Raw genomic sequence first — 49,642 nt, forward strand, 5'->3', positions numbered from 1 at the left:
CTGTTTAATCGTAACATAATAAGAAAAATCTTCCATGTAAATAAAGTGAGAAATTAAAAAAACATATTGAGAAAGATGAATTATAAGATGAGTATCGAATATTGTTAATAGAAATATAATAGGGGGAAAGAGAAAGTGGATATACATAAGTTAACAGAGGAAGAAGCAAATGAGATAAATACGTGGACGTACGAGGAGCCTTATAATTTATATAGTTTTGCAGGTGAGAAAGAAGTAATAGAAGAGCTATTAGATGGAACGTATTATGGCTGTTGTGACGATCAAGGAGAGCTCATCGGCTATTTTTGTTTTGGGGAAAATGCACAAGTGCCAGGGGGAAGAGATGCTAATTTATATGGTGGAGAAGATGTGATTGATATCGGACTTGGCATGAAGCCAGCGTTAACAGGAAAAGGCATGGGGGAACTGTTTTTTCAAGCTGGGATAACGTTTGCTGCTAAGGAATTTAGTTCGAAAGTGTTTCGATTAAGTGTAGCAACATTTAATACAAGAGCGATTACGTTATATAAAAATATCGGATTTAAGCAAGGGCCTATTTTTTTGAGCTGCGGAAGGGAATTTATGCTTATGGAATACGAAAGGCCGTCAGCATGAAACTGACGGCCTAGAAAGCATAATTATTATTCTGAGTGATCAGCTCGGTGCGCTAAACGGCTTGACGCAGCGGCAGCAATTCCGCCAACGATATCGTCAAGGAACGTGTGCACCTTTCCAGTTGATTTATCATTTAAGTATTCTAAAATACCAGGTTTTAATTTATCGATATATCCAAAGTTCGTGAAACCGATAGAGCCGTACACGTTAACGATAGAAAGTGCGATAACTTCATCAATTCCGTATAAGCCTTCATCACGTTTTACGATGTCTTGTAACGGCTCACTTAGCATTCCTTTTTCAGCAAGGACATCAAGTTCGATACCAGTAATCAGTGCGTTTTGTACTTCACGTTTTGATAGTACACGTTCTACATTGTAACGGCATTCTGACATCTCTAAATTTGGATGATATTTTTTTTGAAGAAAATGAACAAGTTCAGCAATATCGTCAATTGTTACACCGCGTTCTTGTAATAGTTGTAATGCTCTTTCTTGTAGTTGATTTGATTCTTTCATGTTTATCACCTTTTTTTCTTTTTAGTATTTGTATACGTTTCGTTGCTTTATCATGTGCATAGGAATGAAAGGCGAGCACAAGCTCATATATATAAAGAAAAACCATAGGTGGCGACTGCGATGATTCAGCATATTTATGAGCATTATCACATGCATGTTAAAGAATTAATCCCCCTTGGCCCCTATAAAAGCTTTTGGATTCGCAACAAAATTTATGTACTTGTTCCAATTGGAGAAATGGAGGAAGAAGTACTTGTAGAGATGAAAAAGCTCAGTGATTATATGAACCAGCAAGGGGATATAACTGTAGCGACTTTCGTTCCGACTATACACGGCTACTATGTATGTGAGATAGAAGAACAAAATTACTGCTTATTAAAAGGTATGCGTGCGTTAGAACGACATGCTACATCATTAGGAAGTGAGCTTTCTATATTCCATAAACGAGGTGCATTCTTTCCAGAAGAAATTGAGCAATTAAGCCGCATTGGTGAATGGAAAGCGTTATGGGAAAAAAGGCTCGATCAATTAGAGAAGTTTTGGCAATCACAAGTGATGAACCACCCTTCAGATGTATTCGATCAATTGTTTATTGAATCCTTCCCGTATTACTTAGGAGTTGCAGAAAATGCAATTCAATATGTTGTCGATACAGAAATGGATGATACGCCGCAACTAACGGATGCAGCAACAATTTGCCAAGAACGATTCACACCTTTATTATGGCATCAAACGAAGCGACTCAAACTTCCTTTTGATTGGGTGTATGATCACCCGAGTCGAGATATTGCAGAATGGATCCGCCATATGACGATAGAAAAAAAGAAAGACTGGGAGCAAACAATTGTTCAATTTGTTACAGATTATGAACGTAATTATTCGCTATCCTCATTTGGTTGGCGCTTATTATTTGCAAGGCTCCTGTTCCCGCTTCACTATTTTGAAACGGTCGAACGATATTACCAAACTGGAAACGAAGAGCAAAAAAGCATATATAGAGATCGCTTAGAAGCCATTTTACACGATGTGAACCGCTCAGAGCAATTTATGAAGCATTTTTATGGCTCACTTCGTTTACCAGTAGATAAGCTTGGGATTAGAAAATTAGATTGGTTATCTTAAAAGTATAAAAAAGAGACCGATGGAGGTCTCTTTTTTATACCACAATTTTATGTAATACATTATGCCCCTACCTGCTGATCTGCACATATATTTAAAACGAATTGATGCCCTTCGAGTTTTTCATTTACTTTACCCAATAATTCTTGCTGGATTTCTTTAAATAAAAATTGATAGCTTGTATTCCATGTTGGTATAACGGATGAAAGGCTTAATAAATACTCTTTTTTCTTTTCTAGTTCTTGAATTGTTAAAAAAGTGTTCCCCATTTTTGGCATCTGTCGTCCCCCTATGTTTTTAACTGTATATGTGTGAACGATTCACTATATAGTATCAATTATCTCATTTTTTGAGAAGGATTTCCAATTTTGTTTTATGATGTTAAAGCGGAATGGTTATGTGAATAAAAAAAGAGACCAAAATTGGTCTCTTCTTAGCAAGCGACTCTGAACGAGCCGCTTCCGCTTTTAATTAATATCCAGCTCCAGCGGCTAAAATGTTCGGTGGCTTCGCTTCTTCCGCCGAGGCAAAAAGCGCCTCTATGTCAGAAGCTCCATCCCCCTCACATTTTGAACGAGCCGCTTCCGCTTTTAATAATATCCAGCTCCAGCGGCTAGAACAGTCGTCCATTTCGCGCCTTCCTGTGAGGCGCTTCCGCTTTAAATTAAAATACTTGTTCTACTTCGATAACGCCTGGTACTTCTTCAAGTAACGCGCGCTCGATACCAGCTTTTAGTGTGATTGTAGAACTTGGGCAGCTTCCGCAAGCACCCATAAGGCGTAATTTTACGATACCTTCTTCAATGTCTACTAATTCAACGTCTCCGCCATCGCGAAGTAAGAATGGACGTAATTTATCTAATACTTCTAATACTTGTTCTTGCATATGTGGGTTTTCCATTTTTATCGACTCCTTTCATCAGTTTTATTATAATCAAGATAGAGGGGAAAATCTATTTTTTCTCTTCTTGTTTTATTGTCGAAATATTGTATCGTGTTTTTTCAGTATAGGGGCATGGAATAAGTTTGTAAAATGATGTGCTTATGTACTAAGACATCTGAATATACTGTTGGGACAAGAAGTGGGGGAGAAGAAATGGTTAATGTTCAAGTGTATGGGACGAAAGTAATTTGTGCGAGCTGCGTTGGAATGCCATCTTCAACAGAAACGTTTGAATGGTTACAAGCGGCGATTGGTCGTAAATATGAAGGAAAAGAAAATAAATTTAATTTCGAGTATATTGATTTCCAAGAAGAACAAGAAGATGCGGATAAAAAAGCATTCGCAGAGCGCGTGGTGGAGGAAGATTTATTTTATCCGGTCGTTCTTGTAAATGGAGAAATTGTTGGAGAAGGAAATCCTCGTTTGAAGGATGTTTACGAAGAAATCGAGAAATATTTATAAAACAAGAAGTCTTTGCGAATTTGCAAAGGCTTTTTTTATTGGAGGGATAGATGTGAAAAATAGAGTGAAGCATGCGTTACCAACGGAAGTACAACAGTTAATGGAGCGGTACACAGTAGAATTAAAAGAAATTTTTTTGGATGAAAAAATAGTCGGGGTATATATTTACGGATCTATCGCACTAGGTGCATTTCATAAGGAAACGAGCGATGTTGATTTTGTTACAGTGATAAATGATTCCGTGAATGAAGCTGAAAAACAGCAACTTGTGGAACTACATAAGAAGTTTAGTGATAATAACCTAGGTAAAAGAATGGACGGTATGTATATTCCGCTTGTTGATTTAGGGAAATACAATGATGAAATAAACGAGTATGTGTATTGTGCAGATGGTAAAGCTAATGTTGGTCATTGGGACATTAATGCGGTCACATGGTGGACGTTGAAAAATCAGGGCATTACAGTTACCGGAAAAGAAGCAGAAGATCTTCCGTTGCAAATACAATGGAATGATGTAGTACATACGATGAAATATAACGTAGAACAGTACTGGAGTGAAAAGGCGAAGCAGCCATATTTATTTTTCGTAGAAGAGTGGGTAGAATCAGCTGTCGTTACGATGGGGCGTATTTTATATACACTAGATCATAAAACAATCGTTTCAAAAGATAGAGGATTGCAATACTTGTCAGAACGTTCAGCGGAAGAATGGGAGCTTTTATTAAAAGAAGTAGCGAGAATACGGCACAATCCAAAAGAAAAGAGAATGCTCTCAAGGTGGAGAAGGGCAGAGATGACGAAGAGATACTTACTGCATTTAATTGAGACGTGTAGAGAGAAATGGTAGGGAAGAAAATGGACAATACAGTGGGGTGTATTGTCTTTTTTATTTTGTAGTAGATAGAAAAGTATTTACAAGTATTGTGTAGAGGAAAGATAATAGAAAAAATATGCGCATGGGGGAAGATGATGAGTAAATATAAATTACATATAGATAGAGAACAATTATGGAAAGGCTGCGTTTTAAATTCGATTGCCCATGCAATTAATGTAGCGCATTGTCCAGATTTCTCACATGAAAGTTCATGGGATGGATTTAACTATAGTATGCAAGATAGCCAAGGCGGACAAGGGACAATTACGTTTCATCCGAATTACACGATTGTATGTCTTCAAGATGTGAATAGCGAGAGAATTGATGAGTGGATTGATGCGAAAAATTATTTTGAAGGGGCACCTTCGGAAGTAATAGATATTGCGAAAGAAGAAGCACTTCAATACGTATTAGAAGAAGTAGGAGGCGAAACAGTTCCTTTTATTACAACTGCATTTTGGATTGAGGATAGCGGTGCGTATTCAATTGATTTATTTGAAGAGATGGAAGAGCACGGCGGATTCTTATTAGAAATTCCATTACTTGATACAGAATCAGCAATAGAAAGACTGGAAGAAGAGTATGAACTGACAGAGGAACAAATAGAGCTTTTACAACTCGTGTATGAGAAAAAAATCCAAAGTCCAAATGAGGAAATTAAGTTGTCAAAAGAAGAAGTAGCAATGATTGGAACGGAAGATAGCGAAGGATTGGAATTTAGTAAGGAGTCATTTGAAGAAATGAATATTACTTGGGAGTTGTAGGGGAGGATAACATGTTTCCGATTGGTGATCAGCCGAAGATTATGAAAGACTTAGCAAGTATAGCTGGTGATTTAGAAGAAGTAGCGATTGAGGGGAAAACAAAAAATATAGAACGACTAGCATCTTTGCAAGTTAAAAAGTTATGGGTGTTCACAGTAAATCAAAAGCAGTTTGATCATATTCTTACGTATGCTTGTCCCGATATATTATACGTTTACGAAATGAGGGTCGAGGATTTAAGTAGCCTTCAGAAATTGTCTAATTTACAACAGTTGTATATGTGCTGGAATACAAAAGCGAAGACGTTATGGGATATTGATTATAATAAAAAGCTCAAATCCTTACTAATTGATGATTTTTCTAAGTTAGAAGATTTAAGTGCTTTAAGTAAGTGCACACAACTCAATACCTTCTATATGGGTGGTGGGATAAATACAGCGATGAAAGTACAAACTTTAAAACCACTCGCTGAATTACAGCAGTTGCAAAAGCTTACTTTGATGAATTTAAAGGTTAAAGATGATTCATTAGAACCGTTAATGCAATTGAAAAATTTAAAAGAGTTAAGCATATCTAATCAATTTAGGGTGGAAGAGTATGCAAAACTTTCTGTAGCATTGCCATATACGGTATGCGAGTCTTTTAAACCTTACCAATATATGAACGATGCAATAGATGGGAAAAATATAATGGTGACTGGGAGAAGAAGGCCAGTCCTTAATTCAAAAACGGATACTGTGAAGATGCAAAAATATGAAGAACAATTTAAAAAGTTACAAAAGGAATATAAAGCACTAGTAGAAAGCAAAATGTGAAATCACATTGCACTTTCTACTAGTTTTTTTATATACATATCAACTTCATGAAAGAATACGAGCTCTTTTTCCTCGGTATTCAGATGCACAGCGCAATGTAAATATTGCTGTAAATAGCGATTAGCTTGTTCGTACTGTTTTAATTTGTAGAAAGAAAAACAAGTAAGAAGTAGAAACGTTTTTTCTTTTAATATTGGAACGACGGCTAGTATCGGAGTAATGGAATGTATATTTATTTCCACTAAATTTTCATAAGATGCCCACATTTGAAACCAGTCGAAAATAGTAGGAAGGTAATTCAGAATGTCGATAGTTTCATGTGAAACATTATGCAATAACTGGTTCTGTTCCATATGCATAGGCTCTATTCTCGTTTGTAGAATGCAATCGAATATTGAAATGTTTTCTTTTAATTGTAATTGGTCCGCAATAAGCTGCGGGAGACCGATAGGGTGGACTCCTATATTTATATAGAAGTCATCTCCAAACTGGCTTTTTTGTATGTTAATGAGCTTATAAAATCCGTTTTCAGCTTTGAAAAATGTATGTCTTTTTTTCTTAAAGCCGAGTGGTTTTAAAGTGGCATGTAAATTTGTAATAAAATCTTGTTCCTTTTTAGAGCGAGGCTTATTCTTCGTCATATTCATACGTAGTTAAGTTTTGTAAGAAACTTTCAAAGTTAGGTGCTAATTCAATAATTTCCTCAAACTCATTATCGATAAATATAACTGGAGGATTTTCAGCTACATTTCGATAGTCTAATGCAATCCATGTATGTCCATCACCAGACAAGAGTACGATATTCTCAGGCATTTCCCATTCTCGAATTAAATAGCGGCTCTCTAAAATACTAGATTCATTTTCATCAAAAGAAATACCATATAAGCCAGACACATTAACGTGATCGTCTGCCCAAGAATTTGGTTTTGAAGTAGGGTGAGCATCAAGACGAAGAGTTCCCCCATTTTGTTCTTTTAGCAGGTTTATGTATGATTCTGGGAGCTTTACGTTAAGTACTTCTTCTGCTTTTTTGATTAGTTCATCGTTAATGGGTGCTAGTTTTAAATAGTCATCTTCTGCCCAAATTGTAGTCTTCATATTGGATCACCTCAAATAATAGTTTTAAGAATCTTATGTCATATATTATAGTTAGTTTAGATGATGCGCAATAGAGGGAGGGACGGAGTATGGATGTGTATGAATACCTCGATCACGTAAATTCTAAAGAAGATTTATTAAAATTTCTTGTATACCTCCAAAAGGATTTTAAAGTGAACAAAGATGGATGGGAGAATGTAGAGATAGAGACTTATTTAGAGGCATTAAGTGCTTGGTTAGGTGATTATGAAGGGGTTTATATAAATCAAGGGGAGAAGCTTCCAGAAAATATTCCATGGAAGTTTATTGCCCAGGTGTTACTTGCGGCAGCTCATTATGAATAAAATTAGATTTTTAAAAGATAGAATGGAGAGGATATCATGATTAACCATAATAAAATTAAACAACTTTTAACACATGTAGATCGTGCTGAGGATAATGAAATTGAGCTAGAGTATGAGTATGAATCTGAACCTATGACGATAGAAGTGTTTAATAGTGAAGAAATAGAAGAAGGACAACTTGGTTATAGTTTTGATGAAGAAGGACAAAGCTTAGTCGGGAATGAAGAAGGAGATTGGAAAGAAGGATGGATTGTAATAGGGATAGATTCATATCTTGGAGACCCGATTTTTGTAGATAGTAATGATGAGAATTGTCCAGTTTATACAGCTATGCACGGTGAGGGAGAATGGGAGCTGGAATGTATAGCGGAACGTATAGAAGATATTATTGAGAAAGTGAAGGGGAATGTGCGAGAAATAAAATAGTATTTCAATGTGATTAAGAGGGAGGCAATGTAGTATATATTCACTAAAAAAGATGTATAAAAATGATTTTGATGCATCCTTTTTAGTGAATATATAAAATAATTAACTTAGTGTATTAAATGTATGATACATGATTATTTTAATATATTTAAAAGTAAAATGAAATAAGAAACGAATAATTGTCGGAATATATTCGATTTCCGTTCATTTTTATGAAATATGTGTACTTTTTGTTAGATTCCTTCATTTTGTACATATACAATAAATGTATATAGAAATAAGAAAAGGATGATGTACGTGAAGGACACTGTTTTACAAGAAACAATTTCTCAGCAAGAATTACATAAAGTTGTTCAAAAGAATACAGCTTATTATGATTTTAAGTGGGGTAAAGTAGAAAATCCTGCGCAAGGGAATACATGGAATTGGGTAGCATTTTTCTTCCCAACCTTTTGGTTAGCTTATCGTAAAATGTATAAGTTATTTATTATATTTGCGTTATTGGCTATACCTAGTATAGTTATAACCCCTTTTATAGATATTCCAGATGGGATTTATTTAACATTTAGTTTAGCTCTTCAATTAGGAATGATGATATTTACTGGGTGGCAAGGAAACCGTTTATATTATAAGCATGCTGTTCGTGTTTTTCGTAAGGGAGAAGATATGCCTGATCATAAGAAGGCGTATTTCTTACAATCTAAGGGTGGCGCTAGTGTAGCTGGTATGATTGGTTTACAAGTTATAGTCGGGATTGTGTTTGGCGGAGCTATGCTCGGACTTTCTCTTTTACCTACTGAGCCGAATATTAAAAACGTTGTTCGTTCAAGTGGTGAAGGGGTTACGTTAGAGATTATGACTGATAATCCAACTTGGAAGTTTGTGAAGAAAGAAAAAGATTATGACGTAGTAGAGTTTACTGGTTATGATTATGCAGAGAAGAAAAACGTGAAAATTAAATTTGCTGTTTATTTCGATGAAGATTATTTCGAGTGGCAAGAGGTATATGAAAATAATAAGAAGTTAAGTGAAGAAGAAGTAGAAGAATATCAAATTTACATTGAAGAAAATAATTGGGGTTTCTAGAGGGAACTCGTTCATTTTGAAAAGAAGAATCTTGTGAAGATTCTTCTTTTATTTATTAGGGAGAGAGAAATGATTTCAGCATTAATAGAAGCTCTAATAGGGTCTATTAGTTTAAGTACGGGTTTACACACGAAAAAGATTGATGCTAACATACGTTACTTGCAGCAGTATGAATGGTTTCGAATAATATATGAAGACGAGAAGTATCGAAAGTTATTTATTACGAACTACAAAGTGCGCTCACATTTACAAAGTAAGCTAAGAGTTCGACTGCTGGTAAAAAATAAAAATGTACAACGAAGATTTTTAAAATTGGTAGAAGAGCAAATGGAAAAAAGGCATATGAATTGAAATTTTGTAAAATACAATAAAAAATGAGAATTTGCGGTAGGGTTGTCAATAACGTGAGACTATGGCACTATAAAGAAATGCTATACAAATTTTATTTATCGAGATGTAAACATCAATTTTGATTTTTACGTATAAATAATGAACGGAGGAAATGAATTTATGGCTACTTTACCAAATTGTCCAAAATGTAATTCAGAATATACGTATGAGGATGGCGTTCTTTTCGTATGTCCAGAATGTGCTCATGAGTGGGGCCAAGAAGCAGAAGCTGAAAATAATGATGGTGCGAAAGTTGTAAAAGATGCGAACGGAAACGTTCTTCAAGACGGCGACGCTGTTACTGTTATTAAAGATTTAAAAGTAAAAGGAACTTCTTCAGTTGTGAAGATCGGTACGAAAGTAAAGAGTATCCGTCTAGTTGATGGCGATCACGATATCGATTGCAAAATCGACGGTTTCGGAGCTATGAAGTTAAAATCACAGTTCGTTAAGAAGGCGTAAGACAATAAAAAGAGGAGGNNCCTCCTCTTTTTATTGTCTTTTTTTGCCCGTAAGTCGATATACCGAGAAAGAAGTACGATTCACCGTGCATCATAGTCAATTTCTTTCAACTGACATCGCTTAGTAAAGAATGTTTTATATCCGAGCTGTAAGAAGATAATGACAGCGAAAGCGGTACTTCCTGAAATACCGAGTATGATGGCGATTTGATATTGAATGGCTGTGAACGGTGATACACCAGATAATATTTGACCAGTCATCATGCCTGGTAAGCTTATAATTCCCATTCCGACCATAGAATTAATTGTTGGTAAAATAGCAGAATCAAAAGCGTCTCGAATGAGCGGAGCAGTGGCCTCTTTCGGTGTTGCACCGAGCATAAGGGCACCTTCAATTTGGCCTCTTTGCGATTTCATATTGTTTAAGAACGTATTTGCACCGAGAGAAACACCTGTCATTGCATTCCCAACTAACATTCCTGTAATCGGAACGATATATTGCGGAGCATACCAAGGGTCATGCCCGATAATAACAAAGATAAATAGTAGAAGTGGTCCAATTGATCCGGCAACCATGGAAAGAGCGGCTACTCGTTTTAAGTCTTTTGACATTGGGATGTTAACTCGTTTATAAATATTAAAAATGGCAAAGGTAGTAATAGAAGTAATAAGAGCAATTGTATAAAATGGATTACTGTTTTCGAATACATATGTAAGGACATATGCAACAAGTACGAGCTGAATCGTCATACGGAATGTTGCGATCGTAATTTGTTTCTCACGAGGTATTCCTTTTAATTTTACAAGTCCAATTAAAATAAGAATGAAAATATAGGCAGCGGCAAGTTGCCAAATTTGGAGTTCAATAACGCCCTTCAACTGAGAGCACTTCCTTTCTAGTTGCACCCTTTGTTTTGCTAATTTTAATAATATCGTCTGCAATTTCTTCTGGAAGTTGTTGCGAGTGGGTGATGAAGATAACTGTTTTTTTCTTTTTTCGTGCTAGTTCAGTAAATTGTTTCATAACGCGGCGTTCTGTATCACTATCTAGAGCTGAAGTTGGTTCGTCCAATAAATAGACAGGTGGATCCATAAGTACAATACGAGCAAAAGCAAGCCTTTGTTTTTCACCGCCTGATAAAGAAGAGGCGTTATCTTCTAATTGTTTGTCTAAGTTAACGGTTTGTAATGCGCTCCGCAGGGCATCATCATTTGGAAATGGTTTTTCAGAAAGACGAAGTCCCATTAATAGGTTGTCTTTAACGCTTCCATCAAAAATAGGTGGGGTTTGCCCAAGCATAACTACGTCACGACGTAATTGAATAGGTGGATAATCAGAAATTAACTTTCCGTTATATTCAATTGTACCGGATGTTGGAGATTGTAAATCGTTTAACATGCGGAGCAATGTGCTTTTTCCGCTGCCACTTTCACCGATAATACAAGTGATTTTTTCTTTTTGAATCTGTAAATAAGGAATGTGTAGTATATCTTTATATATAACGTCTTTTAATATAAACATAAATGGCTCCTTTCTGATTCTGGTTATATCGTATCAAAAAAGAGAAGATAACGGTTATAAAGGGCAACGTTTTTTCTTCGTTTTGAGTTCTATTAATAAGTTAAGTAAACGATCTAACTCTTGGCTGAAAGAAATCACTTTATCATGAGTGAATCCGTATCGTTCAACGAGATAGATTAACTCTTTCTTCTTCGCTTCTATGCGATCGTTTAGTCTCGTTAAGTTCATAAGTGGAATGTAATGCCTCCTATAAAAGTATTTATCACATAAAAAATAAGACCGAATGAATTCGGTCTTAAAGGAAATAATAAAACAACTTACAAATAGCATACACTGTTTATCAATATTTTTTAATATAAAAATAAAAAATAAATCATTATACATATTGAGAAAGATGTGTCTGAAAATTTTTAAAAACTGATGCAAAGAGGCTGCCTACATAGTAGGCAGCCTCTAAAGTATTAACCCTTATGATATTTGTACATCCAAAGAAGACCGGATTTCAATAATCTAGGTACACGTCCCATTAATGGCTGGTTTGCGAGTAAACCAAAACCGTGCTTCTTACCAAGAGAGCCAAGAACACCTTTTAATTTAATAACAGGTAGTTCGTCAGGAAGTGGTTCATTATTCCAACGTTTTAATAATATTTGGACAATTTGTTCTCCTTGGCCTTCAGCAAGTTGAGCAGATGGTGCGTGTGGAAGTGCTGCGCAATCTCCTACAACGTATACGTGCTCGTTATTTGGAATATTGTGATATTTCGTTAAGACAACCCGTCCGCTACCATCTTGTTCAACTGGAAGGTTTCGAACAACTTCATTTGCTTGAATCCCAGCTGTCCAGACGATTGCATCACATTCAAGTGGTTCATCGTGGTTGTATACAATGTTTGGTTCCACTTTTGTAATGTTAGAGTTTCTTATAATAGTAACTTTATGTTTTACGAACCATTCTTCTACGTATCTACTTAATTTCTCTGGATACGGGAATAAAATTCTATCTTTTCTATCAAATAAATAGATTTTTAAATCAGAACGGCTCTCGCGAAGTTCACTTGCAACTTCAACGCCACTTAAGCCAGCACCAACGACAGCTACTGTTGCATTTGGTTCTAGACTATTTAATTGTTCATATGTCTTACGTGTTTGTTCAATTGATTGTAGGCTATGTGTATATTCCTTAGCCCCAGGAACGTTATGATATTTATCTTCACAGCCAAGTCCGATAATTAAATCATCATATTGGATCGCTTCGCCGCCATCGAGATGAACAGCTTTTTCTTCGAGGTCAATATTTGTTATTGTGCCGTATTGAATATTGAGACGTGGGTGCTCAGGAAACGGTATACGAATATGCGTTTCTGAAATTGTACCCGCAACTAATGCATAATATTCAGTTTTGAAGCAATGATATGGTACTTTGTCGATTAATGTCACTTGTACATCATCTGGAAGTTGGTTGCTTGGAAGTAGCCTTTGCAGAATTCTCATTCCACCGTAGCCGCCACCTAGTATTACGAGGTGTTTCATGATGGATTACCCCTTTTCTGTTGAAATATCCCCTAATCATAAAATTATATATTAATAAAATATTTTGACTTTACTCAATCAAATTATATCGAATTTGTGAACAAATAACAATGCATGAATGAATACTCTGTTGTACAATAAGAAGAAAAGTAAAGTAAACTGTTTTTCCTTTGTAGTTACTATTTCATTGTAAGTAGCATTTATATAGAAGAAGTCATCTACTTTGAAGTGAAATAATGAAGTAACTAAATAGTTTAGAATGTGTAACAAAAACAACAAGAAACAGCTTAGTTTTCTTCTTATAGATAAAGTGAAACTTTAATTAGTGGGTTTTTTGTTCATCTCCCACTAATTATTAGCCTTCACCAATCGGGCATTTACGGGCAGTTATCTCCCGCCTAACTTCCTTGCATTCACTGAATTTTGAGGTGGGAGTCTTACTGCCCGTTAATAGCGGGATAAAGTCAGAAGGTAATTTGTTTTGTAGTACAGGGGGGAGAATTTTGATTAAACCATTAATTGAATTTTGTGTAGGTAACCTTGCAAGTGGTTCACAAGCAGCTCTAGAAAAATTAGAAAAAGATCCGAATTTAGATGTAATGGAGTATGGTTGTTTAGGATATTGTGGTATTTGTTTTGAAGGACCGTTTGCACTTGTAAATGGTGAAGTCGTACAAGGTTCAACAGTAGAAGAGCTTGTTAATAATGTATATGAGTATTTGGATGAAAATCCAATGTTTTAAGGTGTTGCGAATCAGCAGCACCTTTTTCATTAGATAAAACGTTATTTCGTAGGGGAGGCTAATACTGATTATCAGCCAGCACCAATCGAAAATAGTGAGATAAATAAAAAAAGGCCCTTTTTAGAAGGGCTTTTTTCTTACACAAGTTGTGTAAGAGTGGCTCATCGCCAAACGTTGTCAAATATGAGAAACGGGGGACATTCATATTGTGTTCTAAAAGCGTGCATTTTATACTTAACATAACAAATTATTTTTGGAGTGAATGCAAATGAGCCAATTTTCTTTTACAAAAATGCATGGTCTTGGCAATAGTTATATATATGTAAATATGTTTGAAGAACAAATTCCTGAGGAAGATTTAGCTCTTGTGGCGGAAAAGGTTTCAAATATTAATACTGGTATTGGAGCAGATGGAATGATTTTAATTTGTCCATCTGACGTAGCTCCGGTGAAAATGCGCATGTTTAATAATGATGGATCAGAAGGAAAGAGCTGTGGTAACGGTTTACGCTGCGTAGCGAAATATGCGTATGAGCATAAACTAGTAGAAGAAACAGTCTTCGCAATTGAAACGTTAGCTGGCATTGTAACGGCGGAAGTAACGGTAGAAGAAGGGAAAGTTACGTTAGCGAAAATCGATATGGGAGCACCGCGTTTAACACGTGCAGAAATACCGATGCTTGGTGAAGGTGAAACACCATTTATTCGTGAAAACTTCTTATACAATAATCATCGTTATGCATTTACAGCTGTTTCAATGGGGAATCCGCATGCGGTTATTTTTGTGGATGATGTAGAAAAAGCACCACTTACAACACTTGGGCCAGTCCTTGAGACACATGAAATGTTTCCAGAGCGAGTAAATGTTGAATTCATCGAGATTTTGAATGAGGAAGAGATGAACTTCCGCGTTTGGGAACGTGGATCTGGTGTAACACAAGCTTGCGGAACAGGGGCGTGTGCTGCGGTTGTAGCCTCTATTTTAAATGGAAAGATGGAACGTGGTAAGGAAATTACAGTTCATTTAGCTGGTGGCGATTTAATGATTGCATGGACAGAAGAAGGCAATGTGTTAATGAAAGGACCAGCGGAAGTAATTTGCCGCGGAGTGTATGAGTACAAGATAGAAGCGTAAAGATGTATAATAGAATGAGAACAGAAAGGATGTGTATTTCATGATTGAAGTAACAGAACAAGCAGCTTTTCAAATTAAAGATATGTTAAAAGATGCTGAAGATGGAGAGAAGTACGTGCGCCTTGCTGTACATGGCGGCGGATGTACTGGCCTTTCTTACGGCTTAGGATTTGAAGTAGAACCAAAAGAAGACGACACAGTTCTTGAGTTTTTCGGTGTTGAATTTGTTATTGATACAGAAAGTGCTCCAATTGTTAAAGGAGTAAAAATTGATTATAAACAATCTATGCTTGGCGGCGGATTCACAATCGACAATCCAAACGCAATCGCATCATGTGGATGTGGATCATCTTTCCGTACAGCGACGAATGCTGGTAAGCCTGAAGAGTGCTAAGTTTTTAGCCAGAACAGAAAAAGACCTTTTTAGCGATGAAATAAAATCGTTAAAAAGGTCTTTTCTTTTGTCGTAAAATCACGATTGGTCCGGGCTGATTAAAGTTTCACTTTATCTTTGCATAGATGCAAGTATCAATTAGTTGTTTGCCATCAGCTGAAAAATCTTCATTACGTAATATCCCTTCAAGCTCAAAACCTAATTTTTCAGGAATCGCACGACTTTTCGTGTTATTACGTTCACATCGTATTTCAATCCTTCTAAATTTGAATAACTGAAATCCAAGGTTTATTAACGCATTTACTACTTCTGTCATATATCCATTGCCACTAAATTGCGTGTGAATCCAGTATCCAATTTCACATTTAGAAACCTTCCAATCAATCGCGTGAAGGCTAGCAGTTCCGATGAAATTATTCGTCTCCTTATGATAGATAAGATAGCGAAAGCTTTCTCTTTTCAAAAAATCTATATGCGCATTTCTAAGGAGAATTTCCGTTTCTTCAACAGTAGGAATTGACTGGAATAAAAGCAGCCATTGCTTTAATTCATTAATGGAATCTTTAATAGCCTCGTGTACTACATCCCCTTCACCTGCTTGAAGGGGGGCTCGAAGAATGAGTCTATCTGTTTCTATTTGTAACGGAACATCTAATAAAATAGGATTCATATTATTTCTCCTCTCAAAAGCTAAAAACAATAAATATATATTCAATTCATTATTTAGAAATCCCTTTTTACATATTGAAGACGAAGCTACCGGCTGGTACAAAAAAATAGCTGCTGAAGTAGCTTTAAGTTGTTCAACTTATGCATTATTATTTATTTGAGCTTCTTTTAAAGTTCTTTTTTTTCCAGTTATAATTGAAGGGTAGAAAGAGGAGATATATGCTGGAACATATTTTTGAATTTATATTGAAGTACGTTATAGGTCCTATTTTTAGATTTATAAGATACCTTGTGATAGATATTATAATAGAATGCATAATAGAAGGTGTACTAAATGGTATAAGGAAATTACGTTATAAAATCCGTGATAAGTGGCGAAACTGGCGTGAAAGACGTTATTGGCGGTAATAGGTACATAAAAAATTGGCAGTAAAGAGATAGCGGATAAAAAGCCTTAAGAGAGATGATTAATTCATTTCCCTTAAGGCTTTTTATAACGAAGTAGTAGCAGAGCATCCAAGTTTAGAATCCGTACTCATTCNNGAATGAGTACGGATTCTAAAGTGAAGAAATAATTACTATCTTACAAAAGTGTAATGTTCATGTCATGTTTTTGAATTTCTTCTTTAAGCTCTGGGCTTTAAGATAAGAATATAAGAAAAAACATATGAGGTGAAGGAAATGAAAAGATACATTGCACTGTTTAGTATTTTAGTTGTATTTGCAAGTCTGTTAGTTGGTTGTGATATTAACCGTATGGGGAAAGATGAGTATTATGTTCAAGTTACAGCTGATGGAATTGAAAAAAATGAGAAGTTTGATAACGGAGAGCCACATAAATATTTCGAGTATAAATTAAAAGGATTCGATAAAGGTGGAGAAGTAAAAGAATTAGAATTCACAGCTCCAAAAAATCTTCGTAAAGATGCATTCTTACGCGTATACAATTCAGATAAAAAAGGTGTAACAGCTTGGGAAGAAGTGAAAAAAGACGAGCTTCCTGCGAAAGTGAAAGAAAAATTAAGTGTGAAATAAGACAGATAAAAAGGAATTGACGCACAGGGTCAATTCCTTTTTATATTCTCAAAATCCTCTTCTGAAATGACTTTAAATCCGTGTCTTTTAAATAAAGCAGTTGTCACTCCGTAACCAGTTAGCTTATTGCCGTTAAATTCCCCGGTGTAAATGGTGGAGCTACCACAAGATGGACTGCGCTCTTTTAAAATAATGTATTCTGGGTGTAAATCTTTAATTTGTTCTAATGCTTTATAAGCACCGTTTACGAAAGCTTCTGTGACATCCTCGCCATCTTTTGTCATCACTTTTGCTTTTCCATCCAAAACGTCATCGCCATTCCCACCGATAATTTCAGCTGAGGGACGAGGTATTGGCAATCCTCCTAATACTTCAGGACAAATGAGGACTGTATCTTCTTGTTGCAGAAGTTCCTCTATTTTTGAAACGAGATTGTCATTCCCGTCATAACGGCAAGCGATCCCACCTAAACAAGCGCTAATTACGATCATATTTTCACCTCCAATAAAAAATATTCAATGTCACGCCAATTTCTCTTCCTACCTCTTACTTATAAGTGAGGTGATATAAATGGGAAGCTTATATAATCTAATGAAACCATATAGTGAATTTCGAAGTAAAGAAGAGTTTAATACATATCAAAAACAGGTGTTGAAGTGCTACCGATTTCAATTAAATAAAACTGATTCTATCATTATTCATTTTTTAGGAAAGTATGCGGTGAATGAGAAACAAAAAACAGTCGGGGTCGCTTGTCCGTTAATGGAGACGATTGCTACAAATGTTGGAAAGAGTATTCGTACAGTACGCCGTTCAATTGCAAAGTTGGAGGAATTAGGAATTATAAAACGTGTGGCGACGAAAGAAAGACATAGGCGCGGTGGATATAGTGCGAACTTATATGTTTTTCTTACATCTGCAATTGACCGCATGGATGACCGTATGAAAATGTCCGTATGTGAAAGTGAGGACTGTGCAGCTGGCTGTAGTAGAAATGAGCAAAAAAGCACTGGGGAAACAATTCTTTCTAAAAACATTCCACAAATAAAAGAGAATAGAAAAGTAACGTACGAGCTTGATGAGACGTATTGCCGTCACGATATACCGAAGCCTTTTATATATGCACTTGTGCCGATGACGCGTAATCCGAAAAAGATTAATATATTTTGGAGTAAGGTGGAACTTGCATATAAAAAGAGCGGGTTACTAGAGCAAGGTGTGTTACTGGAGCAAATATTAGCTGATGAAGAAGTGTATGGAAATTTCATTTGGCGAGTAAAGAGTGTTGTGAGAGCGTATAAATACGGGGAAATCCGTAAAAATGTTAAGGCGCTTTTATACAGTACAGTGCGGGATCTATTTTTAGAGGTTGGACTAGAATGGGGAGCAGCTGTGAGAAGAAGTAAGGGGGTACCGTTATTTGATCCGTTTAAAAAGGAGCCATGCGTATAACACATGACTCCAAGTAGTTAATCAAACTTTCTTACAACTGGAACACGAATCGCTACAAATAGTACGAAGACGATAACGGCGATTGCACCACTTTTCATAACGGTTACGATTGGAATTCCTATTGCAAGTGCGATTGATGTGAATGCATAAGAAAGCGGGATAAAGCCCATTGATGATAGCATAAGTAGACTCATTACGCGTCCCATCATTTCTTCTTTTACTGTTGATTGAATCATCGCCATAAGCGGAACGATAGCCATTGCGATTGTAATACCGTAAAACATGCCAGCTAATAATGCTTGCCAAAGTACGGTGCTAAAGTTGATGGATAAGAAGAATACACCAGACAGTAGCATCATGATAATGCAAAATAGACCGCGTCTACGATTAATATTTTTTAAACCGACAATGACAGCGCCTATTGCCATTCCGCCTCCTACAGACGCTTCTAAGTAACTAAACTGAAGCGAATCACCGTGCAGAACATTTTTAACGAAAAGCGGGAAACCGACTTGCATCGGACCAATTAAAAATAAGTTTAAAAAGGCGCTACAAAGAAGGAAAGTTGAAAGGAATGGTGATTCCTTTACGTATAAAATTCCTTCTTTAATAGAAGTGAACATGCCTTTGTCTGTATGTTGCTGCTCTGGCATCGTAAATTGTATTTTTTGAACGAGTATGGCTGCGACGATCAGCAATAAAATCGTGATCGAAAAAATCGTTTCATAGTTCGTAAATTTGATAAGAATTCCGCCAAGTACAGGGCCTAAGATGACTGATGCTTGGTTTGTCATTTGTGTAAGTGAATTCGCTTGTGTTAAACGGCTTTTTTCTACAAGTTCAGGCAAGATAGATCCATCAGCTGACCAGAAAAAAGCATCAGCAAGCCCAAAGAATAAAGCGAATAAAGCAAATGTATACAGTGTTACATCACCTACGATGAACCATGTAAGAATGGTCGCGACAAGAATAGCACGAATAATATTAGAATAAAACATAATGTTTTTTTTCGGGAATTTATCAGCTACAGCGCCGCCAATAATCATAAAAATAAGCCTTGGAACACTAAGAGCTACGAAAACAACACCGAGCGAAGCCTCAAGGTTTAATGTTTTTGCTATGTACCACGTTTGTGAAAAAGTAAAAAAGGCTAAAGCAAAACTTGAAAAGAGTGTAGCTGCCCAAAGAAAAAGGAAATTCGTATTTTTTAATAACGGTTTTCCGCTTCCTTCTAAAGCAGTTTTATTTTGTTGTAGTTCCTCCATATTGCTTCCTTTCTATGTGACAAATTTAAACTAAAAAATCTATTAGCAATCGTTTTGTCCCGCGTTAACGGGCAGTAAAACTCCCATCTCAAAATTTGGATCGGGCAAAGAAGTTAGGTGGGAGACCAACCGCCTGTAAACCCCCACTGAGTATAGTTTCACTTTATACAGTTTCTAATATTTCTATACTGCACTTTCTCATTGTAGACAATAATAATGAATTTGCCCAGTAGCTATTTAACGACAAAAAAAGATGCCGAATGGGCATCTTTTTTTAGGCTAACACAATATAAATATCCAATTGTGCATTATTTGGGTCTAACGCTCTTTCGTCGTAAAGCTCAAAGTCTGTTGTGAAGGCACGTTTATTTTCTTTCGACCATTGCCAAATATATTCCCAAGCTTCACAAACGACTTCAGAAACTGGACCTTTTCTCGTTGAAAATACCGCATATGTAGCTGCAGGTATTGTTAAAGTTGTCATATTTTCAGGAACGTCTTTTAATGAAGAAACGGACATACCGATCGTAAATGTATATGTACCAGTTTCATCTGACTCGTAGTTTGAATAGAAAGCGAATGTTTCTTTCTTTTGTTGATTTGGGATGTGATGCACCATTTGTTCTTGGAAGTAGTGGTTCCAAAGTTGTGGAATATCCCCTTCAGTAGATGCCTCTCTTTCATTAGTCGTCGTAACCGAAACGCCAATAGCTTGGAAAGTTTCTTTTTTTACGATAATCGGTTCTTTCATTAAAAAATCCTCCTCTATCAAACGGAAACGTACGTTCTTATTTATTGTAACATATTTTGGAAGTGGAAAGTGTTTTTTCCTACAGAAGGTAGCTGTGAAGAAAGAGAGGTAATTTGCATTAGAACACTTTATAACAAAAGAACTCCTTTCATGTAAAAGGAGTTCTTTTGTTTTTATATTAAAACATACTCGAGCTATGCATCGGTTGAAGTTTTGCGTTTGGATCGAAGTAGGCTTTTGCATTATTTACCGCCGTTGGTGCTTCGCCAAATCCGCAAGCGATAAGTTTTACTTTTCCTTCATATGTACAAATGTCACCAGCAGCGTAAATACCAGGAATATTTGTTTCCATTTTCGAGTTCACGAGAATGCTGTTTTTCTGTATATCTAAGCCCCAGTTTTTAATTGGGCCAAGAGAGGAAACGAAGCCGTAGTTTACAATTACGTCATCAACATCGATGATAACTTTTTCTTCTGTTTTTACGTGTTGAAGAACGACTTGTTCAATTTTGTCATCACCAATGAGTTCAACTGGAACGTACGGTGTACTTACTTCTGCACGAGAATTTATTAAGTTTTCGACGCTATGTTCATGTGCGCGGAATTTATCACGGCGATGAACGATTGTAACTTTGTCAGCAATCGGTTCTAACATCATTGTCCAGTCTACCGCTGAGTCGCCACCGCCAAATACTACGACGCGCTTGCCAGCAAATTTATTCATATCATCAACGAAATAATGTAAGTTTTTCTTTTCGTATTTTGCTGTATCCTCTAATTCTAAGCGGCGTGGTTGGAAAGCACCATTGCCAGCAGTAATAATGACTGATTTAGAATAGTGAGTTTGTTTATTTGTAACAAGTTTAAATATACCGTCAGCTTGTTTTTCAAGCGTATCAACAGCTTCTTCTAAGCAAACGGTCGGATCAAATTTCTTCATTTGCTCTTTTAAGTTATCAACTAACTCTTGTGCACGCACTTTCGGGAAACCAGCTACATCATAAATGTATTTTTCAGGGTAGAGTGCGGATAATTGTCCTCCAAGTTGAGGTAAGCTTTCAATGATTTTTACACTTGCTTGTCTCATACCACCATAAAATGCTGTGAACAGTCCCGTTGGACCACCACCAATAATTGTTATGTCGTAAACTTTTTGATTTTCTGCCACTTTCATTCCCCCTATAGATGGAATTTTGATATTGATTTCATATATTGTTCATATGTACACGAAAATCCTGCAAATGATGATACTTTCAAAATAAATGATAGCATATTTGAGTTCATAATACTTCTGAAAACGACTGAATTGTGTGTAAGTTTTCGCATAGCTGCTTTTAATATTGTATAAAATATACAGAAAGGAAAATACATGAAAAAAAGGCTGAAAAACCCTTGAAAACGCTATGTTATTTTAAAATATTGATAATTCTCCAGATGCTTGAATTCTGGAATAAAACCGACTAATATAGGGAAGTATTATGTTAAATTTCTATGACAAAATTCGTACGATTTTTTGACTGCGTTTTGTTATGATATAGAATGTGATAAAATCCACATTCTTGACAAATAGAGTTTTTAGTACTTGGTATTATTTTTCATTACTATTATATAAAGAAAAGGGTTGTGATTTGGTGAAGACTCCAAAAATCGTAGTTTTAGGTGCAGGTTATGGCGGGATGATTACGACTGTTCGTCTGCAAAAAGCATTATCTGTAAATGAAGCTGAAATTACGTTAGTAAACAACAACAGCTATCACTACCAAGCGACTTGGTTACACGAGAGCGCAGCTGGTACATTACAAGATGACAAAATCTGTCTAGATATTCAAGACGTTATCGATACAAATAAAGTGAACTTTGTACAAGATACAGTAGTAGAAATTAAAGCTGCTGAAAAACGCATTATCTTAAAAGACGGCGAGTTAGAGTATGACTACTTAGTAATCGGTCTTGGTTTCGAATCAGAAACATTCGGAATTACAGGATTAAAAGAGCATGCATTCTCAATCGCTAACATTAATGCAACTCGTGAAATTCGTGAGCATATGGAAGCTAGTTTCGCTAAATATGCAACTGAACAACGCGATGAGTTAATAACAATCGTTGTTGGTGGTGCTGGATTTACTGGTATCGAGTACGTAGGTGAGCTTGCAAACCGTGTTCCTGAACTTTGCAATCAGTACAATGTACCACGTGAAAAAGCACGTATCATTTGTGTAGAAGCTGCTCCAACAGCACTTCCAGGTTTCGATCCAGCATTAGTAGAATACGCTGTAAAACAACTTGAGAAAAAAGGAGTAGAATTCCGCATCGGTACAGCAATTAAAGAAGCAACTGAAGAAGGTATTATCGTTGCGAATGGCGATGATACTGAATTAATTAAGTCTGAAACAGTAGTTTGGGCTGCAGGTGTTCGTGGTAATGGTATTGTGGAAGAGTCTGGCTTTGAAGCAATGCGCGGACGTGTAAAAGTTGATGAGTACATGCACGCTCCAGGATACGAAGATGTATTCATGGTTGGTGACGCAGCGTTAATCATTAACGAAGAAATTAACCGTCCTTACCCACCAACAGCACAAATCGCAATTCAACAAGGTTACAATATTGCACACAACTTAACTGTATTAGTTCGTGGCAAAGGCGAAATGAAAACATTCGCATTCGATAATAAAGGATCTGTATGTTCTTTAGGTCATGACGATGCAATGGGCGTTGTTATGGGCAAAAAGTTAACAGGTTGGAAAGCTTCTTTCATGAAGAAAGTTATCGATAACCGTTACCTATTCTTATTAGGTGGACCTTTATTAGTTCTTAAAAAAGGTAAATTAAAGTTCTTTTAATATATAGTAGAGAAAAGCAGAAACGGCTAAGAGCTGTTTCTGCTTTTTTCATTTTAAAAATATAGTATAATATATAAAAAAGAAAGAATATTCTGTCCGTTTTAGTAGAGGAGGGTATTACATCATGGAGAAGCGAGGGAAAGTATGGTTAGCTGTTAGTGGCCTAGTAGCTACAAAAGATGGCAGGTGGCTATTTGTTAAGAAGAAATACAGTGGATTAAAGGGGAAATGGTCTTTACCGGCTGGTTTTGTAAATGAAGGTGAGACGGTTGATGAAGCTGTGAAACGTGAAGTGTTAGAAGAGACAGGCATTGTCGCTCATGTGAAGGGAATCATTGGCGTTCGATCGGGCGTGATTCGCAATGAAATTAGTGATAATATGATTATTTTCCTTTTGGAACCTGAAGGGGAAAATATTATTGTACAGGAGAAGGAATTGTCTGAAGTAGCGTTTCTACATCCAGATACGATTGCAGACGATCCAAATACGTCTGTACTTATTAAATATTTATTAGAAAGAAAATCAGAATTCCATCTTGAAATGGACAAAACATTAAATCCTGGAGAGCAATTTGGTTATACGGCCTATCACGTATTTACGGCGCATGAGAAGGAGAGGGAAAAAGAGTGAGTATACCGGTACTACTTATTTCAATGATGTTGTTTTTTATTTTGTTTTTTGGAATTGGATTTTTACTCAACATGATTTTGCGAGCTACATGGGTAATGGTTATTGTGTATCCGATTGTTTGTATGCTTATTATTAATAAAGCGAGTATGTGGGATTATTTTTCAAAGCCGAAAGAAACATTTTCTTCATTTGGGACAAGTGTATCGCATTTAGGACAAGCAGATATGTTTATTCTATCTACTGGGTTAGTAGGTGCTGCTTTAGCGGGAGTTGTGATCAAGAAGCTTCGGAAAAGTGGATATCAAATGTTTTAATCTCCAATTCATTTGGAGATTTTTTTTTGCATATTCCTTCATTGTATAGGGAATGATTAACGATGAAGGAGTGTGGAATATAAAAATGTTAAAACGATATTGTATTCGCATTATGATGACTTGTTTACTTGTATCCGCATTATGCGTAACATGGAATGCTTTCACAGGAGTTTCTTTATTAGAGATTGTAAAGCAATATGAGGGAACGAGTGCAAAAGAAGTACATGCAGCAGAAGTTAAGAGAAATGTTGCTCCGAGTAAAGAAGTGATAAATGCTTTAGAGCAGGCAAACGACTGGTCTAAATATCGTTCAATTGAAATGACTGCAACAGGTTATACATCGGGGATTGAGTCAACTGGTAAGAGGCCAGGGCATCCAGAGTATGGTATTACATATTCAGGTGTCAAAGTGAAAAGGGATTTATATTCCACAATTGCTGCGGACTTACGCGTATTCCCAATTGGAACGATTCTCTTCGTACCAGGTTACGGGTATGGTGTAGTAGCTGATAAAGGTGGTGCTATAAAAGGAAACCGCCTTGATTTATATTATGATACGGTGAAAGACGTTTATAGCCAATGGGGTAAGAAAAAAGTAAATGTGTATGTAGTAAAAGTAGGAAAAGGTAAGTTTACAGAAGAAGAGTTAACGATGCTAAATCAAGACGAAACAATGCAAGTGTTTCGTGGTCAATATTTAAAACAAAGATAGTCTAGTCGTAATTACGCTAGGCTTTTTTTCTTGGCTTATTTCATAATAGAGGAAATTTTGGAGCTGCGATTTTACACGTGATACAACTGAAGTTAGAATTGTCGCATTTTATCGAAAATAAAGTTATAATGGTGGTAGAGAAATTTAGGGGGTCTGAACATGTTTCAAGTACAAAAAGAATTAGCAGGTCATGAAGCAGTAATTGTTGCTTTATTTGAAGAAGAGAAAATGAGTAGTTTTGTACAAGAATTGGACAAAGCGTTTGAAGGACAATTACAAGTTTTACTAGAAGAGAAAGAATTATCTACGAAGAAAAAAGCCATTTCGAAAGTACATAGCTTAGGAAAAACGAATGTGAAACGTTATTACTTTGTTGGTTTAGGTAAGAAAGAGTCTTACACGACAGAAACGTTACGTGGGGCTCTTGGTAAAGCGTTTAAAACATTACAAGCAGCAAAAGTACAAGATGCAGCGATTTTACTTGATTCTTTCGTGACAGAAAAGTTAGATGCGATTGATGTAGCCCATATTGCAGCAGAAGTACAAAGTCTTGGTACATATGAATTACAAACATATAAAACAAATAAAAATGATCGTGTGGAGTTAGAGAAGTTCACGGCTATTACAGCGGAAGATGCACAAGAAATTGAAGCTGCATTAACAGTTGGATACGTACATGGACGTGCAACAAATTCAGCCCGTACACTTGTAAATATGCCGCCAAATGTATTAACAGCGACGAAGCTTGCTGAGTATGCTGTTGAATTAGCTGAAAAGTATGATATGGATTATAAAGTTCTTGAGAAAGAAGAGATGGAGGATCTTGGTATGGGTGCGTTACTTGCAGTAAACCAAGGTTCTACAGAGCCACCAAAAATGATCGCTCTTATTTATAAAGGAAAAGAAGAGTGGACAGATGTTATTGGATTCGTTGGAAAAGGGATTACATATGATACAGGTGGTTATTCTTTAAAACCACGTGAAGGCATGGTTGGTATGAAAGGTGATATGGGCGGTGCTGCTTCTGTTTTAGGTGCGATGGAAATTATCGGGGAACTGCGTCCAGAACAAAACGTGATTGCGGTTATTCCTTCAACTGATAACGTTGTAAGTGGTACAGCATTTAAGCCAGACGATGTAATCACATCTATGAGCGGAAAAACAATTGAAGTATTAAATACGGATGCAGAAGGTCGTCTCGCTTTAGCTGACGGTATTACTTATGCGAAAAAACTTGGTGCAAACTACCTTGTGGATGTTGCAACATTAACAGGTGGTGTAATTGTTGCACTTGGAAATCATACGACAGGCGCAATGACAAACAATGAAGGACTGTTTGAGGAAGTGCTAGAGGCTTCTATGGAAACAGATGAGCCAATTTGGCAACTACCAATTTTTGATCGCGATAAAGAACGTGTGAGAAACAGTAAGTTTGCTGATTTAAATAACTCACCAGGCCGTGAAGGACATGCGGTTATGGCAGGTACATTCCTAGGCGAATTCGCTGAAGATACACCGTGGGTACACTTAGATATCGCTGGAACATCAGAAACAAAAGGCGCGCACGACTTAGGTCCAGCTGGAGCAACTGGTGCAATGGTACGTACACTCGCAACACTTGTGGAGCGTTTTGGAGAAGAATAAGAGTATAAGCAAAGGCTGTTCCAATATTTTGGAACAGCCTTTGCTTATTTTGAGTTTGTTTATAAAGAAATCGTATACAATATCCCATTTAAAGCAAATGAAGTACGTCCGGTTTCTTCAGAGACAACTAATATAAGTGCATCACTCTTTTCTGATAAGCCAATTGCAGCTCTGTGACGTGTTCCAAGCTCAGGGTCAACTTCTGTGCTTTTCGTTAACGGAAGAATATTAGCAGCTGAGACAATATGGTTATTTCTAACGAGAACAGCACCGTCATGAAGAGGGTTACCTGGATAAAATATTGATTCGAGTAATGGCGCGGTTAAATGAGCGTTTAATGTCGTTCCAGTTTGAATGAAAGCTTCAAGCGTCTCGTTTCGTTCCACAACGATAAGAGCACCATGTTTTCTGGCGCTTAAATGTTGGATAGCTGTCGTAATAAAAGATGAACTTTCCGTATAAGGTGATAAATATGCCTGAATATAGTATGTAGCTGCCAATGTTTGTACATTTGCCAACATATGATGAATATCTTCCATTTTGCATAAAATACATTCATCTTCTTTATCAATTGCGTTCCTCATAATCGATAGTTCTTTTTCAGCAATTTCAATCATTTGCTTTGTTTGTATTTTGAGCTCTTCTGACAAGCCCCATTCGTGCATAATCCTCATTCCCTTTAGTGGAGTATTTAATAATAGTGTATACAAATATTCCTAGTAAAATCCTGCTAGATTTTATAAAATATTGAGATACAGCATGTTTTTTTCATATAATAAAGGTATGACGAGCGAGAGGAGAGAGAAGAATGAATTGGAAACAAGAATTTAGTCGCTGGCTTTCTTACGCACAATTAGATGCAGAATTAAAAGAACAGCTAGAAAATATGAAGCAAGATGAGAAAAAAATCGAGGATAGCTTTTATAAAAATCTAGAGTTCGGCACAGGTGGTATGCGTGGTGAACTTGGTGCTGGTACGAACCGTTTAAACGTATATACAGTTCGTAAAGCAACAAAAGGATTAGCAAGCTTTATTGAAAAGTTAGGTGAGGAAGCGAAAAAACGAGGTGTTGTTGTAGCCTATGATTCTCGTCATAAATCACCTGAGTTTGCAATGGAAGTCGCTGCTACACTTGGTGCACGCGGTATCAAAACATATGTGTTTGAAAGCTTACGTCCAACGCCAGTGCTTTCTTTCGCAGTTCGTCATTTACATACAGTAAGTGGAATCGTTCTTACGGCAAGTCATAATCCACCTGAATATAATGGATATAAAGTATACGGTGAAGATGGTGGACAGTTGCCTCCAAAAGAAGCAGATGAGTTAATTAGCTACGTAAATGCAGTAGAAGATGAATTAACAGTTGAAGTAGCTGATGTAGAGCAATTAAAAGCTGACGGTTTATTACATATCATTGGACAAGAAGTAGATGATGCATATGCTGCAGAATTGAACAATGTCATCATTAATAAAGAAATGGTACAAAAGGTTGGTAAAGACTTAAAAATCGTCTTTACACCATTACACGGAACATCAAATATTTCTGTACGTCGTGGTTTAGAAGAAGTTGGATTTACAGATGTAACAGTTGTAAAAGAGCAAGAGTTACCAGATCCGAACTTCTCTACAGTAAAATCACCGAACCCAGAAGAGCACGCAGCATTTGAGTATGCAATTCGTGACGGTGAAAAAATAGGCGCGGATGTATTAATCGCAACGGATCCTGATGCAGATCGCCTTGGTGTAGCAGTTCGTAATCATGATGGTGAGTTCCAAGTATTAACTGGAAACCAAACAGGTGCATTAATGCTTGATTACTTATTATCTCAAAAGAAAGAAAACGGAACGCTTCCAGAGAACGGTGTCGTATTAAAAACAATCGTAACGTCTGAAATTGGCCGTACAATTGCGAAAGCATTCGGTTTAGATACAATTGATACGTTAACTGGATTCAAATTTATCGGTGAGAAAATTAGACAATATGAAGAAAGCGGACAATATGAATTCCAATTCGGTTATGAGGAAAGCTATGGTTATTTAATCCGCCCATTCTGCCGTGATAAAGATGCAGTACAATCTGTCCTATTTGCATGTGAAGTAGCTGCATACTACAAATCACAAGGAAAAACGTTATATGATGGTCTATTAGAAGTATTCGAGAAGTACGGCTTCTTCCGTGAAGACCTTGTATCGTTAACGTTAAAAGGGAAAGACGGAGCGGAACAAATCCAAGAGATGATGGCGACGTTCCGTGAAAATCCTCCGAAAGAAGTAGCGGGCTTAACAGTTGTAGCAGTGGAAGACTATAAAGCGAGCATCGTTACATCTTTACAAGATGGACATAAAGAAGAGATTCACTTACCGAAATCAAATGTGTTAAAATATCAATTAGAAGATGGTTCATGGTTCTGCCTACGTCCATCTGGAACTGAACCGAAGATTAAGTTCTACTTCGGTGTAAAAGATAGTTCTTTACAAAATAGTGAACAAAAGTTACTTACTATTAAAGAAGACATTATGAATCGTTTATAATACAAAGTAATTTTAAGTAGTAAGGAACAAAAGGGAGCGAAATCTCCCTTTTGTTTTATGTAGGAAATAATTGCTATTGATTCCGACAGGAGAGAGGGTATTTTGTGATGAAAAAAGTAAGAAAAGCGATAATCCCAGCAGCTGGATTAGGAACACGTTTTTTACCAGCAACGAAAGCAATGCCAAAAGAGATGTTACCGATAGTAGATAAACCAACGATTCAATACATTGTGGAAGAAGCAGTGAAATCGGGTATTGAAGATATTATTATCGTTACTGGTAAAACAAAGCGTTCTATCGAAGATCATTTCGATAATGCATTTGAACTAGAGCAAAATTTATTAGAGAAGAAAAAATATGAGTTACTTGAAAAAGTACAAGCTTCTTCAAAAATGGTAGATATTCATTATATTCGTCAAAAAGAACCAAAAGGATTAGGTCACGCTGTTTGGTGTGCACGTAAATTCATCGGTGATGAGCCATTCGCTGTTTTATTAGGTGACGATATCGTACAAGCTGAAAAACCATGTTTACGTCAATTAATTGAAGAATATGATAAAACGCTTTCTTCTGTTATTGGTGTACAAACGGTTCCAGAAGAAGAAACACACCGTTATGGAATTATTGACCCATTAGAGCAGGATGGACGTCGTTACCAAGTTCGCAATTTCGTTGAGAAACCAGCACAAGGTACAGCACCTTCAAACTTAGCAATTATGGGACGTTACGTTTTAACACCTGAAATCTTCATGTTCTTAGAACAGCAACATGTAGGTGCTGGTGGTGAAATTCAGTTAACAGATGCCATCCAAAGCTTAAATGAAATCCAACGTGTATTCGCTTACGATTTCGAAGGGAAGCGCTACGATGTAGGTGAAAAGCTAGGATTCGTTCAAACGACAATCGAAATGGCTCTGCAACACCCAGAACTACGTGATGACATGGTTGCGATGATGAAGAAAATCTTAGAAGAACAAACGAGCGAAGAGTCTTAATATAAAAAATGAGTTATTTCAGTATACTGAAATAACTCATTTTTTTATTATGAAATCGTCGAATGAGAATGCTGATAAGCAGAACGACGTACAGCATAGTATATGCGAGGTGCGATAATAGCACCTATAATTGTAAATGCAATATCTTTTACTGCGAACCACATCATAACCATCCAAGCAGTTTTATAACTCATATTACCGTCCATGAAGAGATTGACTGCCCCGTACATGTAAGTAGTACCGATTATATAAGTTAAAATAATTCCTGTGAAAGAGGCAATTGCAAATGTAATGAATGTTGGTCTTTCTTTTTGTTCTACTAATTTTCCTGATACGTAAGCAACGATAATAAAGGCGATAATAAAACCACCAGTAGGATCTAAAAGTGCTCCAAATCCAGCCTTGAAGTTAGCGAAGATTGGTGCGCCTGCTACGCCAACGAGCATATAAACAGTCATGGATAAAGCACCAAGTCTACTTCCAAGAAGAAGACCTGCTAAAATTGCGAAAAATGGTTGCATAGATAATGGGATGCCCGCTACTTGAAGGAATGGTGCCCAAGATACAATATTTGCACCGATGGCCATAAGAGCAACGAACATGGCAGCTAATGCTAAATCTAAAACATGTAATCTTCTCATAATGTTAACCTCCTGTTGTTTTTAGGTTAACATTATCGTAGCGAAAATATTTACTTGTTGTCAATCAAAAAATTTTGATAAGAAGGCTTCAAATAATCTCTTAGCAACGTATACGGAATGCGAAATTGCGGGATTCCGCTTGAATAAGGAGCAATCTCATATAAAGGGAAATAAATAACGAGATTGTCTGGCTCTAAAAAGAAGTGAAACTTTTTCGTGCTCATTATCTTTTCAGTTGCATCGGGAAAATAAATGCTTTCATTTTGTTTAATTTGTCTTACAATCTCTGCACGGATTACATCTTTATACTTATCTTTTTGTTGAAATAAATCGTCTAAATGCAGTACCTTTTTTTCGTTTAAATCAAATGTGTTTGCCTTCCACGTATAAAGACCGTGCGCTCCGCCGGTATATTGATAGTAATTTACATATAGGCTGAGAAAAGGTGGTTTGTTTAAAGAGACTTTATAATCAACATTTGCTACGTACGGATGAAATGGTGTACTAGATCCTTCTGTCTCTTTATAATATTTTTTTGCCTCTTTCTCTAATTTGTTTTTAAATTTGTCAGTAGATTTTTTGTAGTAGAAATTGAGTTTGTTTTGAAATGTAGAGTCAGAGAAGTTGTGAAAAGAAGGCCTATTTATTTGATATTCTATATAAGGTTTCTTACCTTTTTGCGTTACAGTCTTAACATCGATTGTCAGGTTAGATGCTTTGGCTGTTATTGCACAATTTGGTACAATAGTCAGCAAGGAGAACATAAGCAGTAATATACAAAATTTCTGTTTCATTTAGGTGAAGCCTCCTTATATAAGTGTTATAAGTAGTTTGAAAATAAATAGGTAAAATTATACATTTAATTAAAGTAAGAAAAGGAGGAAACGATATGGCAAAAACTTTAATGGATTCACTTGGAATTGAGTTGTTAGAGATGACAGAAGAAAAGGTGGTTGCTACGATGCCTGTTGATGAGCGTACGCATCAGCCGTTTGGATTTTTACACGGCGGTGCATCGCTTGCATTGGCGGAAACAGTGGCAAGTGTTGGTTCATACAATTTAATTGATCAAGAAAAATGTATTTGTTTCGGATTAGAAATTAATGCAAACCACATTCGCTCAAAGAAAGATGGAATTGTAACAGCGATTGGAACACCGATACATAGAGGACAATCGACAATGGTTTGGGATGTTCGCATTATTGATGAAAATGATGATTTACTATGCATATCAAGATGTACAGTAGCAATTAAAGAAAAACGTGAAAAGTAAAAAAGAGGCGCTCTTATGAGCAGCCTCTTTTTCTTATAATTAGAACTGGATTTTCTTCTCTAAGAAACCTTTTAGTTCGCTAATTGGCATACGAACTTGTTCCATTGTGTCACGGTCACGTACTGTAACAGCTTTGTCTTCAACTGAGTCGAAGTCGTATGTGATACAGAATGGTGTACCGATTTCGTCTTGACGACGGTAACGTTTACCGATAGAACCAGTTTCATCAAAGTCTACCATGAAGTCTTTAGCTAGTTCTGCGAATACTTCAGTAGCACCTTCAGATAGCTTTTTAGATAATGGTAAGATAGCTGCTTTGTATGGTGCTAAAGCAGGGTGGAAACGAAGAACTGTACGAGAATCGTTTTCTAATTGCTCCTCTTCATATGCATCACATAAGAATGCTAATGTTACGCGGTCTGCGCCTAAAGATGGCTCGATGCAGTATGGTACGTAACGCTCATTCGTTTGTGGATCAATATAGTTAAAGTCTTCGTTTGAGTGTTCCATGTGACGTTTTAAGTCGAAGTCTGTACGAGATGCAACGCCCCAAAGTTCGCCCCAACCGAATGGGAATTTGAATTCAATGTCAGTTGTTGCGTTACTGTAGTGAGATAACTCTTCTTCACCGTGGTCACGAAGACGCATGCTCTCTTCAGTCATACCAAGTGAAAGTAACCAGTTTTTACAAGTTTCACGCCAGAATGCGAACCACTCTAAATCTTCACCAGGCTTACAGAAGAATTCAAGTTCCATTTGTTCGAATTCACGTGTACGGAATGTGAAGTTACCAGGCGTGATTTCGTTACGGAAACTCTTACCAATTTGGCCGATACCAAATGGAAGCTTTTTACGCATAGAGCGTTGAACGTTTTTGAAGTTTACGAAAATACCTTGTGCTGTTTCAGGACGAAGGAAGATTTCGTTTGTGCTAGACTCTGTAACACCTTGGAATGTTTTGAACATTAAGTTGAACTGACGGATTTCAGTGAATTCTTCACTACCGCAATCAGGACATTTTACTTCATGTTCTTTCATTAAGTCAGCCATTTGGTCGAAAGTAAGACCGTCAACAACCATTTCGATGCCTTTTGCATCTAAAGCATCCTCAATTAATTTGTCAGCACGGTGACGAGCTTTACATTTTTTACAGTCGATCATTGGATCGTTGAAGTTACCAACGTGACCAGAAGCGATCCAAGTTTTTGGGTTCATTAAAATAGCTGCGTCTAAACCAACGTTGTATGGAGATTCTTGAATGAATTTTTTCCACCAAGCTTTTTTAACGTTATTTTTTAATTCGATTCCAAGTGGACCGTAATCCCAAGTGTTTGCAAGACCACCGTAAATTTCAGAACCAGGGAAAACAAAACCGCGATGTTTCGCTAAGTTTACAACTTGTTCCATTGAATACATAAGAAAATCCTCCTTTTGAAAGTTAACGTATTGGCGATGACGTACTTTAATACTTTGGAAACGAGCAGTATATGCTTAAAAAACATAAAAAAACGCTCATCCCAAGGCATATTTGCCTAGGGACGAGCGTTTGCCCGCGGTTCCACCCTAGTTGATGCACAAAATGCGCATCCACTTTATCATGTAATGCTCGAGACTGCCGTTTCCTTGCGTCTTCAGGCTTTCACTATCCCTGAATCGCTTTTGTGCAAGTACTTATAAGTCCGTCATCGCTACTTATATTAATAATAATGAACATATTCTAACACGTTCTTTTTTAAATCACAATAGAGGAACGTGTCTATCTATGATAGAGTCTCGCCTATTTTTCCGTAATTTATTCCGTAATTTTGTTTAATGTGCTTAATAGCTTCGCGCTTACTTAATGGAGCGAGCTCGTTGTTTTGAACGTATTCCCAAACTACATCTGGATTTGTTTTTGCATATTCACGAAGGACCCATCCAATTGCCTTTTGAATGAAAAATTCTTTTGAAGAATGTAGTTGTCCAATAATCCAGAAAAGAAGTTCTTCATCCATCTTTTGTTTATATTTCAGTTGGAATAAAATAGCGGCACGTTGCAACCATATGTTATCTGATGCAATCCATTTTGGAATATATGCAGAAATTAATTCCGGATGTTGTAAAAAGATAGCCCCTAAAAATGTAGGAACGATGCTATCAACAGAATCCCACCAAGATTTCGTAACAATGAGTTCTTCTAAAAACGGGATATGAGTTTCGTTTATATGCTTTTTATATTTTTGCATAATATCAAGTGCGGCTGCTTGGAATTCTCGTTCTGGTAAGTCCCAAAGTTCACGTACGATAATTTGGAAGTCTTTTTTATCTGGGAGAGTATGTATTTGAATGACGTCTTTTAATAATTGGCGTCTTTCCGGTGTTTGAATACCTAGAAATGGGAAGTGATTTTTCATATACCGAGCCATTGGTTCTGCTTTTTCCGGATTTTGATGAGCTGTAAAATGCTCTTGTAATGCTTTTACAAATGGATGCATAAGTGTTTCTCCTCTCGTATTACCTTTCTTCTCTTATTATACAAAGAGTTTGGTTAAATTTTAAAACATAACTTGCAATGTAATGAAATATGTTGAAAAGAGAGGGGAGAGGATAAGATGGAAGATCAGAGCGTACTAGCAGGTTTCTTTGCTCTTAGTTTTGCGTTTATTCTTGTTATAATAATTTGGGCAATTATTTCGTATTTGTTAACGGCTTTTGCACTTTATACGATGGCAAAAAATGATGGTGCAACTGATGGGGTTCTTGCGTTTATTCCATTTTTGAATAGTAAGACGTGGGGTGACTTGGCGAAGGACAAATTACCAGGTTTCTTGAAAGAAGAGGCAGGGTGGAAAGTATTCGGTATATATGTCGCATGTTTCATCTTTAACTTCGTGCCAATTATAAGTTTACTAGCAACAGCCGTATCGATTGTGCTGTCCATCTATCTCATCTACGCTATTTTAGACAGATACGGAACGAATTCTATATTATTTACGATTATTCATGTAATCACATTTTCGGTTTTCTTGCCGATTCATTTATTCATTATCCGAAATGAGCCGGAGAGGTATAACGAGTAGATTTTTCGTTTTGTTGAGAGTTCTATATATTTTAAAGAAAAAGCGCCCTGATTATCAGAGCGCTTTTTCTACTACATAAGGTAGCGTAAATAAATATAAATATGAGAAATGATTAATGAAACAATCATAATTGGGAAACCGACTTTTAGGAAGTCCATGTAACTAAATTTATGTCCTTCACGGCTAGCGATACCTGCAACGATTACGTTAGCAGAAGCTCCAATTAATGTTCCATTTCCACCTAGACAAGCACCTAATGCTAATGCCCACCATAACACATCGATTTGTGCGTCAGATGGTGATAAGCCTAGTCCAACTGCCATATCGTTAATAAGTGGAATCATTGTTGCAACGAATGGGATGTTATCGATTGTTGCAGAGGCGATACCAGATACCCATAAAATAAGGATAGATGCGTAAGAAATATCTCCGCCTGTTAGACCAACCACTTTTTGAGCTAACATTTTGATAAGACCGATATCAATAAGTCCTCCAACAAGTACGAATAGCCCTGCGAAGAAGAAGATTGTTACCCACTCTACGCTTGCAAATACTTCTTCAATTTCATGCTCTTTCACACCAATTAACATAAGTACAGTAGCACCAGTTAAGGCAATGATAGCTGCATCAATATGGAAAATAGAATGAGTCATGAAACCTACAATCGTAAGTCCAAGTACCGTTAAAGATTTTTTCATTAATACTGGATCTTTAATGTATTGTTTTTCATCTAAGCTCATTAATTTTTTAACTTGTACAGGATCGGCAATTAATTGTTTGCGGTACATGAAGTAAAGTATTGCTGCCGTAACCGCAATAATGATAATTACGATTGGTGCTAGATTCAATAGAAAAGCATTGAAGTCTAAATGTTTATTGGCAGAACCAATCATAATGTTAGGTGGATCACCAATTAATGTTGCTGTTCCTCCAATGTTTGAAAAAATAATTTCAGAAAGTAAATAAGGAACAGGATTTACTTGCAGTATGCGCGTAATAGATAAAGTAACTGGAACAACAAGAAGTACAGTTGTAACGTTATCTAAAAATGCGGAGCCAAGCGCGGTAAGTAAGGAAAGGGAAATTAAAATTTTAATTGGATTTCCTTGTGCCCCTTTTGCTGCTTTAATGGCAACGTATTGGAAAACACCTGATTTACTCGTAATGTTCACCAAAATCATCATACCGATAAGTAGCGTAATCGTTCCCCATTCAATATGTTTCGTAAAGGCGTTGTGTAAATCGACGACTCCCACAATTACCATGAGTGCTGCACCAAGAAGTGCGATGACAGCGCGATTAATTTTTTCAGAAATAATAATGGCATATGTAATTAAAAAGACTGCGATAGCAAAATAATACTGCCAGTTAGCGAGTTCTTGCGTTGTTTCGTGCAAAAATCTCATCTCCTTTCATTCACTTTTTCTTAGTGTGTCAAAAATGTTCTAGAAGAAACACACATAACGTCATTATAAAGTAGGAAAATGGCGGATGTAAATGAAAGGGGGGATTTTGTCATATTTTCTGCATAGGTCATTTTTTCTTATTTTTTAAAATATTTGTGGGCATTTGACATATATATAAGATACATCCAATCTGAATATTAAAAATGGAATTAGGATTCGAGCTTGTTCGTGTAGGAGTGTCAAATAGAAAGGAATGACAAAAATGATAAGGAAGGGATCGTATGGATGAACAACGATTTTTATTTTTAGACTTTGAGTTTACGATGCCCCAGCATAGAAAGAAACCGAAAGGATTTTTTCCAGAGATTATTGAGGTAGGACTCGTTTCAGTTGCTGGCTGTAAAGTAGAAGATACGTATTCATCACATGTCAGGCCGAAAACATTTCCCTCGTTAACGGATCGATGTAAGAAATTTTTAGGAATAAAACAAGAAGTCGTAGATAAAGGGATTTCATTTCCTGAACTCGTTAAGAAGCTTGCAGAATACGAAACGAAATGTAAACCGACAATTGTAACGTGGGGAAATATGGATATGAAAGTGCTGAAGCATAATTGTGAAATGGCAGGGATAGCTTTTCCATTCTTCGGACAGTGCCGTGATTTATCGCTTGAGTATAAGAAGTTTTTTGGAGAAAGAAATCAAACAGGGTTATGGAAAGCAATTGAAGCCTATGGAAAAGTAGGGACAGGGAAGCATCATTGTGCGCTTGATGATGCGATGACGACGTACAATATTTTTAAACTAGTAGAAAAAGATAAAGAGTATTTAGTGAAACCAGCACCTCCAACATTAGGAGAACTCGTTGATTTTTCAAAAGTGTTAAAGAAAGTGAGCACACAGTAACGACCAAATTGCACAGTATGTAATTTGGTCGTTTTGTTTTTTTTAGAGTTTGTAGTCTTTCTTTAACTGCTCTAATGTTTCTAGACTACGCCCTGCAAAAGGTGAATCATCTTCAGAAAATGAATTCATTTGGGTTTCTAATGCTAATTTTAGTGACTCGGTATAATCCGGAATTTCTCCTTCATACTTTTTGACCATTTGTGCTGGAATGTTCGTTTGCTCACGAAAAGCTAAAGCGCGTCTTTCGTGGAAAAATGGTACGTCAGCTTGTTTTACGTTATGTAAGTCACCTTGCACCGGATGTTTTAAAACAGCTAATACTTTTACGACATAACTACCAGGACGGCTATTAGTAATTTCGCCGATGTATTTTCCTGTTTTATAAATACCAGTAACGATTTCACCAATTTCAAATGTTTCTCTCATATTTTTCACCTCAAGTTTATAGTAAGGAAAGTGCGAGAAGGAGTCAAAGAAATCATTCGCTTTCAGAACGCCCCTTGAGAATATGTATAGGTTCAACTATAATTTTAAGTGATGTAACAGAAAATTCTGATGTTTTAAGAATCCCTGATAAGGAGTGTTTCATATGATGCCTTTATATTTTCCTGAAGATAAAACGGAATATATTATCCCAGGTATTGTTTGTGTTCTATTTATTATCGGTGCGATTGCTACGTGGCGTATGTTCATTCGTGTATCAAAAAGAGAAGCAGAGCGATTGCAGAAAGTGGAAGAAAAACTGTTAGCTGAAAAGAAACAGTAACGCATTTTTGTATGTTTCCCTCTATGCTCGGACAATCTAAGGGCAGAATATATTTTGGAGGGAATAGAATGAAGAAACGGCTTTTTTTCAGTTGTTGTTTATTATTTCTGATGGCAGGTTGTGACCAAGGAAAGCCGAAAGAAATTGATGTGAAATTACATAATGCTTCAGGCGATGAAGTGGGGACTGCGAAAGTAGTTCAGCAAACAAGTGGAGTGAAAATTACGATTAAAGGGGAAGGTTTCACGCCAGGACCACACGGACTACATGTACATGAAATCGGAGAGTGTAAAGCACCTCGTTTTGAATCATCGGGGAATCATTTTAATCCTGATAATAAAAAACATGGTCTTCTTAATCCGAAGGGTGCAGAAAACGGAGATTTACCGAACGTAGTTGCAGACGGTTCTGGAAAGATTAAAGCGGAAATCGATGCACCGCACATAACACTTGAAGAAGGAAAAACGACGATTCATAGAAAAGATGGAGCGTCTATTATTATTACAGAAAACCCTGATGATGGTATGACACAACCGACAGGTAAATCAGGCGATCGAATTGCTTGTGGCGTAATTGTAAAAAAAGCATCGGATATGAAGAAAAAGTAAAAGCTACCGCGAATGGTAGCTTTCTTTGTGAAACGTAATTGAAAAGATATTGAGAAAGGAGGTTGTCCCAAATGATTGGAGGTAGCCTCCTTCCTTATTATGAAAACGTATGGCGTAGTCTGTTTAAAATTTCTTCTAAAACAGATCGTGGACAGCCGATGTTAATTCGAATATGTTCTTCGCCACCTAATCCGTATTTCTCACCAGGTTCAACGATAATTTTTCCTTTTTCCTCAAGTAATGCGGTACGCTCGTTTTGAGAAAGCTTTAGGTGAGAACAATCAATCCATAATAAAAAGCTACCTTCTGGCTTCGTTACGGAAAGAGCAGGTATGTGAGTTTTAATATATTCACAAGCAAATTGAGCATTATCTTCTATATATAATCGAATTTCATTTAGCCAATCATTACATTCTGTATAGGCACTTTGCATCGCTGTATAGGCAAATATATTTAACCCGTGAAAGCCTTGTCTATATTGGATAGCTGCAAAGGCGTGACGGAGTTTTTCGTTTGGAATGATAATAATCGATGCTTGTAATCCAGCGATATTAAATGTTTTACTTGGAGCCATACAAGTGATAGTGCGTCCTGCTAATTCTTCAGTTAAGGAAGCGAACGGTGTGTGTGTATGGCCTGTGTAAATGATATCAGCATGAATTTCATCCGCGACAACGATTACGTTATATTTAGTACATAACGATCCGAGATGTGCGAGTTCCTCTTTCGTCCAAACACGTCCGATTGGATTATGAGGGCTACAAAGAAGCATAAGTTTGACGCCTTGTTGAAATTGTTTTTCTAAATGATCGAAGTCTATCGTATATGTATCATTATGTTTCTGTAATGGACTTACGCATAACTGTCTGTTGTTTGTTGTGACCATTTCGAAAAATGGAGGATAAATAGGTGGTTGTACGAGAACGGATTCGTTTTCTTTTGTGAAAGCCTGTATGCTCGTACTAAGAGCTGGAACGATCCCCGCACTAAAAACAATCCATTCTTTTTGAATGGCCCAGTTGTATTGTTTTTTTGTCCAGTTACAAATAATATTTCCAATATTTTCGGGAGGAAGTGTATAGCCGAAAATAGGATGCTCAATACGTTTCTTTAAAGCAGTTTGAATTTGTGTTGGTACTTCAAAATCCATATCAGCAATCCAAGCGTGGAGAAGTTCTTCGTTTTTATAAGTATCCCATTTTGTGCTATGTGTTCCACGCCGATTTACTGTTTTATGAAATAGTTGCATACGTTTGCCCCCTTCTTCTGTAAAACCGTTAAGATGTGAAAGTTCTCTCTCTTCTTATAGAATAGCTGATGTGATAGGATAAAGAAAAGTATTAAAAAGTGAAAAGGCGGGAAGCGAATGGGTACATATGAAAAGATGATAGAGGTTGTGAAGAATTGGGATCCGTTTCAAATGGGACCGGAGTTTTATGAAACAGAAGCGAGTGATGTTGTGAATGTTATAAGTGTGTTTGACGATTCAAAATACATCGCAAAGAAGATTCAACATATATACTTTATGTCTTTTGAGGAAGTACCTGCACTTGAAAAATGTGAGAAATTAGCTGTGGAATTACTTGTATTAAAAGAAGGCGGAAGCTGTTCATTATAGGCTGTCGGAATTTCCGACAGCCTTTTTTATATTATTCCGCTATTTGCCGGGCAGCCCGACTGGTGAGGGCTGATTAAAGTTTCACTTTATTGCGCGGAAAAAGCGATAATTTCTTCATACACATGTTCAGGTTTTTCTTCAGGTAGTAAATGCCCTGTATTTTCGTAAGAAATAAATTTCGAATTCGGCAAATCTTTATGTAGGCGATGCCCTACATGTACAGGGACGACGCGGTCTTTTTCACCCCAAATGAGTAGTGTAGGTGTTTCGATTTTTTGTAATTCAGTTGAAGACAAGTCACCTTCACGGTCTCGTATCATACGAGTTAAAGCGGGAAATATACGGTTGTCATAAAAAGGAGCGGAGTAACCTTTTTTCATTTCATCGTCAATTAATGAGTGGTCATGAACGACATTCATTAAGTTATGAACAATGCCGCGCCTAATAATCCAGTTCTTTACGTATAAATGAAAGAACGGTAAATAAGAAGAGTATAGTAAAGGTAAGGCTGCGCGTGCTAAATAGCTAGAGCTGCATAGTAAAATCGTCTTTGAAATTAGTTCAGGACGTATACGGTTTACATAGAGAGAGATTTGCCCACCCATAGAATGCCCAATTAATACAATGTTTGAGAGAGATAAATGTTCAATTAAATCAATAATAATCGTTGCTAAATTGTGATAAGAATATTTAAAGAGATGAGACTTATCACTTTTTCCGAACGGTGGTAAATCAAGAGCTAGTACTGTTCCTGCTTTTGATAGTAAAGGGATGAGACGGCGGTAACTGAATGAGGAAGATAAAAAGCCATGAACGAGTACGAAAGTAGGGCGTTCTGTTTTTTTATCGTGTTCATACAATTCGTAATGAATCGTAGTGCCGCGAGTGGAAAAAGTGAAATAAGGACAAGTATATTCATGATTCATTTTTTGTCACTCCATTGATTTTTTTCATATCATCTCCAAGGAAGAAAAAAAGTATGTTAACAAAAAAAGGCAAGATGACGATGTCATCTTGCCTTTCATTTAACTACTATTATCCGCGAACAATATTAGGCGGTGTTTTTCCTTGTAATGCTGCAACTAAATTTTCAGCAGCAGTCATTGCCATTTGCTGACGAGTTTTTAATGTTGCAGATCCGATGTGGGGTAAAGTCACAACATTTTGTAATGATAAGAGCGGATTATCTTTTTGAATCGGCTCTTGTGTAAACGTATCGATGCCTGCTGCAAAGATTTTCTTTTCTGTTAACGCATGGATTAACGCTTCTTCATCTACTGTTTTCCCGCGAGAAGCATTAATAAAGATTGCTGTTTCTTTCATTAATGAAAATTCCTTTTCTCCGATAAGGTGATATGTTTCATCTGTTAATGGAGTGAGAAGGATAATAAAGTCAGACTGTTTTAGTAGCGTCTGTAAATCACAATATGTAGCATCGAATTTTTGTTCAGCTTCTTCTTTACGACGACGGTTATAGTAAAGAACATTCATATCAAATCCGAATTTTGCTCGTTTTGCAACAGCTTCTCCAATTCGTCCCATTCCGATAATACCGATTGTACTGTGGTGTACATCTAGTCCGAAGTGCTCTTTTCCGATTTCAGCATTCCATTGGCCGCTTTTCACATAGGAGTCAAGTTCGCAAACACGACGACCAGCAGATAACATAAGCGCGAAAACGAGGTCAGCTACTGTATCATCCAATACGTATGGTGTATTCGTTCCGATAACATTTCGTTTTTTCATCGCTTGTAAATCAAAATTATCGTAACCAACAGAAATGTTGCTCACTACTTTTAAGTTAGGAGCTACTTCCAGTAATTCTTCATTAATAGCAGATCCGAAATTTAATAACCCATCTTTATCTTGTATTTTCTCCAATAGAACATCGCGAGGTACTTTCTCATTTTGCTCCCATTTTTCATAATCGCAGTGTTCTGATAAATAGTCTTCTACAAATGTTGGAACTGGTTCAGCAATATATACTTTTGGTTTCACGGTTCCATCCCCTTTCGCTCTATCCCGTTTTTTCTACTGATTAAAGTTTCACTTTACCCCGCATTAACGAGCAGTAAGACTCCCACCTAAAAAGATGGTTGAGGCAAAGAAGTGAGGTGGGAGATCAACTGCTCGTAAAAGCCCGATTGGTGAAGGCTAATAACCAGCGGGGTGAAACATTCCGCTGATTAAAGTTTCACTTTATTTTGACATAATTCTCTAAAAAAATCTTCTTTTCAAACTGGAAAGGGTATTTGTATAATTTAGACACAAACGAAAAGGAAGGATGATTTATATGGTGACAGAAAAAGAATTAGAATTATTAGCTTGTCTTGAAAAGAGTAGTCGATTATCTGTAGATACATTAGCGAAGCTGTTAAATATAGAAGTAGAAGAAGTAAAGGAGATGGTTGCGAAATTAGAAAGTGAAAAGATTATTGTAGATTATGTAACACATATCGATTGGACGAAGGTGAAAGAACATACTGGTTTAACGGCGATGATTGATGTGAAAGTAACGCCAAAGCGCGGTGTTGGATTCGATGCGGTTGCTGAACAAATTTATCGTTATTCAGAAGTGAAATCTGTATATTTAATGTCAGGGACATATGATCTTTCTATTACACTAGAAGGGAAGACGATGGGAGAAGTCGCGATGTTTGTTTCTGAGAAATTAGCAACAATTGAATCTGTCGTTTCTACAACGACTCATTTCATTTTGAAGAAGTATAAACATGAGGGCGTTATTTATGAAAAAGACGATGATGATAAGAGAATTGTGGTGACACCATGAAGCAATTTGAGTTATCTAGAGCAGCAGAATCTTTAAAACCATCTGGTATTCGAAAGTTTTTCGATTTAGCTGCAAATATGAAAGGTGTTATTTCTCTTGGGGTAGGAGAGCCAGACTTTGTTACACCTTGGAATGTAAGGCAAGCATGTATTCGTTCTTTGGAACAAGGATATACATCATATACAGCAAATGCAGGATTATTGGAGCTCCGTCAAGAAATAGCAAAGTATCTCAAAAAACAATTTGCAGTATCTTACGATCCAAACGATGAAATTATTGTTACAGTTGGAGCGAGCCAGGCGTTAGATGTAGCGATGCGCGCCATTATAAATCCTGATGATGAAGTGCTCATTATTGAACCAAGCTTCGTTTCTTATGCACCACTTGTGACATTAGCTGGAGGAGTTCCTGTTCCTGTGGCGACTACTTTAGAAAACGAGTTTAAAGTACAACCAGAGCAAATTGAAGCGGCTATTACCGCGAAAACAAAGGCAATTTTACTTTGTTCACCAAATAACCCAACAGGTGCAATGTTAAATAAATCTGAACTTGAAGAAATAGCAGTGATTGTTGAGAGAAACAATTTAATCGTATTATCTGATGAAATTTATGCAGAGCTTGTATACGACGAAGTATATACAAGTTTCGCGAGTATTAAAAATATGCGTGAGCATACGATTTTAATTTCAGGATTTTCAAAAGGATTTGCGATGACAGGATGGCGCCTCGGTATGATTGTAGCTCCTGTTCAATTTTCAGAATTGATGCTCAAAATTCACCAATATTCCATGATGTGTGCACCGACGATGTCCCAATTCGCAGCACTTGAGGCATTACGTGCAGGGAATGATGAAGTAATTCGAATGAGAGATAGCTATAAAAAGCGTCGTAATTTTATGACGAGATCTTTCAATGAAATGGGCTTAACGTGTCATGTGCCGGGCGGAGCATTTTATGTCTTTCCTTCTGTATCTTCAACTGGATTATCTTCAGCGGAATTTGCAGAACAGTTATTGCTAGAAGAAAAAGTGGCTGTTGTTCCTGGTAGTGTATTTGGCGAAAGTGGTGAAGGGTTTATTCGTTGTTCATATGCGACGTCTCTTGAACAACTTATGGAAGCAATGAAGAGAATGGAACGGTTCGTAGAAAATAAAAAAAGGACAAAACGTAATACGTTTTGTCCATAAAAGGGGGGGAATACTAGAAAGCCATGTGTTAGTAGTCTATCCCAATACTGGGGAATTATACTTCTTTAAGGAAAATTTTTCATGAATTTTGAATGAGTTCTGTCATAGTGGTATAATTTACTAATATAAGGTATGCACATTCTAAATAGCTTTATTTAGAATGCGTACTAACCAATCGGATATTTAAAATAAATACATCTGCTTTGCTATCTACAATTGTAGAGAAAATGGTAAACGTATGGGAGTGTTTCATATGTCAGAACAATATACAACAGGAGTGGTTGTAACAGGGAAAGTGACTGGAATTCAAGATTACGGTGCATTTGTAGCGTTAGATGGAGAAACACAAGGACTTGTGCATATATCTGAAATTACAAATGGATATGTAAAGGATATTCATGACTTTTTAAAAGTCGGCGATACAGTAGAAGTAAAAGTGCTTTCAATTGATGAAGAACACAGAAAAATGAGTTTATCGTTAAAAGCGGCGAAAAGAAAACAAGGAAGGATTCTTATACCGAACCCATCTGAAGACGGATTTAATACGCTGCGAGAAAAGCTGACAGAATGGATTGAAGAGTCCGAGTTAACAAAGTAAAAGAGGAACGCATATGAGCGTTCCTCTTTTACTTTATCTTATGATATATATTTGCAAATATGATTGCATGCAATCATATTCGTATGTCGGAGGTGAAAGGACATACTGATTATCGAATTTCGTTTGTTTCTGGGTGCGTACCAAGATTTTCAGATGGTTTAAATAGTAAACCAAGATTGATAAGCCCAGATATACCAACGATGCCGTAAATAATACGTGCGAGAGCTGAATTTTGTCCACCGAAAATGGCTGCTACTAAGTCAAACTGGAAGAACCCGATTAGTCCCCAGTTCACAGCACCAATTACAGTAAAGACCAATGCGATACGTTGTAGAGTACTCATGAAGAAGCCCCCCTTAATTGTGAAGCATGAGCAAGCGGTGAGTTAATTAACTCTTTTATAGAATGGTGTAGTTATGTTGTTTTTATACATAAAAAATGTTCGAAAGAGGATGTATATACATCTATACCGAAAAATGCGAATTTTTATGCAAAAAATGAACTTTTTCTAAAAAATATATATTGGTTACGTTTACAAGGTTTGAATCGCTTGATTTACAACTTCAGTTTCGCTAAAGTGAATACAGAAATACATATCCATAATTGGAGGGAAAAAGATGAGTACACATGTAACGTTCGACTATTCTAAAGCGTTATCCTTCATCGGTGAACATGAATTAACTTATTTACGTGATGCAGTGAAAGTAACACATCACACAATCCACGAAAAAACTGGAGCTGGGAACGATTTCCTTGGGTGGGTAGACCTTCCGCTTCAATATGACAAAGAAGAATTTGCTCGCATTCAAAAATGCGCAGAAAAAATTAAAAATGACTCTGACATTTTACTTGTTGTAGGTATCGGTGGTTCTTACCTAGGTGCACGTGCAGCAATTGAAATGTTAAGTCATTCTTTCTACAACACGCTTTCTAAAGAACAACGTAAAACTCCACAAGTGCTATTTGTTGGACAAAACATTAGCTCCACTTACATGAAAGATTTAATGGACGTATTAGAAGGTAAAGACTTCTCTATTAACGTTATTTCCAAATCAGGTACAACAACAGAGCCTGCACTCGCATTCCGTATTTTCCGTAAGTTATTAGAAGAGAAGTATGGAAAAGAAGAAGCTCGCAAACGTATTTATGCAACTACAGATAAAGCACGTGGTGCATTAAAAACATTAGCTGATAACGAAGGTTACGAAACATTTGTTATTCCAGATGATGTTGGAGGTCGTTTCTCTGTATTAACGCCAGTTGGTCTATTACCAATCGCAGTAAGTGGCTTAAATATTGAAGAGATGATGAAAGGTGCAGCTGCTGGTCATGATGACTTCGGTACATCAGAACTAGAAGAAAATCCAGCTTACCAATACGCAGTAGTTCGTAACGCTTTATACAATAAAGGAAAAACAATTGAAATGCTTGTTAACTATGAGCCAGCACTTCAATACTTCGCTGAGTGGTGGAAACAGTTGTTTGGTGAAAGTGAAGGAAAAGATCAAAAAGGTATTTTCCCATCTTCAGCAAACTTCTCAACTGACTTACACTCATTAGGTCAATACATTCAAGAAGGTCGTCGTGACTTATTTGAAACAGTTCTTAAAGTAGGTAAATCTACACATGAACTAAAAATCGAATTAGAAGACAACGATTTAGATGGATTAAACTACCTTGCTGGTGAAACTGTAGACTTCGTAAACACAAAAGCGTACGAAGGTACATTACTTGCACATAGCGATGGCGGAGTACCAAACTTAATCGTAAACATCCCTGAATTAAATGAGTACACATTCGGTTATCTTGTATACTTCTTCGAAAAAGCATGTGCGATGAGCGGCTATTTATTAGGCGTAAATCCATTTGACCAACCAGGAGTAGAAGCATACAAGAAAAACATGTTTGCTTTACTTGGTAAACCAGGATTTGAAGAATTAAAAGCAGAATTAGAAGAGCGTTTAAAATAATAAAAAGCGACCNNGGTCGCTTTTTATTATTTTACAGAAAGGTACATCGGTATATTCAAACTAGAATGGGTATGCTAAAGGAAAAGTCTAGGAGGGATGGGCTTGATTCCTATTCAATCAAAATTAGAAGGACGTACATATGCGTTATATAAGTTAGAAGAGGTTATGAAACCGCTTGGATATAGTATTGGTGGTAATTGGGATTATGATAAAGGATGCTTCGATTACAAAATCGATGAAGAAGATGGGTATCAATTTTTACGAGTGCCGTTTACAGCAGTAGATGGTGAACTAGATGTACCTGGTGTAGTAGTCCGTCTTGAAACGCCGTATCTTCTTTCGCACGTATATCAAGACGAACTAGATGATAATGTAAATACTTTAACCGCTGGAACGAGTGGGATGGATCAATTTGCTGAACCGAAAGATCCAGATGGAAATGTAAAAAGAAAGTATATTAATATTGGGAAAGTGCTTATGCAGGAACTAGAGAGTCACTTTATCCCGCATTAACGGGCAGTAAGACTCCCGCCTAAAAATTCGGCTGGAGTAAAGAAGTTAGGTGGGAAATCCACTGCCCGTAAATGCCCGATTGGTGAAGGCTAATAATCAGTGGGGGATGGACAAAATCCCCACTGATTAAAGTTTCACTTTATTAATGGTGAATAACAATGAGTATATCGCTTTCGATAAGAATGAAGGAATGGACTGGATTAATCATATATTGATCGTCCCGCTTTACACCTAGTAAGAGAATGTTTTGTTTTAAAAGAGTGTAGCTACAATTTGCAAAGGATTGTCCAGTGCAGGATGGGGAAAGCTCCATCAGTTGTAATTTGTTATCAGAGATTTCATCGTAAAGTGAGAATAGTACACCTGAAATAGAAGGGAATAAAAGGGAGGCGGTAAATACATAACTCGTTAATTTATTTCCTTCTATAATTTCTGATACACCAGCTCTCGTTGCATTTTGAATTTGTTCAGTAGTAAGTAGCTCAGCGATGCAGTGAATGTTTGGATTAAGTCCTTTTGCAGTTAAAATATTTAAAATGGACTGTGTATCTGCTAAGCTTTCATTTTTTTCTTTATCAGCTGTTATCAATATGGTGTGTGCCGTTGCAATATTAGCCTTTAATAGAGTTTGATCGTGATGCGGACAGCCTTTTATAAATTCTAAATGATGAAAGGGTTTTGGGAGTAAAGAAAGTGTTTCATCAATTAAAACGATATCAAGGTTTGGTTGTAATACGTGCATTTGTTTTACAACATGTTTTGCGCGCTCATTCCAGCCAACGATAATCATATGACCGTTAGAGGTAGCGGCTTCTTCACCTTTAATTTTCATATATTGTTTACTAATCATCTCAGTAGCGAATAGAACCATATAATAAGAACAAAAGCCAGTTCCTAATAAAATAATACCTATACCGATGAATTTTCCTATTGTTGTATGGGGAGCAAAGTCGCCATATCCAACTGTAAAAATAGTAACGATTGACCACCAAATTCCGTCAAACCATGTGGTGAAATGAGAGGGTTCTAATCTATGTATAAGAAAACCGGAAAAAGTAGTGAGTACAATAATAAAACAAATTAAACGAAAAATAATGGAATCACGAAATGTATCTACTAAATTCGGACGGGATTTCAATAGTAAATTCCTCCTTGTTTTGCAGGACTACATTCATTGTTACCATTATAGAAAAAAGAAAAACTCTCTAATTAAAGAGAGTTTGTTTTATGCTACATACTTTCCACTTCAGTTTGTTGGACACTTTCAAGATGTTGGAGAGCATAGTAAACATCAGCAGTATGTCTTTTTTGATCAATGGACAGTTTAAGATGTAAATAGTGAGAACCGTTTTCTAATGTTTTAAGCTTCATATTTTTAACTTTTATATCCATTTCTTTTATTTCTTCGATTACGGTTGGGATATTGTCCATATTTCGCACAACAAGTTTTACTGCGATATCACGTTGGCGAAATGACCTAGGACCTACAAACTTCATTGTCAATGGTATCAGTTCGACACTAATCATAAGAAAACACATTCCGAAAATTGCCTCGATATAGAAACCAGCTCCAACGGCAATACCAATACCAGAAGCACCCCAAATCATAGCGGCAGTCGTTAGTCCTGCAATGCTATCATTACCTCTTCTTAAAATTACGCCAGCACCTAAAAAACCAATTCCTGATACAATTTGAGCGGCAAGTCGAAGTGGATCCATATTCATATGATCGGTATGTGGTAAGTTATAAGCTGCTTTAATAGAAACAATCGTTAGGAGGCAACTAATAATAGAAATAACTAAACACGTTTTTAAACCAAGTGGTTTCCGTTTTAATTCGCGCTCTAAACCAATGGCGAATCCTAAAATAGCCGAGAGACCTAGTTTGATTAATAAATCGGTATAGTCCATATGTATTCCTCCTTGTATGATATGGTATATGAATAAAATGTTTATTATAGAAAGAAATGTTTTTTGATAGAGTAACTTTATATAAACTATATGTAGGAATTACTCATACATGAAAGAGATATTTCGTTTAAGTATATGATATAAAAAAAGAAATGTGGGTAGTTTTAAAAAAAGTTTATAAAAGGTGTTGCATTTCATTTTCCACCATGATATATTAATAACCGTCGCTGATGCGGAAACGCAGAAAACGACAAAAAGAAATTGAAAAACTTAGTTGACATCGAAAAATGAAGATGTTAACATAAGGAAGTCGC

General features: G+C 36.6%; 63 protein-coding genes. 35 read left to right on the forward strand and 28 right to left on the reverse strand.

Annotated features, from left to right (window positions below):
* Window positions 1–135: 135 nt before the first annotated feature.
* Entirely contained in the window at window positions 136–615 is a 480-nt protein-coding gene (locus tag COK05_RS11880) for a GNAT family N-acetyltransferase (protein WP_098612736.1), read from the forward strand.
* Between the two features lie 26 nt (window positions 616–641).
* Here COK05_RS11880 and COK05_RS11885 read toward each other — a convergent pair whose 3' ends face one another.
* Window positions 642–1,133 (reverse strand): phosphatidylglycerophosphatase A family protein, encoded by a 492-nt coding sequence (locus COK05_RS11885; RefSeq protein ID WP_000665102.1) that lies wholly within the window; start codon window positions 1,131–1,133, stop codon window positions 642–644.
* 120 nt (window positions 1,134–1,253) lie between these two features.
* Here COK05_RS11885 and yutH point away from each other — a divergent pair, with 120 nt between their 5' ends.
* Window positions 1,254–2,255: a spore coat putative kinase YutH gene (yutH, locus tag COK05_RS11890; protein ID WP_098612737.1), complete on the forward strand. Its 1,002-nt coding sequence runs from the start codon at window positions 1,254–1,256 to the stop codon at window positions 2,253–2,255.
* A gap of 59 nt (window positions 2,256–2,314) precedes the next feature.
* Here the strand turns inward: yutH and COK05_RS11895 are convergent, their stop codons facing one another.
* The 3 genes from COK05_RS11895 to COK05_RS11900 form a co-directional block, all read right to left on the reverse strand.
* The gene (locus COK05_RS11895; RefSeq protein ID WP_098612738.1) at window positions 2,315–2,530 is read right to left on the reverse strand and encodes a carbonic anhydrase; all 216 of its coding nucleotides are present in this window, start codon (window positions 2,528–2,530) and stop codon (window positions 2,315–2,317) included.
* Window positions 2,531–2,723: 193 nt separating this feature from the next.
* A complete protein-coding gene (locus COK05_RS31300) occupies window positions 2,724–2,882 on the reverse strand; it encodes a hypothetical protein (protein ID WP_176539435.1) in 159 nt (52 codons plus the stop codon).
* Between the two features lie 34 nt (window positions 2,883–2,916).
* The gene (locus COK05_RS11900; protein ID WP_000431159.1) at window positions 2,917–3,153 is read right to left on the reverse strand and encodes a NifU family protein; all 237 of its coding nucleotides are present in this window, start codon (window positions 3,151–3,153) and stop codon (window positions 2,917–2,919) included.
* A 195-nt stretch (window positions 3,154–3,348) separates the two neighbouring features.
* On the opposite strand from COK05_RS11900, the gene COK05_RS11905 reads away from it, so the two are divergent.
* From COK05_RS11905 to COK05_RS11920, 4 genes are all read left to right on the forward strand, one after another.
* On the forward strand, window positions 3,349–3,657 hold the full coding sequence (locus COK05_RS11905; RefSeq protein WP_098612739.1) for a YuzD family protein: 309 nt from the start codon (window positions 3,349–3,351) through the stop codon (window positions 3,655–3,657).
* Window positions 3,658–3,709: 52 nt separating this feature from the next.
* A complete protein-coding gene (locus tag COK05_RS11910; protein WP_141539046.1) occupies window positions 3,710–4,504 on the forward strand; it encodes a nucleotidyltransferase domain-containing protein in 795 nt (264 codons plus the stop codon).
* Between the two features lie 122 nt (window positions 4,505–4,626).
* On the forward strand, window positions 4,627–5,295 hold the full coding sequence (locus COK05_RS11915; protein WP_098612741.1) for a hypothetical protein: 669 nt from the start codon (window positions 4,627–4,629) through the stop codon (window positions 5,293–5,295).
* Between the two features lie 11 nt (window positions 5,296–5,306).
* The gene (locus COK05_RS11920; RefSeq protein ID WP_098612742.1) at window positions 5,307–6,110 is read left to right on the forward strand and encodes an internalin; all 804 of its coding nucleotides are present in this window, start codon (window positions 5,307–5,309) and stop codon (window positions 6,108–6,110) included.
* 2 nt (window positions 6,111–6,112) lie between these two features.
* On the opposite strand, the gene COK05_RS11925 is transcribed toward COK05_RS11920, so the two are convergent.
* Window positions 6,113–6,751: a DUF4304 domain-containing protein gene (locus COK05_RS11925; RefSeq protein WP_141539048.1), complete on the reverse strand. Its 639-nt coding sequence runs from the start codon at window positions 6,749–6,751 to the stop codon at window positions 6,113–6,115.
* Window positions 6,738–7,208, reverse strand: a complete 471-nt coding sequence (locus COK05_RS11930; RefSeq protein ID WP_098612744.1) for an SMI1/KNR4 family protein — start codon at window positions 7,206–7,208, stop codon at window positions 6,738–6,740. The genes COK05_RS11925 and COK05_RS11930 overlap by 14 nt, the downstream gene beginning before the upstream one ends.
* Window positions 7,209–7,297: 89 nt before the next feature.
* On the opposite strand from COK05_RS11930, the gene COK05_RS11935 reads away from it, so the two are divergent.
* The 5 genes from COK05_RS11935 (at window position 7,298) to phnA (ending at window position 9,916) form a co-directional block, all read left to right on the forward strand.
* The gene (locus tag COK05_RS11935; RefSeq protein ID WP_098612745.1) at window positions 7,298–7,552 is read left to right on the forward strand and encodes a DUF7660 family protein; all 255 of its coding nucleotides are present in this window, start codon (window positions 7,298–7,300) and stop codon (window positions 7,550–7,552) included.
* A 36-nt stretch (window positions 7,553–7,588) separates the two neighbouring features.
* Window positions 7,589–7,978: a hypothetical protein gene (locus COK05_RS11940; RefSeq protein ID WP_098612746.1), complete on the forward strand. Its 390-nt coding sequence runs from the start codon at window positions 7,589–7,591 to the stop codon at window positions 7,976–7,978.
* A gap of 288 nt (window positions 7,979–8,266) precedes the next feature.
* Window positions 8,267–9,064 (forward strand): DUF2628 domain-containing protein, encoded by a 798-nt coding sequence (locus tag COK05_RS11945; RefSeq protein ID WP_141539050.1) that lies wholly within the window; start codon window positions 8,267–8,269, stop codon window positions 9,062–9,064.
* 69 nt (window positions 9,065–9,133) lie between these two features.
* Entirely contained in the window at window positions 9,134–9,415 is a 282-nt protein-coding gene (locus COK05_RS11950; RefSeq protein WP_098612748.1) for a hypothetical protein, read from the forward strand.
* 159 nt (window positions 9,416–9,574) lie between these two features.
* Window positions 9,575–9,916 (forward strand): alkylphosphonate utilization operon protein PhnA, encoded by a 342-nt coding sequence (gene phnA, locus COK05_RS11955; RefSeq protein WP_000212737.1) that lies wholly within the window; start codon window positions 9,575–9,577, stop codon window positions 9,914–9,916.
* 80 nt (window positions 9,917–9,996) lie between these two features.
* Here the strand turns inward: phnA and COK05_RS11960 are convergent, their stop codons facing one another.
* From COK05_RS11960 to COK05_RS11975, 4 genes are all read right to left on the reverse strand, one after another.
* Entirely contained in the window at window positions 9,997–10,794 is a 798-nt protein-coding gene (locus tag COK05_RS11960) for an ABC transporter permease (protein ID WP_098612749.1), read from the reverse strand.
* Window positions 10,778–11,437 (reverse strand): ABC transporter ATP-binding protein, encoded by a 660-nt coding sequence (locus tag COK05_RS11965; protein ID WP_098612750.1) that lies wholly within the window; start codon window positions 11,435–11,437, stop codon window positions 10,778–10,780. The genes COK05_RS11960 and COK05_RS11965 overlap by 17 nt, the downstream gene beginning before the upstream one ends.
* 54 nt (window positions 11,438–11,491) lie before the next feature.
* On the reverse strand, window positions 11,492–11,665 hold the full coding sequence (locus COK05_RS30920) for an aspartyl-phosphate phosphatase Spo0E family protein (protein ID WP_141539052.1): 174 nt from the start codon (window positions 11,663–11,665) through the stop codon (window positions 11,492–11,494).
* A 233-nt stretch (window positions 11,666–11,898) separates the two neighbouring features.
* Entirely contained in the window at window positions 11,899–12,969 is a 1,071-nt protein-coding gene (locus COK05_RS11975) for an NAD(P)/FAD-dependent oxidoreductase (RefSeq protein ID WP_000682067.1), read from the reverse strand.
* Window positions 12,970–13,472: 503 nt separating this feature from the next.
* Here COK05_RS11975 and COK05_RS11980 point away from each other — a divergent pair.
* The 3 genes from COK05_RS11980 to COK05_RS11990 all read left to right on the forward strand — a co-directional run bounded on the left by COK05_RS11980 (window position 13,473) and on the right by COK05_RS11990 (window position 15,241).
* On the forward strand, window positions 13,473–13,712 hold the full coding sequence (locus COK05_RS11980) for a YuzB family protein (protein WP_000595027.1): 240 nt from the start codon (window positions 13,473–13,475) through the stop codon (window positions 13,710–13,712).
* Window positions 13,713–13,980: 268 nt separating this feature from the next.
* Window positions 13,981–14,847 carry a diaminopimelate epimerase gene (gene dapF, locus COK05_RS11985; RefSeq protein WP_098612751.1) on the forward strand — a complete coding sequence of 289 codons (867 nt, stop codon included), beginning with the start codon at window positions 13,981–13,983 and terminating at the stop codon, window positions 14,845–14,847.
* A 40-nt stretch (window positions 14,848–14,887) separates the two neighbouring features.
* Complete coding sequence (locus COK05_RS11990; RefSeq protein ID WP_000573830.1) at window positions 14,888–15,241, forward strand: HesB/IscA family protein; 354 nt, start codon at window positions 14,888–14,890, stop codon at window positions 15,239–15,241.
* A gap of 106 nt (window positions 15,242–15,347) precedes the next feature.
* Here COK05_RS11990 and COK05_RS11995 read toward each other — a convergent pair whose 3' ends face one another.
* Window positions 15,348–15,911, reverse strand: coding sequence for a GNAT family N-acetyltransferase (locus COK05_RS11995; RefSeq protein WP_098612752.1), 564 nt, complete (start codon window positions 15,909–15,911; stop codon window positions 15,348–15,350).
* Window positions 15,912–16,129: 218 nt separating this feature from the next.
* Here COK05_RS11995 and COK05_RS31710 point away from each other — a divergent pair, with 218 nt between their 5' ends.
* Both COK05_RS31710 and COK05_RS12010 read left to right on the forward strand, forming a co-directional pair.
* Window positions 16,130–16,318, forward strand: a complete 189-nt coding sequence (locus COK05_RS31710) for a hypothetical protein (protein WP_098612754.1) — start codon at window positions 16,130–16,132, stop codon at window positions 16,316–16,318.
* 273 nt (window positions 16,319–16,591) lie between these two features.
* Complete coding sequence (locus tag COK05_RS12010) at window positions 16,592–16,945, forward strand: YxeA family protein (RefSeq protein WP_098612755.1); 354 nt, start codon at window positions 16,592–16,594, stop codon at window positions 16,943–16,945.
* A gap of 29 nt (window positions 16,946–16,974) precedes the next feature.
* On the opposite strand, the gene COK05_RS12015 is transcribed toward COK05_RS12010, so the two are convergent.
* On the reverse strand, window positions 16,975–17,436 hold the full coding sequence (locus COK05_RS12015) for a DUF523 domain-containing protein (RefSeq protein WP_098612756.1): 462 nt from the start codon (window positions 17,434–17,436) through the stop codon (window positions 16,975–16,977).
* 79 nt (window positions 17,437–17,515) lie between these two features.
* Here COK05_RS12015 and COK05_RS12020 point away from each other — a divergent pair, with 79 nt between their 5' ends.
* Window positions 17,516–18,397, forward strand: a complete 882-nt coding sequence (locus COK05_RS12020; protein ID WP_098612757.1) for a helix-turn-helix domain-containing protein — start codon at window positions 17,516–17,518, stop codon at window positions 18,395–18,397.
* A 17-nt stretch (window positions 18,398–18,414) separates the two neighbouring features.
* On the opposite strand, the gene COK05_RS12025 is transcribed toward COK05_RS12020, so the two are convergent.
* From COK05_RS12025 to COK05_RS12035, 3 genes are all read right to left on the reverse strand, one after another.
* Entirely contained in the window at window positions 18,415–19,662 is a 1,248-nt protein-coding gene (locus COK05_RS12025; RefSeq protein WP_098612758.1) for an MFS transporter, read from the reverse strand.
* A gap of 274 nt (window positions 19,663–19,936) precedes the next feature.
* Complete coding sequence (locus COK05_RS12030) at window positions 19,937–20,413, reverse strand: GyrI-like domain-containing protein (RefSeq protein ID WP_098612759.1); 477 nt, start codon at window positions 20,411–20,413, stop codon at window positions 19,937–19,939.
* Window positions 20,414–20,591: 178 nt separating this feature from the next.
* Window positions 20,592–21,581: an NAD(P)/FAD-dependent oxidoreductase gene (locus COK05_RS12035; protein ID WP_141539053.1), complete on the reverse strand. Its 990-nt coding sequence runs from the start codon at window positions 21,579–21,581 to the stop codon at window positions 20,592–20,594.
* Between the two features lie 463 nt (window positions 21,582–22,044).
* On the opposite strand from COK05_RS12035, the gene COK05_RS12040 reads away from it, so the two are divergent.
* From COK05_RS12040 to pepA, 5 genes are all read left to right on the forward strand, one after another.
* Window positions 22,045–23,253 (forward strand): NAD(P)/FAD-dependent oxidoreductase, encoded by a 1,209-nt coding sequence (locus tag COK05_RS12040; RefSeq protein ID WP_141539055.1) that lies wholly within the window; start codon window positions 22,045–22,047, stop codon window positions 23,251–23,253.
* 124 nt (window positions 23,254–23,377) lie between these two features.
* Window positions 23,378–23,884: an NUDIX hydrolase gene (locus COK05_RS12045; RefSeq protein WP_098612762.1), complete on the forward strand. Its 507-nt coding sequence runs from the start codon at window positions 23,378–23,380 to the stop codon at window positions 23,882–23,884.
* The gene (locus tag COK05_RS12050) at window positions 23,881–24,198 is read left to right on the forward strand and encodes a YuiB family protein (RefSeq protein ID WP_016079877.1); all 318 of its coding nucleotides are present in this window, start codon (window positions 23,881–23,883) and stop codon (window positions 24,196–24,198) included. Before COK05_RS12045 ends, COK05_RS12050 begins: the two co-directional genes overlap by 4 nt.
* An 85-nt stretch (window positions 24,199–24,283) precedes the next feature.
* Window positions 24,284–24,910, forward strand: coding sequence for a 3D domain-containing protein (locus tag COK05_RS12055; RefSeq protein WP_141539063.1), 627 nt, complete (start codon window positions 24,284–24,286; stop codon window positions 24,908–24,910).
* A gap of 159 nt (window positions 24,911–25,069) precedes the next feature.
* The gene (gene pepA, locus COK05_RS12060) at window positions 25,070–26,554 is read left to right on the forward strand and encodes a cytosol aminopeptidase (RefSeq protein ID WP_098612764.1); all 1,485 of its coding nucleotides are present in this window, start codon (window positions 25,070–25,072) and stop codon (window positions 26,552–26,554) included.
* 59 nt (window positions 26,555–26,613) lie between these two features.
* Here the strand turns inward: pepA and cdaS are convergent, their stop codons facing one another.
* The gene (gene cdaS, locus COK05_RS12065) at window positions 26,614–27,219 is read right to left on the reverse strand and encodes a sporulation-specific diadenylate cyclase CdaS (RefSeq protein WP_098612765.1); all 606 of its coding nucleotides are present in this window, start codon (window positions 27,217–27,219) and stop codon (window positions 26,614–26,616) included.
* Window positions 27,220–27,362: 143 nt separating this feature from the next.
* Between cdaS and COK05_RS12070 the strand changes: the two genes are divergently transcribed.
* Window positions 27,363–29,087: a phospho-sugar mutase gene (locus COK05_RS12070; protein WP_098612766.1), complete on the forward strand. Its 1,725-nt coding sequence runs from the start codon at window positions 27,363–27,365 to the stop codon at window positions 29,085–29,087.
* A gap of 107 nt (window positions 29,088–29,194) precedes the next feature.
* Complete coding sequence (gene galU / locus COK05_RS12075; RefSeq protein ID WP_098612788.1) at window positions 29,195–30,082, forward strand: UTP--glucose-1-phosphate uridylyltransferase GalU; 888 nt, start codon at window positions 29,195–29,197, stop codon at window positions 30,080–30,082.
* A gap of 47 nt (window positions 30,083–30,129) precedes the next feature.
* On the opposite strand, the gene COK05_RS12080 is transcribed toward galU, so the two are convergent.
* Window positions 30,130–30,723: a biotin transporter BioY gene (locus COK05_RS12080; protein WP_098612767.1), complete on the reverse strand. Its 594-nt coding sequence runs from the start codon at window positions 30,721–30,723 to the stop codon at window positions 30,130–30,132.
* Window positions 30,724–30,773: 50 nt separating this feature from the next.
* Window positions 30,774–31,517 carry a DUF3298 and DUF4163 domain-containing protein gene (locus tag COK05_RS12085; RefSeq protein WP_098612768.1) on the reverse strand — a complete coding sequence of 248 codons (744 nt, stop codon included), beginning with the start codon at window positions 31,515–31,517 and terminating at the stop codon, window positions 30,774–30,776.
* A gap of 95 nt (window positions 31,518–31,612) precedes the next feature.
* Between COK05_RS12085 and COK05_RS12090 the strand changes: the two genes are divergently transcribed.
* Window positions 31,613–31,996 (forward strand): hotdog fold thioesterase, encoded by a 384-nt coding sequence (locus COK05_RS12090; RefSeq protein ID WP_098612769.1) that lies wholly within the window; start codon window positions 31,613–31,615, stop codon window positions 31,994–31,996.
* Between the two features lie 39 nt (window positions 31,997–32,035).
* Here COK05_RS12090 and COK05_RS12095 read toward each other — a convergent pair whose 3' ends face one another.
* A complete protein-coding gene (locus COK05_RS12095; RefSeq protein WP_000287154.1) occupies window positions 32,036–33,412 on the reverse strand; it encodes a glycine--tRNA ligase in 1,377 nt (458 codons plus the stop codon).
* 344 nt (window positions 33,413–33,756) lie between these two features.
* Complete coding sequence (locus COK05_RS12105; protein ID WP_098612770.1) at window positions 33,757–34,470, reverse strand: DNA alkylation repair protein; 714 nt, start codon at window positions 34,468–34,470, stop codon at window positions 33,757–33,759.
* Window positions 34,471–34,587: 117 nt separating this feature from the next.
* Between COK05_RS12105 and COK05_RS12110 the strand changes: the two genes are divergently transcribed.
* Window positions 34,588–35,055, forward strand: a complete 468-nt coding sequence (locus COK05_RS12110; protein ID WP_098612771.1) for a hypothetical protein — start codon at window positions 34,588–34,590, stop codon at window positions 35,053–35,055.
* A gap of 71 nt (window positions 35,056–35,126) precedes the next feature.
* Here the strand turns inward: COK05_RS12110 and COK05_RS12115 are convergent, their stop codons facing one another.
* Window positions 35,127–36,452, reverse strand: a complete 1,326-nt coding sequence (locus COK05_RS12115; RefSeq protein ID WP_141539057.1) for an ArsB/NhaD family transporter — start codon at window positions 36,450–36,452, stop codon at window positions 35,127–35,129.
* 290 nt (window positions 36,453–36,742) lie between these two features.
* On the opposite strand from COK05_RS12115, the gene kapD reads away from it, so the two are divergent.
* The gene (gene kapD / locus COK05_RS12120) at window positions 36,743–37,366 is read left to right on the forward strand and encodes a 3'-5' exonuclease KapD (protein WP_000344356.1); all 624 of its coding nucleotides are present in this window, start codon (window positions 36,743–36,745) and stop codon (window positions 37,364–37,366) included.
* A gap of 42 nt (window positions 37,367–37,408) precedes the next feature.
* Here kapD and COK05_RS12125 read toward each other — a convergent pair whose 3' ends face one another.
* A complete protein-coding gene (locus COK05_RS12125) occupies window positions 37,409–37,792 on the reverse strand; it encodes a kinase-associated lipoprotein B (protein WP_098612773.1) in 384 nt (127 codons plus the stop codon).
* 163 nt (window positions 37,793–37,955) lie between these two features.
* Here COK05_RS12125 and COK05_RS31305 point away from each other — a divergent pair, with 163 nt between their 5' ends.
* Entirely contained in the window at window positions 37,956–38,132 is a 177-nt protein-coding gene (locus COK05_RS31305) for a hypothetical protein (RefSeq protein WP_000982757.1), read from the forward strand.
* A gap of 68 nt (window positions 38,133–38,200) precedes the next feature.
* Window positions 38,201–38,740: a superoxide dismutase [Cu-Zn] gene (gene sodC / locus COK05_RS12130; protein WP_098612774.1), complete on the forward strand. Its 540-nt coding sequence runs from the start codon at window positions 38,201–38,203 to the stop codon at window positions 38,738–38,740.
* Window positions 38,741–38,837: 97 nt separating this feature from the next.
* On the opposite strand, the gene COK05_RS12135 is transcribed toward sodC, so the two are convergent.
* Complete coding sequence (locus COK05_RS12135; RefSeq protein ID WP_098612775.1) at window positions 38,838–39,989, reverse strand: MalY/PatB family protein; 1,152 nt, start codon at window positions 39,987–39,989, stop codon at window positions 38,838–38,840.
* Between the two features lie 117 nt (window positions 39,990–40,106).
* Here COK05_RS12135 and COK05_RS12140 point away from each other — a divergent pair, with 117 nt between their 5' ends.
* Window positions 40,107–40,358, forward strand: a complete 252-nt coding sequence (locus tag COK05_RS12140) for a YugE family protein (RefSeq protein WP_098612776.1) — start codon at window positions 40,107–40,109, stop codon at window positions 40,356–40,358.
* Window positions 40,359–40,444: 86 nt separating this feature from the next.
* Here COK05_RS12140 and COK05_RS12145 read toward each other — a convergent pair whose 3' ends face one another.
* Window positions 40,445–41,284, reverse strand: coding sequence for an alpha/beta fold hydrolase (locus COK05_RS12145; RefSeq protein WP_098612777.1), 840 nt, complete (start codon window positions 41,282–41,284; stop codon window positions 40,445–40,447).
* A 109-nt stretch (window positions 41,285–41,393) separates the two neighbouring features.
* Window positions 41,394–42,356: a 2-hydroxyacid dehydrogenase gene (locus COK05_RS12150; protein ID WP_098612778.1), complete on the reverse strand. Its 963-nt coding sequence runs from the start codon at window positions 42,354–42,356 to the stop codon at window positions 41,394–41,396.
* A gap of 295 nt (window positions 42,357–42,651) precedes the next feature.
* Here COK05_RS12150 and COK05_RS12155 point away from each other — a divergent pair, with 295 nt between their 5' ends.
* From COK05_RS12155 to yugI, 3 genes are all read left to right on the forward strand, one after another.
* Window positions 42,652–43,149 (forward strand): Lrp/AsnC family transcriptional regulator, encoded by a 498-nt coding sequence (locus COK05_RS12155; protein WP_141539059.1) that lies wholly within the window; start codon window positions 42,652–42,654, stop codon window positions 43,147–43,149.
* The gene (locus COK05_RS12160; RefSeq protein WP_098612780.1) at window positions 43,146–44,336 is read left to right on the forward strand and encodes an aminotransferase; all 1,191 of its coding nucleotides are present in this window, start codon (window positions 43,146–43,148) and stop codon (window positions 44,334–44,336) included. Before COK05_RS12155 ends, COK05_RS12160 begins: the two co-directional genes overlap by 4 nt.
* 253 nt (window positions 44,337–44,589) lie before the next feature.
* The gene (yugI, locus tag COK05_RS12165) at window positions 44,590–44,934 is read left to right on the forward strand and encodes a S1 domain-containing post-transcriptional regulator GSP13 (protein WP_098612781.1); all 345 of its coding nucleotides are present in this window, start codon (window positions 44,590–44,592) and stop codon (window positions 44,932–44,934) included.
* Window positions 44,935–45,043: 109 nt separating this feature from the next.
* Here yugI and COK05_RS12170 read toward each other — a convergent pair whose 3' ends face one another.
* On the reverse strand, window positions 45,044–45,277 hold the full coding sequence (locus COK05_RS12170) for a DUF378 domain-containing protein (protein WP_000105788.1): 234 nt from the start codon (window positions 45,275–45,277) through the stop codon (window positions 45,044–45,046).
* 274 nt (window positions 45,278–45,551) lie between these two features.
* Here COK05_RS12170 and COK05_RS12180 point away from each other — a divergent pair, with 274 nt between their 5' ends.
* The gene (locus COK05_RS12180; protein WP_098612783.1) at window positions 45,552–46,904 is read left to right on the forward strand and encodes a glucose-6-phosphate isomerase; all 1,353 of its coding nucleotides are present in this window, start codon (window positions 45,552–45,554) and stop codon (window positions 46,902–46,904) included.
* A gap of 96 nt (window positions 46,905–47,000) precedes the next feature.
* On the forward strand, window positions 47,001–47,417 hold the full coding sequence (locus COK05_RS12185; RefSeq protein WP_098612784.1) for a YugN-like family protein: 417 nt from the start codon (window positions 47,001–47,003) through the stop codon (window positions 47,415–47,417).
* Window positions 47,418–47,559: 142 nt separating this feature from the next.
* Here COK05_RS12185 and COK05_RS12190 read toward each other — a convergent pair whose 3' ends face one another.
* Together COK05_RS12190 and COK05_RS12195 are read right to left on the reverse strand one after the other, a co-directional pair.
* A complete protein-coding gene (locus tag COK05_RS12190; protein WP_098612785.1) occupies window positions 47,560–48,555 on the reverse strand; it encodes a potassium channel family protein in 996 nt (331 codons plus the stop codon).
* Between the two features lie 92 nt (window positions 48,556–48,647).
* Window positions 48,648–49,328, reverse strand: coding sequence for an MgtC/SapB family protein (locus COK05_RS12195; RefSeq protein ID WP_000386680.1), 681 nt, complete (start codon window positions 49,326–49,328; stop codon window positions 48,648–48,650).
* Between the last annotated feature and the right edge of the window lie 314 nt (window positions 49,329–49,642).

Source organism: Bacillus cereus (assembly GCF_002567495.1).
GTDB classification, from domain to species: domain Bacteria; phylum Bacillota; class Bacilli; order Bacillales; family Bacillaceae_G; genus Bacillus_A; species Bacillus_A cereus_AQ.

What these genes read in the sequence shown, in the direction of transcription:
- COK05_RS11885 (WP_000665102.1), bottom strand. Translation starts at nt 1,133, where the DNA reads ATGAAAGAATCAAATCAACTACAAGAAAGAGCATTACAACTATTACAA.
- yutH (WP_098612737.1), top strand. Translation starts at nt 1,254, where the DNA reads ATGATTCAGCATATTTATGAGCATTATCACATGCATGTTAAAGAATTA.
- COK05_RS11895 (WP_098612738.1), bottom strand. Translation starts at nt 2,530, where the DNA reads ATGCCAAAAATGGGGAACACTTTTTTAACAATTCAAGAACTAGAAAAG.
- COK05_RS31300 (WP_176539435.1), bottom strand. Translation starts at nt 2,882, where the DNA reads ATGGACGACTGTTCTAGCCGCTGGAGCTGGATATTATTAAAAGCGGAA.
- COK05_RS11900 (WP_000431159.1), bottom strand. Translation starts at nt 3,153, where the DNA reads ATGGAAAACCCACATATGCAAGAACAAGTATTAGAAGTATTAGATAAA.
- COK05_RS11905 (WP_098612739.1), top strand. Translation starts at nt 3,349, where the DNA reads ATGGTTAATGTTCAAGTGTATGGGACGAAAGTAATTTGTGCGAGCTGC.
- COK05_RS11915 (WP_098612741.1), top strand. Translation starts at nt 4,627, where the DNA reads ATGAGTAAATATAAATTACATATAGATAGAGAACAATTATGGAAAGGC.
- COK05_RS11920 (WP_098612742.1), top strand. Translation starts at nt 5,307, where the DNA reads ATGTTTCCGATTGGTGATCAGCCGAAGATTATGAAAGACTTAGCAAGT.
- COK05_RS11925 (WP_141539048.1), bottom strand. Translation starts at nt 6,751, where the DNA reads ATGACGAAGAATAAGCCTCGCTCTAAAAAGGAACAAGATTTTATTACA.
- COK05_RS11930 (WP_098612744.1), bottom strand. Translation starts at nt 7,208, where the DNA reads ATGAAGACTACAATTTGGGCAGAAGATGACTATTTAAAACTAGCACCC.
- COK05_RS11935 (WP_098612745.1), top strand. Translation starts at nt 7,298, where the DNA reads ATGGATGTGTATGAATACCTCGATCACGTAAATTCTAAAGAAGATTTA.
- COK05_RS11940 (WP_098612746.1), top strand. Translation starts at nt 7,589, where the DNA reads ATGATTAACCATAATAAAATTAAACAACTTTTAACACATGTAGATCGT.
- COK05_RS11945 (WP_141539050.1), top strand. Translation starts at nt 8,267, where the DNA reads ATGATGTACGTGAAGGACACTGTTTTACAAGAAACAATTTCTCAGCAA.
- COK05_RS11950 (WP_098612748.1), top strand. Translation starts at nt 9,134, where the DNA reads ATGATTTCAGCATTAATAGAAGCTCTAATAGGGTCTATTAGTTTAAGT.
- phnA (WP_000212737.1), top strand. Translation starts at nt 9,575, where the DNA reads ATGGCTACTTTACCAAATTGTCCAAAATGTAATTCAGAATATACGTAT.
- COK05_RS11965 (WP_098612750.1), bottom strand. Translation starts at nt 11,437, where the DNA reads ATGTTTATATTAAAAGACGTTATATATAAAGATATACTACACATTCCT.
- COK05_RS30920 (WP_141539052.1), bottom strand. Translation starts at nt 11,665, where the DNA reads ATGAACTTAACGAGACTAAACGATCGCATAGAAGCGAAGAAGAAAGAG.
- COK05_RS11975 (WP_000682067.1), bottom strand. Translation starts at nt 12,969, where the DNA reads ATGAAACACCTCGTAATACTAGGTGGCGGCTACGGTGGAATGAGAATT.
- dapF (WP_098612751.1), top strand. Translation starts at nt 13,981, where the DNA reads ATGAGCCAATTTTCTTTTACAAAAATGCATGGTCTTGGCAATAGTTAT.
- COK05_RS11990 (WP_000573830.1), top strand. Translation starts at nt 14,888, where the DNA reads ATGATTGAAGTAACAGAACAAGCAGCTTTTCAAATTAAAGATATGTTA.
- COK05_RS11995 (WP_098612752.1), bottom strand. Translation starts at nt 15,911, where the DNA reads ATGAATCCTATTTTATTAGATGTTCCGTTACAAATAGAAACAGATAGA.
- COK05_RS31710 (WP_098612754.1), top strand. Translation starts at nt 16,130, where the DNA reads ATGCTGGAACATATTTTTGAATTTATATTGAAGTACGTTATAGGTCCT.
- COK05_RS12010 (WP_098612755.1), top strand. Translation starts at nt 16,592, where the DNA reads ATGAAAAGATACATTGCACTGTTTAGTATTTTAGTTGTATTTGCAAGT.
- COK05_RS12015 (WP_098612756.1), bottom strand. Translation starts at nt 17,436, where the DNA reads ATGATCGTAATTAGCGCTTGTTTAGGTGGGATCGCTTGCCGTTATGAC.
- COK05_RS12020 (WP_098612757.1), top strand. Translation starts at nt 17,516, where the DNA reads ATGGGAAGCTTATATAATCTAATGAAACCATATAGTGAATTTCGAAGT.
- COK05_RS12025 (WP_098612758.1), bottom strand. Translation starts at nt 19,662, where the DNA reads ATGGAGGAACTACAACAAAATAAAACTGCTTTAGAAGGAAGCGGAAAA.
- COK05_RS12030 (WP_098612759.1), bottom strand. Translation starts at nt 20,413, where the DNA reads ATGAAAGAACCGATTATCGTAAAAAAAGAAACTTTCCAAGCTATTGGC.
- COK05_RS12045 (WP_098612762.1), top strand. Translation starts at nt 23,378, where the DNA reads ATGGAGAAGCGAGGGAAAGTATGGTTAGCTGTTAGTGGCCTAGTAGCT.
- COK05_RS12055 (WP_141539063.1), top strand. Translation starts at nt 24,284, where the DNA reads ATGTTAAAACGATATTGTATTCGCATTATGATGACTTGTTTACTTGTA.
- pepA (WP_098612764.1), top strand. Translation starts at nt 25,070, where the DNA reads ATGTTTCAAGTACAAAAAGAATTAGCAGGTCATGAAGCAGTAATTGTT.
- cdaS (WP_098612765.1), bottom strand. Translation starts at nt 27,219, where the DNA reads ATGCACGAATGGGGCTTGTCAGAAGAGCTCAAAATACAAACAAAGCAA.
- COK05_RS12070 (WP_098612766.1), top strand. Translation starts at nt 27,363, where the DNA reads ATGAATTGGAAACAAGAATTTAGTCGCTGGCTTTCTTACGCACAATTA.
- galU (WP_098612788.1), top strand. Translation starts at nt 29,195, where the DNA reads ATGAAAAAAGTAAGAAAAGCGATAATCCCAGCAGCTGGATTAGGAACA.
- COK05_RS12080 (WP_098612767.1), bottom strand. Translation starts at nt 30,723, where the DNA reads ATGAGAAGATTACATGTTTTAGATTTAGCATTAGCTGCCATGTTCGTT.
- COK05_RS12085 (WP_098612768.1), bottom strand. Translation starts at nt 31,517, where the DNA reads ATGAAACAGAAATTTTGTATATTACTGCTTATGTTCTCCTTGCTGACT.
- COK05_RS12090 (WP_098612769.1), top strand. Translation starts at nt 31,613, where the DNA reads ATGGCAAAAACTTTAATGGATTCACTTGGAATTGAGTTGTTAGAGATG.
- COK05_RS12095 (WP_000287154.1), bottom strand. Translation starts at nt 33,412, where the DNA reads ATGTATTCAATGGAACAAGTTGTAAACTTAGCGAAACATCGCGGTTTT.
- COK05_RS12105 (WP_098612770.1), bottom strand. Translation starts at nt 34,470, where the DNA reads ATGCATCCATTTGTAAAAGCATTACAAGAGCATTTTACAGCTCATCAA.
- COK05_RS12110 (WP_098612771.1), top strand. Translation starts at nt 34,588, where the DNA reads ATGGAAGATCAGAGCGTACTAGCAGGTTTCTTTGCTCTTAGTTTTGCG.
- kapD (WP_000344356.1), top strand. Translation starts at nt 36,743, where the DNA reads ATGGATGAACAACGATTTTTATTTTTAGACTTTGAGTTTACGATGCCC.
- COK05_RS12125 (WP_098612773.1), bottom strand. Translation starts at nt 37,792, where the DNA reads ATGAGAGAAACATTTGAAATTGGTGAAATCGTTACTGGTATTTATAAA.
- COK05_RS31305 (WP_000982757.1), top strand. Translation starts at nt 37,956, where the DNA reads ATGATGCCTTTATATTTTCCTGAAGATAAAACGGAATATATTATCCCA.
- sodC (WP_098612774.1), top strand. Translation starts at nt 38,201, where the DNA reads ATGAAGAAACGGCTTTTTTTCAGTTGTTGTTTATTATTTCTGATGGCA.
- COK05_RS12135 (WP_098612775.1), bottom strand. Translation starts at nt 39,989, where the DNA reads ATGCAACTATTTCATAAAACAGTAAATCGGCGTGGAACACATAGCACA.
- COK05_RS12140 (WP_098612776.1), top strand. Translation starts at nt 40,107, where the DNA reads ATGGGTACATATGAAAAGATGATAGAGGTTGTGAAGAATTGGGATCCG.
- COK05_RS12145 (WP_098612777.1), bottom strand. Translation starts at nt 41,284, where the DNA reads ATGAATCATGAATATACTTGTCCTTATTTCACTTTTTCCACTCGCGGC.
- COK05_RS12155 (WP_141539059.1), top strand. Translation starts at nt 42,652, where the DNA reads ATGGTGACAGAAAAAGAATTAGAATTATTAGCTTGTCTTGAAAAGAGT.
- COK05_RS12160 (WP_098612780.1), top strand. Translation starts at nt 43,146, where the DNA reads ATGAAGCAATTTGAGTTATCTAGAGCAGCAGAATCTTTAAAACCATCT.
- yugI (WP_098612781.1), top strand. Translation starts at nt 44,590, where the DNA reads ATGTCAGAACAATATACAACAGGAGTGGTTGTAACAGGGAAAGTGACT.
- COK05_RS12170 (WP_000105788.1), bottom strand. Translation starts at nt 45,277, where the DNA reads ATGAGTACTCTACAACGTATCGCATTGGTCTTTACTGTAATTGGTGCT.
- COK05_RS12180 (WP_098612783.1), top strand. Translation starts at nt 45,552, where the DNA reads ATGAGTACACATGTAACGTTCGACTATTCTAAAGCGTTATCCTTCATC.
- COK05_RS12185 (WP_098612784.1), top strand. Translation starts at nt 47,001, where the DNA reads ATGGGCTTGATTCCTATTCAATCAAAATTAGAAGGACGTACATATGCG.
- COK05_RS12195 (WP_000386680.1), bottom strand. Translation starts at nt 49,328, where the DNA reads ATGGACTATACCGATTTATTAATCAAACTAGGTCTCTCGGCTATTTTA.